This is a genomic window from Erwinia piriflorinigrans CFBP 5888, assembly GCF_001050515.1.
GTDB classification, from domain to species: domain Bacteria; phylum Pseudomonadota; class Gammaproteobacteria; order Enterobacterales; family Enterobacteriaceae; genus Erwinia; species Erwinia piriflorinigrans.
In genome coordinates, this window is record NZ_CAHS01000011.1 from 1 (window position 1) to 57,671 (window position 57,671).

Here is a 57,671-nt window from a genome sequence, read left to right on the forward strand (position 1 = left end):
ATAAAGTTGGCGGGGTTCCCCGCCGATAAAGCCGCTGTTGTTCAGGGTATTCGCATCGATCTGCGTGACTTCGCGGCCAGCAATTTTACCGCTGTTGGTCAGATCACGACCGGTATTGAGTGCCACGTTATTGCCGGCCAACAGGGCACCGCTGCCGTCGAGGTCACCTTTTTTCACCCGCGCATAAACCTGCGGCACCAGCACGCTTTGCCGTGAACCGTCCGGCAGGGTAATGTCCTGTTTGACCAGCCACACCATATCGCTGGTCAGCAGCGCCATCTGGGCGGGCGTTAAGGCTACGCCCAGCGTCAGAGGGTAATTTTTAGCGAAAGCGATGCCCGCATCCATCAGCGCCTTGTACTGATCGCTATCATTGCTGTAGCCCGCCAGATAGCGCTGTCCGGTAAGATCGACGATCTGTTCGCGGATCAGACGCTGCTCGTAGTAGCCATCGCCCAGACGTTTCAGGACCCGGTTCGGATCTTGGGTAAGCGCATTCTGCATGTAGTCGCTGCCCAGCCACTGCTTCTGTTGAGTAAAGCGCGGGTCGGTCTCAATCAGATAGTGGCTGTTGACCTCGCCATGCAGCTGGAACAGGCTATTGTCCGGCAAAGTGGTATTCGGGCGGGTAACGCGGATGACGCTGTCCGCTGCCTCATCCGGTAGGGTAATTTCCACAATATGTCCGGCCGGAGGGGCAACCGCTGCGGCATTGCCGGCCTGTTGATTCAGCGCCGAGGTATCGCGTCCGGCAACCGTGGTGCCGCTGCCGTTAACTTGGGTATTACCCTGGTATACCAGGGTGGCTAGGGCAAAGGTTTGCATCATGGGGTCTGGCTGGTAACGGTTGGTATCCTTGCCCTGTGAGGTGTGGGTGCCGCCCAATCCTCCGCCGGATTTTTTGGCGTACCAGTGGGTTTGCCTACCATTATCGACCGTGACTTTTTTGCCTTCGCTGGCGACGTTATTCAGCACCGCACCGGGGTTCACGCCCAGCGTACCGCCCGCCATAATCCGGCTGTCGTAGTTATTCACCCGATCGCTGTTGATCGTCAGGTCCCCCCCGGCGATGATCTGCCCGGGATCGCTCTCTTTGATCTGCGTTTCAGTGACGGTGCGCTGGTATTGGTACTCATAAAAATCGTCGTTGGCATGGCCATCAGGTGTTCTGGCCTCGTGTACGCCGTACTTATTCGAGTGCGAGGTATCAATATCAGCCCAGTCATAACGGGTTGTCATGCCCTTGAGTACCGCTTCATGATGCTGCGAACGTTCGGTAACCACATCTTCGGTGACCAAGTGGTCGTTGAAGTTATTGATCTGCGCGATATCGATCGTCATATGACCGATGGATTCCAACGTGGCGCTGTGGTTATCAAACACGAAAGCCTGGCCGGATGCCTGCAAGCTGTCGTTGAGCTGGCCACCTATTGCCGCGTCTCCGGCGCTGAAAATCAGCGCATGATCGCGGTTATTGAGGGTTTGTGCGCCGATGTCCAGCCGCTCGCGGGCGGCAAGGGTCGCCGCCGTGCCGTTTTCGGCCTGATTGTTCAGAGTGGTGCTTTGCAGGGCGAGATGGTCGCCATAAATGCGACCGCTGCCGAGATTGGTCAGCGTGGCAGAGTGGATATGTGTCAGGTTGCCGTCGATCAGGCCACGGTTGGTCAGTTCGCCATCGGTCAAAATATGGTTTTGCCCGGCGCTGATTTCCCCCGCAGCCGCGTTGTTTAGGCTGGCTGCATGGAGATTCAGCACGCCGCCGGACTTAATCAGCGCGCCGTTCTCCAGCCTCTTACCCATGTTGACGTTCAGATCGCCGTTGGCAATCACCTCGCCCTGATTGACGAATCCCTGCAACAGCGTGAGCGTCATCGCGCCCTGCGATAACACACTGCCGTCACCGCTCAGCGAAGCGGCGCTGAGCTGTAGGTTTTTATCGGCGATCAGGGTGCCACTGCGGTTATTCAGTGCCAGGGTATTATCGCCGTTAATCACCAGCAGACCCGCTGAAGAGAGTAAACCCCGGGTATTGTTAAGCGACTGGCCGAGCGTGAGATCCAGCTTATCATTAGCGCGCAGTGCGCCCTGGCTATTGTCCAGTGAATCACTGTTCAGCCGCAGCGACTGGCCTTCCAGTCCGGTGTCCGGCGCGTTGCTGTCACGATTAACGATCTGCGCGGCGGTAATGGTTGCGCTGCCGCCGCTGCGGATCAGGCCAGCACTATTATCCACCAACCCTTTTAACGCATTGAGCAGCATATTGCCCGCTGCCTGTAGCTGACCGGCGTGGTTGCTAAGCCCGCTGACGTCCAGCTGTGCCTGACCGGATACGGCAAGGGTGCCGCCGTCATTAGCAAGATGCTGGCCGTGCGTATTGAGATGCAGATCGCCGCCGCTATGCAGCTGCCCAGCCTGATTGACCAGCGCGCCGCTCAGCAAGGTCAGCGTTTTGCCCGCAGCGATTGTTCCGGCGCGGTTATTGATGCTCTGGCTCTGGGTATTAATGCCCAGCGTGCCGTCTGCCTGGATCTCGCCTTGCTGATTGTTGAGCGAATGACTGACGTTAAGCGTCAGCGATCCGCTGTTTTGTGCGCCGATATGGCCCTGCTGGTTGTTCAGCCTGGCGGCGTGCAGATTAAGATCACCACCTGCGGCCAGAATACCGTGCTGGTTATCCATGCCATTTCGCACCGCAAGCGTCATGGCACCGCTGCCGGTTTGCAAAATTTTACCGCCACGGTTAGACAGGCTGTTCGCCGACAGAGTGATGTGCTGTGCCGAGGTCACGCCACCGTCAAGCTGGGTATCACCCGCGTTAAGGATCAGATGGCCGTTAGACAGGATTTGGCCTTTATCGCCCCGCAGGCTGCCGCTGGTCAGGGCCAGATTGCCGTCAGCGGCATGAATAATTTTGCCGTGCTGATTGTTGATGCTGGCTGCCGTTATCGTCAGATCTTTGCCGCTGCTGGCGATGCTGCCGCCGTGGTTATTGATGCTGCCCTGATGATTAAGCTGTAGCGCATCGCTACCGGACTGGGCAATAGCACCCTGTTGGTTCGACAGGTCATGTGCGCTCAGGGTCAGTTTGTTGGCAAAAAGCGTGCCGCCGTCGTTATTGAGCCGTTTGCCGCTGCGGGCGATCAGCTGCTGCTGCGCGGCAATCTCTGCACCACTGCCGGTCAGCAGGTCGCTTTGCCCGGCGTCCAGCGTGATGTTGACGGCACTGCTGGCGCTGTGGCGCACATCCACGCCTTGCCCACGCGCGCTGAAACTGCCCGCAGCCAGATTTTGCCCCTGGGCGCGCAGCTGGCCTGCGGTTGACAGGGTTAAGTTGCCGCTGCCGACCAGTTGACCGTCCTGATTAACCCCGGCGGCCAGTACGCTTCCCTGCTCGCTGTTCAGCGTGGCGCTTTGTGTTTGCAGGTGATGACGTGCGGCGATCGACCCGCTGTTATGCAGATCGCCCGCGCTGGTCAGGCTGGCATTGTCGCCCGCCAGCAGCGAGCCACTGTTGTCGATGGTGGTATTGGAGGTAATGCTCATCCCACTGCTGCTGCGGATACGGCCGCTGTTTTCGATATGGCCATCCGCCGTCACCACCAGCGATCCCGCCTGCGCGCCAATATTTCCGGCGTTATAAACGCCAACGCCTTTTTCAGTACCGATCAGCCGAATTTTATTGGCATACATACCGCCCAGCTGCGCGACATCGACGGCCAGCTGCGGCCGAACGGAATCGTCGGTCGATAATTTATCGATCTGTTGATGTGCCACATCGACCCGGTTGCGACCGGTCGTCACGGCTAAATCTTTGGCCACCAGTGCGGCGTTGATGGTTACCGAGCGGGCGATAATGTCGGTGTAATCCTGGCGGCTGCTGTCCATACCGGCACCCTGGACCACGATCTCGCCGCGTTCAACGTTATAGCCGGTTAACCGGCCATTATTCATCTGTGCCTGACCGGTGGTCAGCGTGGCGCGGTTAGCATTGATAAAGCCACAGCCGTTACAGGAAATCCCCGATGGGTTGGCAATGATCACCTGCGCCTGACGGCCGGCGACTTCAATATAGCCATTGAGTCGACTGGGATCGCGCGAGTTGATCTCGTTAAGGATGATTCTTGCTTCTCCGCCCGCCAGCCAGCCAGGGGTTACCGGCCACCATGCCGCCCTGTTGCGTGGCGACATGGTGGCGCGAGTTATTCAGGATGACACCCTGGCGATCGACGTCGAATTGGCTGTAACTGTTGCGTGAAACACCCGCCGCGCTTGGCGTCTGAATATTTACCTGCGGCGTGCCGTTGGCGCTGCTGATGATATTCGGCTGCTGATTATTCGGGGCCTGGCCGTCGGCGACAATACCTGCCTGAGCACAGCCGGTCGGAGTCACAAACGCGAAAACGGCCAGTATGGCGCAGGATAATGGACTGAGCCGACAGCAGCGCACGGGGGGATCGTCCTTGCGTGTACGTGGCGAGCCCGTGCGGCTGCGGGCGATTTCTGCCACGACCATCAGCATGCCGCGCGCCCGGTTGAAAATAAGACGATAACGAAGTTTGTTCACAGTCGAGTTTCCTTACTCTAATACTGCCAGTTGAGGTTAAAGCCCAGCGATACCGGGTCGGTGCTGAAGCCGTCTGGTTTGGAAAACGGCACGGCGGCAAACAGGTCATAGCCAAGGTTAAATGCCTGGCCACGGAGGCCGGCTGCGCCACCGCTTAAATGGTTACCGGCCATATCTAGCGTGCCGTTGCCGCCGATTTCACCGTAATCCACCCCGAGATAAAGCTCCTGTGACGGCAGCGGGTTAGCCATGCGATGTCGTTACGAACCCGCCATCCACGGTCGGCGTTCAGCGTCCGTTCACCGTCAAAGCCGCGCACCGTCCAACGGTTACCAATGGCAAACTGTTCTTGCGAGGTGAGTGGGGTATGACTCAACTGACGCTGATATTGCACGTTGTAATGGAATTTTTGCTGCACCAGGGTAAAAGGGATATCAACCTTGGCGGTCAGTTGCACAATTTTGCTCAGTGCCGTGGCATCACCCATATTTTCTTCTGGTGCAGGCAGCGCGCCAAACCAGCGGGTGCCGCGTTGGTAACTCACGCCTGCATCCAGCATGGCCTGAGAAATATAGTGGCGGTGCTGCATGCCGATACGCCACGCCACAGTGCGACGGCGCTGCACTTCAACCTCAGTATCTTCAATGTAGTTTCTGGATCCCCGCGCCAGCACGTCGTAAGTCAGCGTGGTTTTCTGGCTGCCGCTGCGGTGCAGTATGCGGCTGACCTGAAAATCCAGATTGCTGCTTTTACCGCTGTAACGGTAGTCACCGTTGAGCGCCGCCACCGTCTGACGATAATCGTAGCTGCTGGCGGTGAGGCCAATCAGCCAGTAGCCGAACGGTAGCGAGTAGTGGGCGGTGAGATTGTCGGAGCTTTTGCCTTTTTTGCCTTGCAGGCTGCCGCTGCCAGAGAGATAAAACAGATCGCTGAGCGAAAGCGGGTTATCCAGCGATAATGTCAGGCCGCCCTGATAGCGACCGGTGCTGCGCGTGCCGGAATCGTCAAGTGAGGCGGCCACGCGCCATATACGCGCCTGCTGCCAGTGAAGCGCAATATCGCTTTCGCCCGGCTGCTCGCCTGGCACTATTTCCATATTGGCCTGCACGGTCGGCAGGCGTTGCAGGTTCTCCAGCCCCTGCTCAATATCGCGTAGATCGAGCGGCTGGCCTTTATGGGCGGGAAACGCGCTGTAAAGCGTGACGTTATGTCCGCTGTCCGGCGTCAGTTTCACCTGTCGAGTTTTGCCTGCGACCACCATCAGCTTCAGCTCACCGCCGTTAAGATCCTGTGAAGGTGCCAGCACGCGGCTGGTAATATAGCCATGATCCACCAGCCGGTTTTGCAGGGTACTCATCAGCAGGTTTATACCCTTGCCACCCAGGCATTTACCCATCGCCTGTTGGCTAATATGTTGCAGGGGTAACCAGTGGGGCAGGGCGTCGGTACCGCTCAGGATAACCTGAGAAATAGGGAAACAGGGGGTTTCCTGCGGGAAAACAATGCGGCCAAAGCTAGCCGATGGCGGAGACAGACGAATATCCGGTGCCGGTGGGTTCAGACGATCCTGTAAGGCGCGTTGCTGTTCCTGCTGATGATTAAATTGCCGATCGGCCTGCGCGGGAACAGGTTCAGCCCGGGGTGCAGCCATCACCAGCCACAGAGAGATGAGTATTATTTGCCGGACGCCAGCCGTGTGCGGACGATGCAGGGAAATATCCTTCATTATTATTATCCTTAATTCTCGATTTCCTTATCTGACTGCAAACAAATATTACAAAGTATTTTCGTAATATGACATGGATAATTTCCATTAATGAAAAAATGGACTATTTACTATATTCGATCCGGGGAAGACGTTCTTAAGGGCAATATGCGAGATAAAATAGCTGGCTCAAAACGGGAGCGCGGAATTAAACAGGGAAAATAAAACTGAAAACCGACAGTTCTCATAGCTGGTTACATTTTGCCGATATATGTTGCGATTAGCAGGTAGCGGCTTGAGGCCGCAGGTTGCTACAGTTCATTTCCCAGAGGTATTGATGGGTGAACATCAAAAAGTATTTACGCTTTATTTCACCAACCTGCGCAGATGCGCAGGTTTTTTTTGTCTATTACTCTAACAACCCAATTATTTTCAATGAATTAATTCATTAACGATCGGGTGGGTATTAACCCTCGTCACACACGATCTGAAACACTGTTTACCTGTTAACCTTTTGTCATTTTTTGTATAATTAGCAGTAAGTTATTCTGTCATCTGCAATGGATCCCCCATGCCACCGTCAAGAAAATCCCTGGTCAAATCCCAGACGGCTCCTACCTTCAATCCTTTGCGGTTCCGGCTTGTCTGTCTGGGCGTGTTGACCTGCCTGGTTTTTTTACTGCTGAGGGTGGCGGATTTACAGCTGATTAATCATCCGATGCTGGAAAAAGAAGCCGACCAGCGATCTCTGCGCACCGTCTCTCTTCCCACCAATCGCGGGACTTTGCTGGATCGCAACGGCGAAGCGTTGGCACTTAGCGTACCGTCGCGCGATATTATCGCCGACCCGCAGCGTGTGCTGGAGGCGCATCCCGACTTTACCAGCGATAAATGGCAGTACCTTGCCAATGCGCTGGAACAGCGCCCTGAACAGATTGCCGCTCAGATCGGTGCTAATCCCGACCGCCGCTTTCTCTATCTCGGCCATAAAATCGAACTGGGGATCGCGAAAGATATCGCAAAACTGCACCTGACCGGTATCAGCACCCTGTATAACGACAGCCGTTTCTACCCGATGAGCGAAGCCACCGCGCCGCTGATCGGTATTGTTGGTGCGGAGAACGGCGGCCTTAGCGGGTTAGAAAAGGGCTTTGATAAACTGTTGCGCGGTACGCCAGGCGTGGAGAAATACCGCCAGGATGCCAGCGGCAATATTGTCGCAATGATTAATTATGAGCCACCGCAGCAGCCGCCCACCGTGCAGCTCAGCATTGATAAATTTGACCAGTACACCATGTACAGCAAACTGCGTGAAGGGGTGCTGCTCAACAAAGCCGACTCCGGCGCGGCGGTACTGATAAAAATCGATACCGGGGAGATCCTCGGCATGGCTTCTTATCCGTCATTTAATCCCAATCATTTCGTTGATGTGTCACCGGCGCAGATGCGTAATACGGCGATCAACGACAGCTTTGAGCCGGGTTCAACGGTCAAGCCGCTGGTGGTGATGGAAGGCCTGGCGCGCAAGCTGGTGCGTCCGGATTCCGTACTGGATACCACACCTTACCGGGTTAACGGTCATCTGATCCGCGATGTGGGCCACTGGTCGCGTTTAACCATGACCGGCATCCTGCAAAAATCCAGTGATATAGGCGTATCGCATATTGCGCTGGCGATGCCTGCCGAAGTGCTGGTGAACACCTATCATGCCTTCGGCTTGGGCAAGCCGACCGGGCTGGGTCTGACCGGGGAGAGCGTGGGCTACTTCCCGCTGCACCGCCAGCGCTGGGCCGATATTGAACGCGCCACCTTCGCTTTTGGCTATGGATTGCGCGTGACCCCTCTACAGATTGCCCGCGAATATGCCACCCTCGGGGCTTTTGGCGTTTATCGCCCGCTGTCGATTACCAAAGTGACACCGCCGGTGCTGGGCGAACGCGTGGCCGATGAGCAGACGGTACGGGCAGTGGTGCATATGATGGAGAGTGATGCGCTGCCGGGCGGCAGTGGCTTACGCGCCGCCGTACCCGGCTACCGCCTGGCCATTAAAACCGGTACGGCCGAAAAAATGGGCGACAGCGGTAAATATGACGGCGGCTATATCAACTATACTGCCGGGGTCGCCCCGGCCAGTAATCCTCAGGTGGCGCTGGTGATTATGATTAACCATCCGACGGCGGGCAATCACTTCGGCGGATCGGTAGCGGCACCGGTATTTGGCAATATTATTGGCCCGGTGCTGAAGCATATGAATATTCCCCCGGACGCGATCTATAGTCACGGTTGAAATACAGCATCGTCAGCGGTAAATAACCACGCGTATGCGTGGTTTTTTTACGTTTTTCACGGTGATAGCCTCCATGAAATCTCGCATTTCTTACGGAAATCTTACGCTGCAAGCATAGAACGCCAGCAGATAAGCTAAGATAATACCCATCTCTACCAACAGACTTTCAATAGGTAAGGGGAGCAGCCCATGCCCTTTGTGCTGAGTTCTTGTGCGCCGGGGATTACCCTGTCTGGTGCTGTTTATCACTGTATTTAATTAGCCGAGCCTCATGAGCCAAATCTCCCCAAAGAAGCCGTACTCACGGCGTATGATCATTCTCTGCATTATTGTGCTGCTGCTTGTTGCAGGCCTGGTATGGCGCTTCTGGCCGCATGGCCAAACTGCCGCCGGGGGAGCCAGCGCGATGGGCGGCCCGGGTGGGCATGGCGGGCCAGGACAGATGGCGGGGATGACCACGCCGGTACACGCCGGGGAAGTGCGGCTGGCCGATGTCCCGGTTTATCTGACCGCGCTGGGCACGGTGATCCCCAATGCCACCGTCACCGTCACCAGTCAGGTGAGCGGCACGCTGACCCACGTTTATTTCAAGGAAGGGGAAAAAGTGGCCGCCGGGCAGCTGCTGGCGCAGGTCGACCCACGCAGCTACCTGGCCACGCTGGCGCAGTATCAGGGCGATCTGAGCCAGAACCAGGCGCTGCTGAAAAGCGCCCGGTTGACGCTGGCGCGTTATCAAAAACTCTATGCCCAAGACTCGCTGGCACGACAGGATCTTGAAACCCAGACAGCCACCGTGGGGCAGTATCTCGGTACGGTAAAAGCCGATGAAGCGCAGATTGCAGCCGCGAAGCTGAATATTGAATTTGCCCGTATCACTGCGCCCATCTCCGGACGTGTCGGGCTGCGGCTGGTGGATGCCGGTAATAGGGTGCAAAGCTCGGACACCACCGGCATTGTGGTGATTACCCAGACGCAGCCAGCGGCGGTTACCTTTAGCGTGCCGCAGAGCAATATCCCGGCGCTGCTCAAGGCGCTGCATAACGGCCAGTCACTGCCCGCCACCGCCTTCGATCAGGCAGGCAGTAGCCCACTGGCCCAGGGCGAAGTGCAGTTTATCAGTAATCAGATCGATACCAGCACCGGCAGCGTTGAGCTGAAAGCGCTGTTCGCTAATCAGGACGAAGCTCTGTATGCCAACCAGTTTGTGAATCTGCGGCTGCAAACCGCTACTCTGAAACAGGCCACGGTGATCCCGGCCCAGGCGCTACAGCTCAGCAGTGACGGCAGTTTTGTCTACGTGATAAATAAAGATAGCACCGTGACGCGTAAAGCCGTCACCACTGGCCCGGCATTCGGCAGCAATCAGCAGGCTATTCTGTCCGGCGTCAGCGCGGGTGAGCAGGTGGTGACCGAAGGCATCGACCGCCTGAACGATGGCAGCAAAGTGTCGCTGGTCAGTCATGAAGAAACCCGCGCCGCCGCCGGGGGCAAGAAAGCGCCATGAATCCGTCACGCCTTTTTATCCAGCGTCCGGTTGCCACGATCCTGCTGATGGTCGGCGTACTGATCTCCGGGATTATCGCTTACGGCATGCTCTCCACCTCGGCGCTGCCGCAGGTGGATTATCCGACCATACAGGTCTCCACGCTCTATCCTGGTGCCAGCCCGGATGTGATGGCTTCCTCGGTGACCGCGCCGCTTGAGCGCCAGCTGGGACAGATGTCTGGCCTCAGCCAGATGACCTCCAGCAGCTCCAGCGGATCTTCGACGATCACGCTTCAGTTCTCGCTGGAGCTGTCGCTGGACGTCGCCGAACAGGAGGTGCAGGCGGCGATAAACGCGGCTAACAGCCTGCTGCCGACCGATCTGCCCAACCCGCCAACCTATAAGAAAGTGAACCCGGCGGACAGTGCGGTGCTCACCCTTGCTGCCAGTTCGGACACGCAGCCGCTGACGAAAGTGCAGGACCTGGTTAATACCCGTATCGCGCTCAAGCTGTCACAGATTTCAGGCGTGGGTATGGTGACACTGGCGGGAGGGCATCAGCCGGCGATCCGCGTACGCATCGATCCTAAAGCGCTGGCCGCACACGGCCTGACGCTGGAAGATATCAATACGCTGGTCAGTAACAGCAACGTCAATGGCTCAAAGGGCGGGTTTGACGGGCAGTACCACTCGGTGACCATTGATGCCAACGACCAGCTTCGTACCGCCGCACAGTATGGCAACCTGATCCTCACTTACCAGAACGGTGCCGCACTGCGACTGCATGATATTGCACACATTGATGAGGCGGCAGAAAACAGTTATCAGTCGGCGTGGGCCAATACCAGCCCGGCGATTGTGATCAGCGTGCAGCGCCAGCCTGGGGCTAACGTTATTGCGGTGGTTGATGCCATTAAAGCCCAGTTGCCGACATTGCAGGCTGCTTTACCGGACGGGGTGAAATTAACCGTGCTCTCCGACCGCACCCAGACCATTCGTTCCTCCATCAGCGACGTGCAGTTTGAGCTGATGCTGTCGATTGCGCTGGTGGTGATGGTCACCTTCCTGTTTCTGCGTAACGTGGCGGCCACGCTGATCCCCAGCGTAGCCGTGCCGCTGTCGCTGGTCGGCACCTTTGGCGTGATGTATCTGGCCGGATTCAGCCTGAATAACCTGTCGCTGATGGCGCTGACCATCGCCACCGGCTTTGTTATCGACGATGCTATCGTGGTGGTGGAAAATATCTCGCGCCGCCTGGAGCAGGGTGAAACGCCGATGGAAGCGGCGCTAAAAGGGTCGGCACAAATTGGTTTTACCATTATCTCACTCACCTTTTCCCTGATTGCGGTGCTGATCCCGCTGCTGTTTATGGGCGATGTGGTTGGAAGGCTGTTCCGCGAATTTGCTATTACCCTGGCGGTTTCAATTCTGGTCTCGATGCTGATCTCTCTGACCCTGACGCCGATGCTGTGCGCCTGGTTATTGCGCCATACTCCGCCGGAACGCCAGTCGCGCTTCTACCGCAAGGGCGGCGAGTTCTTCGACCGACTGATTGCCGGTTACGACCGCCTGCTGACCCTCGTTCTGAATCATCAGCGCATGACCCTGCTGGTGGCTTTGGCCACGCTGGCGCTGACCGCGCTGCTGTATCTGATGGTGCCGAAGGGCTTCTTCCCGGCGCAGGATACCGGCCTGATCCAGGGCGTAACCGTCGCCTCACAGGATGTCTCCTTTAGTGAGATGTCGCGGCGTCAGCAGCAGCTGGCGGCCATTATTCTGCAAAACCCGGCGGTGGAGAACCTCTCTTCTACCGTGGGTATTGACGGCACCAATACCAGCCTGAACAGCGGCCGATTACAGATCAACCTGAAGTCCTTTGCCGAGCGTGATAAACGCGCCGATACGGTGATTAGCGAACTGCAACAGGCCACCGCTGCAGTGCCGGGCATTCAGATCTTTTTGCAATCGTCGCAGGATCTGACGGTCAACGATCAGGTCAGTCCGGATCGTTACCAGTTTACGCTGGACGATGTGGACAGCGAAAACCTGGTCGCCTGGTCGCCTAAGCTGGTGGCGGCGTTGCAGGCACGGCCCGAATTCAGCTCGGTAGTCAGCAATTTGCAGGATCAGGGGCAGGTGGCGTACGTTGAGCTCAACCGCGATGCGGCGGCGCGCTATGGCATCACCGCCTCTGACGTTGATACCGCGCTGTATAACGCCTTTGGTCAGCGGCTGATCTCAACCATCTTCACCCAGTCGAACCAGTACCGTGTAGTGCTGGAAGTGGCACCGCGCTTCCAGCAGTCACCGGCCGCCTTTGATGATATCTGGCTGGCCAGCTCATCCAGTTCCAGCACTACCAACAGTTCAACCAGCAGTTCGGTCAGTACCGCTACCAGCGGCATGGTGAAACTGACCTCGGTTGCCAGCATCCATATGCGGACCGGTTCGCTGGTGCATATGCGCCTGAATCAGTTCCCGGCGGTCACCGTCTCCTTCAACCTGAATGACGGCTACTCGTTGGAGCAGGCGCAGCAGGCGATCGGTGAAGCCAGCCACGCGCTGGCCCAACCGTCGGGTATTACGCTGCGCTGGCAGGGAGAAACGGCGGCGTTCCAGAATGCCACCGGCAACACCCTGTGGCTAATCCTGGCGGCGTTACTCACCATGTATGTGGTGCTGGGCATTCTTTATGAAAGTTTTATTCACCCGGTGACCATCCTTTCCACGCTGCCGTCGGCGGCGGTCGGGGCGCTGTTAACCCTGCTGCTGTGCAATACCGAATTCAGCCTGATTGCGCTGATTGGTGTGATCCTGCTGATCGGCATTGTCAAAAAGAATGCGATCATGATGATTGATTTTGCCCTGGAGGCAGAGAACAAACAGCATCTCAGCCCGCGTGATGCCATTCACCAGGCCTGCCTGCTGCGCTTTCGCCCGATCCTGATGACCACGATGGCGGCGCTGCTCGGCGCGTTGCCGCTGATGCTGGCCTCCGGCTCCGGGGCTGAACTGCGTCAGCCGCTGGGGCTGGTGATCGTCGGCGGGCTGATCTTCAGCCAGGTGCTGACGCTGTTCTCTACGCCGGTCATCTACCTGTGGTTCGATCGCCTGGCGACGCGTTTTAATCGCCACCGACGTCAGTCCGTCGCGCGGGAAGCCGAATGAATATCACCCGGCTATTTATCTTTCGTCCGGTGGCCACACTGCTGCTGATGCTGGCCCTGCTGCTGCTGGGAGCGCTGGGTTATCGGCTGCTGCCCGTTGCCCCGCTGCCACAGGTGGACTTTCCCACCATCCTGGTGACCGCCAGCCTGCCCGGAGCCAGCCCGGAAACGATGGCGGCGACGGTAGCGACCCCGCTGGAGCGCTCGCTGGGGCAGATTGCCGGTATCAGCGAAATGACCTCGCAGAGTTCGCAAAGCTCCAGCACCATCATTCTGCAATTCTCGCTGGACCGTGATATCAACGGCGCGGCGCGTGACGTCCAGGCGGGGATCAACGCCGCCCGCAGCCTGCTGCCGAGCAGCATGCCATCGCTGCCGACTTACCGTAAGGCTAACCCTTCGGATGCTCCCATCGTGATGCTGGCACTTTCCAGCACCACCCGCACCAGTGCCGAACTCTACGATCTGGCGGAGAGCAAAATCCAGCAGCGGATCTCTCAGGTGAACGGCGTGGGGCAGGTGTCGCTGCGCGGCAGCGCGCTGCCGGGGGTGCGCATCGATCTGCAACCGCAACAGTTATCCCAGTACGGCGTGTCGCTGGATACGGTGCGTGAGGCGATTGCCAACAGCACCACCAACAGGCCAAAAGGGATGCTGGAGGGGGAACGTCAGTCGTGGATGGTGGATGGCAATGGGCAGCTGGATCAGGCAAAACAGTATCGTCATCTGGTGGTCAGCTACCAGAATGGTCGGGCGATCCGGCTCAGCGATGTGGCGACGGTCTATGATGCCGTCGAGGATAAGTACAACGTCGGCTATTACAACGGCGTGCCGTCGGTGATGATTGGCGTTACCCGCTCTGCCGGGGCGAATATGCTGCAAACCATCGACGGTATCAAAGCGCAAATGCCGTCGATCGAAAAAGAGCTGCCCGCCGATATGAAGCTGGCTATCGTGGTTGACCGCGCGCCGAACGTGCGGGCTTCCCTGTACGATACCGAAGAGACATTACTGATCGCCACGCTGCTGGTGATCGGTGTGGTATTTATCTTCCTGCGCGATATTAGGGCGGTGGTGATCCCGGCTCTGGCGCTGCCGCTGTCGTTAATCGGCACCTGCGCGGTGATGTATCTGCTGGACTACAGCCTCGATAATCTGTCGCTGATGGCGCTGATCATCGCTACCGGCTTTGTGGTGGATGATGCCATCGTGGTGCTGGAAAATATTACCCGTCACATTGAAGCGGGGTTAAGTCCGGTACGCGCTTCGATCAAAGGGGCAAAGGAAGTCAGCTTTACCGTGCTGTCGATGACCCTGTCGCTGGTGGCGGTCTTTATCCCGATCCTGCTGATGGGCAGCATCGTAGGCCGCCTGTTCCGTGAATTTGCCGTGACCCTTACCGTATCGCTTTTCATTTCGATGCTGGTTTCGCTCAGCCTGACGCCGATGCTCTGTTCACGGTTGTTAAAACGCCGATCGCCACTTGAGCGCCGCCCGCATCCGCTTAGCCGCTGGATCGAGCAGGGATTAAATCGTCTACTGACAGGATACGCGGCGGCGCTGGGCTGGGTGATGCGCCATCAGCGCCTGACGCTGTTCAGCCTGATCCTCACCGTGCTGCTGAATATCTTCCTCTATTCGGTAGTGCAGAGGGGGTTCTTCCCCAATCAGGATACCGGGCTGCTGATGGGAATGATACGCGCCGATCAGAATGTTTCATTCCAGGCGATGGAGCCGAAAATGCAGCAGTTTGCCAGCCTGATCGCGGCCGATCCGGCGGTGGACGGCGTATTATCCTCAATGGGCAGCGGGGCGTTCGGATCGCGCAACACCGCGATGTTCTTTGTTCATCTGAAAGACTATAAGCAGCGCACGGCGAATGCCAGCGAGGTGGCGAACCGCCTGAGTGGCAAAACCCAGAATATTCCCGGCGTGCAGCTGTTCCTGATGGCGGCACAGGATATCCACATCGGCGGCCGTAGCGCCAATGCCAGCTATCAATACAGCCTACAGGCCGACGATCTGGATACGCTGCGTATCTGGACGCCGAAAGTGAAGGCCGCGCTGGAGCAGATCCCGCTGCTGACCAGCGTTGACTCTGACGCGGAAAGCGGCGGTCAGGAGGTGATGATTACTATCGATCGCGATCGGGCAACCCGGCTCGGTGTCAATGTGAAAATGCTGGATGAAATGCTGAATAACGCCTTCAGCCAGCGGCAGATTGCCACCCTGTATCAAACGCTGAATCAGTATCATGTGGTGATGTCGGTTAATGATAGCTGGACGCGCGACCCCGCCGTGTTGTCACAGATGTTTGTGATTAACGACAGCGGCGATCGCATTCCGATCTCTGCCTTTGCCAGCTTCAGCGGCGCGAATGCCCCGCTGGCGGTCAACCATCAGGGGCAGTCAGCCACCAGCACGGTGGCCTTTAACCTACAGGATGGCGTCTCGCTGGAGCAGGCGCAGGCGGCGGTTAAAACCGCAATGGCAAAAATTGGCCTGCCTGATAGCGTGCAGGCCGGGTTCCAGGGGACGGCAAAAGCATTCAGCGAATTGAGCGCCTCAATGCCGTGGCTGATCCTCGCGGCGCTGCTGGCGGTCTATATCGTGCTGGGGATGCTGTACGAAAGCTATATTCATCCACTCACTATCCTGTCCACGCTGCCATCCGCTGGCGTGGGTGCGCTGCTACTGATGCTGTTAACCAACACCCAGCTGACGGTGATTGCGCTGATCGGCATCCTGCTGCTGATCGGTATCGTCAAAAAGAACGCCATTATGATGATCGACTTTGCCCTGGCCGCCGAACGTACTCAGGGCATGACGCCGCAGCAGGCGATCACTCAGGCCTGCCTGATGCGTTTTCGCCCGATCATGATGACCACTCTGGCGGCCTTCTTCGGTGCATTGCCGCTGGCGTTGGGCAGCGGCGGCGATGCCGATTTGCGCAGTCCGCTGGGGCTGGCCATTGCCGGTGGCCTGATGCTCAGCCAGCTGTTAACCCTGTTCACTACTCCGGTGGTGTATCTTTATCTTGACCGCGTCAGTCGTGCCACTCAACGTCAGTGGCGGCGTCTGCGCTATGCTGAATAACATGATGAAACTGACAAAGCTTACCCACCTTGCTGCTGTACTGCTGCTTAGCGGCTGCACGGTTGGCCCTGATTATCAACGCCCGTTCGCGCCGGTCACTGCGCACTATAAAGAGGCCAAAGGCTGGCGTGAAGCGCGGCCGCAGGACGATATCCGCAAAGGCGAATGGTGGGCGGTTTATCAGGATGCCACGCTGAATGGCCTGCTGCGCCAGGTACAAATCTCTAATCAAAATGTGGCGCAGTATCAGGCGCTGTATCGCCAGGCGCTGGCGCTGGCCGCCGCATCGCGCAGCGATCTATTCCCATCGGTCACCGGCAGCGGCAGCTCAACGCGCAGCGCCAGCGGCAGTAGCGGCCAGCGCAGCATCAGCAACAGCCACGAATTGCAGGCCAGCGCCAGCTGGGAGCTGGATATTTGGGGCAAGCTGCGCCGTACCCTTGAGGAAAACCGTGCCAGCGCCGATGCCAGCGCCGCCGAACTGGCAAATATCACTCTTAGCGCCCAGTCAACGCTGGCGCAGGACTATTTTCAGCTACGTATCCTTGACGGGCGTATCGCGCTCTATCAGCGTAGTATTGATGCTTATCAGCGCTACGTGACGGTCATCAATAACCAGTACCTTGCGGGCAGCGAATCCCGCGCTGCGCTGGCACAGGCGCAAAACCTGCTGGAGAGCGCCCGCGCCTCGGCGCTGGATCTCAACTGGCAGCGGGCGCAGCTGGAGCATGCAATCGCGGTGCTTATCGGTAAAACACCGGCGGAATTCAGCCTGGCGGCAGCGCCGCTCAACGCCAGGTTACCGGCGATCCCGGCGGTGCTTCCGGCCGATCTGCTGCAACGCCGCCCGGATATTGCCCAGGCCGAGCGCACCGTGGCGGCAGCCAATGCCGCTGTGGGCGTGGCGATTGCTGGTTATTATCCCGATCTGACCCTCAGTGCCAGCGGCGGCTTCTCCAGTTCGGTACTTCATAATGTGATTTCACTGCCCAACCGCGTCTGGTCGCTGGGGCCGGAGCTGAGCGGCACGCTGCTGGACTTTGGTGCCACTTCGGCAAAAGTTGAACAGGCGCGTGCCGCCTATGATGCCGATGTCGCCAGCTACCGCCAGACGGTACTGACCGGCTTCCAGGAGGTGGAAAACTACCTGGTGGAGCTGAATACCTTACAGGATGAAATGCTCGCGCAGCAGCGTGCTACCGCAGCGGCGCAGGAGTCGGCGCGTGTTACCCGTAATCAGTACCAGGCCGGAATGATCGATTATCTTGATGTCGCCACCACCGAAAATACCAACCTCAGCCAGCAGCAAAGCCTGCTACAGCTGCAAAGCACGCAATGGGTCACCAGCGTCCAGCTGATCGTGGCGCTCGGCGGCGGCTGGGGTTCTTAATGAAATAGAATCACTCACGTCACGATCCCCCGGAAGAAGTCAAAACCGGGGGAGTGAAATGCTGTTAACTATCAGGAAATAGTGTGGAATGAAAAGGATGATTAACTAATATTTATCGGCGACTATTTTAAGAAAAAACATTAAGTCCTGCCGTAAATAGTGCTTTAACTCCTGCTTTACCCTACCGACGGTTTTTAACGTTATGTTTTGAGCATCATCCGTTCCTTGCTGATATGGGGCGGCATTCCACATAAGTAATTTTTCACTCCTTTTTTTATATTCTTCAATCAGATCAATTTTTATTTTATCCCACACTTTCATATTATTGAGTGGATACCCATTTTTTTTATTTTCTTTGAATTCACGGTATATTGTTTCGAACAGTTCCCACTCATACTTAATGAGTTCCTGCGAGTAAGTAACATTTCCATCATTAAGAATATAAGCAAGGTGAGTCACTTCGTAGACAAAGCTATCTATTATATTTATTGGTATGCCTGATGTTTCTTCTTGTGTTGAAATAAACGTGATGCCAGATGTAGGTGTAAACGTTGTATTATAACTTTCAACGATAACTGCAGCATCTGCCAGTAGCAGTAAATTATTTCCCAATTCTAATGTTGATATTGCTATTTTACTGTTTTCATGAGTTGGAGAGTGTGGGCGTTTACTTACTTGCCTTGTCATTGTGTGTTGAGAATTTCTGACATCTTTAGCCTGCCTGGTAACACTTTCTGGGGAAGGATGGGAGGAGACGTTAACGGGTGTTTCATCGATGGATTGGTTAGCAGTGTAGATGTCGGGGTGGTGGTCTGAACTAATGCTGTTTGGCACTTTTTTTTCCTTGTGAAATACTGTCCAATATCAGCCTATAGTGTGATATTAAATGGCAGGATTATCTACCGATGACCAACCGTCATTCCACTCAATACTAACCGTAAATCCAACAGTAAATAGTGCTCCAGTCGCTCTCGTACTAACTCCTCGGAGCTTCGGATCCAACCCTGAGTATAAGCATTTTTTTACTCCATCGCTGATGAAAATTCTCGATACATTTTAAATGTGTTGATGTCATCAATATGAAGGAGAGCATAACGTTATGTCACTTTTCGTAGAAAAATATTTATCATCACTTTTATCATTTTTTCCTGCGGATGACTGATTTTTTTAGCCAGCCAGATAACGCTTGTTCGGGAGGGGAGAGTGGATATGTTATTGCTGAAATTGTAATGGATGTAGAATAGAGGAGAGGTCTCAAGAGGGGATGTTATTTGGCATTTTATTCCTCCATATGGGGGGATGTTTTCTGATTTCTGCGAGAGGTGTATTTTCCATTATTGAACGGGAGTGTTCTTCCGCGATAAAAAGCACTTGGCATAGTGCATATTCATATTAAAATTCGAACTAACACATATCGATAAAGTGGAATCGATCTAATTTAACTTAATGATCCTCCTATAAATATTGAATTATTTTGCTATATCATGCATCTTTAATAGCAATTATTAGCTAATGGAGCAGGCAGGCTATGCTGTTTACTTTTCTACGTGTGCTGTTGCGTCTGGCGTTTCGCACCCGCTTAACCGGCGACATTGCCAGTTTAAGCAAACAGCGGGTGTTGATTACCCCGAATCATATGTCATTCCTTGACGGGATACTGCTGGCCGTCTTTTTGCCGGTAAAACCGGTGTTTGCCGTCTACTCTTCAATTAGCGACCAATGGTATATGCGCGCGTTGCGATCGCTGATCGATTTCGTCCCGCTCGACCCCACCAAACCGATGTCGGTTAAGCATTTAGTGAAGCTGATCGGCCAGGGGCGTCCGGTGGTGATTTTCCCTGAAGGGCGTATCACCGTCACCGGTTCGCTGATGAAAATCTACGATGGTGCGGGGTTTGTCGCGGCAAAATCACAGGCAACCGTGGTGCCACTGCGTATCGAAGGGGCGGAGTACACACCTTTCGGTCGTCTCGGGGGCGTGGCCAAGCGCCGCCTGTTCCCACGCATTACGCTGACCGTCTTACCTGCCACCACCATCCCCATGCCGCAGGTGCCGCGTGCGCGTGACCGCCGCCGCCTGGCCGGAGAGCATCTCCACCATATTATGATGGAGGCGCGTATGGCGGTGCGCCCGCGTGAAACCCTGTTCCAGGCATTTCTCGCCGCCCGTACCCGTTACGGTCGGTTTAAACGCTGTATCGAAGACGTTAATTTCAAGCCCGATAGCTACACCGGGCTGCTGAAAAAAACGCTTGGCGTTGGGCGCATTCTGGAACGTTACAGCCAGCCCGGTGAATATATCGGCCTGCTGCTACCCAACGCGACCGTGACGGCTGCGGCTATCCTGGGGGCTTCTATGCGCGGGCGCGTTCCGGCAATGCTAAACTATACTGCCGGGGTTAAAGGTCTCACCAGCGCGTTGACCGCCGGTGAAATCAAGACCGTATTTACCTCACGCCAGTTTCTCGATAAAGGCAAGCTGTGGCATCTACCGCAGGGCATCACTCAGGTTAATTGGATCTATCTGGAAGATCTCAAAGATACCATGACCACTCAGGATAAACTGTGGATACTGAGCCATTTGCTGCTGCCACAGCGGGCAATGGTTGCTCAGCAGCCGGAAGACGCGGCGATGGTGCTGTTTACCTCTGGTTCTGAAGGGCATCCCAAAGGGGTGGTGCATTCGCATAAGAGCCTGCTGGCGAACGTCGAACAGATCCGTACCGTGGCAGACTTTACCCCACGCGATCGCTTTATGTCGGCGCTGCCGCTGTTCCACGCCTTTGGCCTGACCGTGGGACTGTTTACTCCCCTGATGACCGGCGCGCAGGTGTTTCTTTATCCCAGCCCGCTGCATTACCGTATCGTTCCTGAGCTGGTATACGACCGTAACTGTACCGTGCTGTTTGGCACATCCACTTTCCTGAATAACTATGCCCGCTTCGCTAATCCGTATGATTTTGCCCGTCTGCGCTACGTGGTTGCCGGGGCGGAGAAACTCCAGGAGCACACGCGTGAGCTGTGGATGGAGAAATATGGCATCCGTATTCTGGAAGGCTACGGCGTGACCGAATGTGCGCCGGTCGTGGCGATCAATGTGCCGATGGCCGCTAAATCTCATACCGTGGGGCGCATTCTGCCGGGCATGGATTCACGCCTGGTGTCGGTGCCGGGCATTGAGCAGGGCGGCCGATTGCAGTTGCGCGGCCCTAACATCATGAAAGGCTATCTGCGCGTGGAACACCCGGGCAGGCTTGAGGCACCCCAGGCCGATAACGGTGAAGGACAGATGGAAGCGGGCTGGTATGACACCGGCGATATCGTTAGCTTCGACGAAAGCGGCTTCTGCCAGATCCAGGGGCGCGTGAAGCGCTTTGCTAAAATTGCTGGCGAGATGGTGTCGCTGGAGATCGTGGAGCAGATCGCCCTGAAAGCCTCTGGAGACAAACAGCACGCCGCCACCCTTAAACCGGACGGCAACCGTGGTGAGGCATTGGTGCTGTTTACCACCGATGCACAGCTGACGCGGGAAACATTGATGCAGAGCGCCCGTGAGTTGGGTAGCCCGGAACTGGCCGTGCCGCGAGATATTCGCCTGTTGTCACAACTACCGCTGTTGGGCAGCGGTAAACCTGATTTTGTTACCCTGCGCGAGATGGCGGAGCAGCAGGAGGATCGTCGTGACTCATCCGCAGATTGAGGCAAAACCCCTGCTGTCAAAAGGGATGATGGCGGTGATCACCGCACAGTTCCTTTCGGCATTCGGCGACAACGCGCTGCTGTTTGCGACGCTGGCGGTGCTGAAGCAGCTGGCCTGGCCCGACTGGAGCCAGCCCGTGTTACAGATGGTGTTTGTCGCCACTTATATCATCCTGGCCCCGTTTGTGGGTCAGCTGGCAGACAGCTTTGCCAAAGGGCGGGTGATGATGTTTGCCAACTCGCTCAAACTGCTGGGAGCGCTGACCATCTGTGTAGGCTTCGATCCTTTCCTCGGTTATAGCCTGGTGGGGATTGGCGCAGCGGCTTATTCCCCGGCGAAGTACGGTATTCTCGGTGAGCTCACCGCTGGCGATACGCTGGTGAAAGCCAACGGCCTAATGGAGTCATCGACGATTGCGGCTATTCTGCTAGGTTCCGTCGCCGGGGGATTTCTCGCCGACTGGAATCTGACCGGCGCGCTGGTGACCTGCGTCACGGTGTACGGGCTGGCGGTGGCGGCTAACCTGCTGATCCCAATGCTTGCCGTGGCACGCGGTGGCCGCTCCTGGCACCCTAAACAGGTCTCTGCCAGCTTCTTCCTGGCCTGTGCCGTGTTGTGGCGTGACGGGCAAACGCGTTTTTCGCTGGTAGGAACCAGCATGTTTTGGGGAGCCGGTGTCACGCTGCGTTTTCTGCTGGTGCTGTGGGTTCCGGTGGCGTTAGGGATCGCTGATAACAAAACGCCAACGTTGCTCAATGCCATGGTGGCGATTGGCATCGTGTTCGGCGCAGTGGCCGCCGCGAAGCTGGTGACGTTGAAAACCGTGGCGCGCTGTATGCCCGCCGGGGTGCTGATTGGCGTGGCAGTGCTGGTTTTCTCCCTGCAACACAATGCGATAAATGCTTATTTGCTGCTGATTTTAATCGGCATGCTCGGCGGTTTTTTTGTGGTGCCGCTAAATGCATTATTGCAAATGCGCGGCAAAGAGAGCGTCGGGGCTGGCAACGCGATTGCGGTACAGAATCTCGGTGAAAATACCGCGATGCTGCTGATGCTGGGGCTTTACTCGCTGGCAATCAAATTTGGCGCATCGCCTGTGGCCACCGGCGCAGGTTTCGGTGCGCTGTTTGCGCTGGCGATTGCTTTACTATGGGGCTGGCAATGGCTTCAACATCGTCAGAAATGAACCCGTGTGACCAACCGGGCCGTTGATGGCCCGGTTGCTGCTGCGTTATCACCTGTTACGGCGGTCAAATCATCAAGGAGCCGGATAGGTATATCGGCGGTGGATCGCTTCCAGCCCGGCAACAACCTCTTCATTGAGCGTGACATCGTAGCTGTCGATATTGATTTTTAGCTGTTCCAGCGAGGTCGCGCCCAGCAGGGTGCTGGCGACAAACGGCTGTTGGCGCACAAAAGCCAGCGCCATTTGCGATGGGTCCAGCCCGTGCTGACGAGCAAGGTCCACATACTCAGCTATCGCCCGCCCGGACTGCTCACCGCTGTAGCGGGTAAAGCGGCTGAACAGGGTATTACGTGCTCCGGCCGGTTGAGCGCCGTTGAGGTATTTACCGCTTAGCGTGCCGAATGCCAGGCTGGAATAGGCCAGCAGCTCGACGCCTTCATGATGGCTAATCTCTGCCAGGCCCACTTCAAAGCTGCGGTTCAGCAGGCTGTAGGGGTTCTGAATGCTGACGATACGCGGCAGCTCATGTTTCTCCGCCAGTTGCAGATAGCGCATTACCCCCCATGGCGTTTCGTTCGACACGCCGATATAACGTATTTTGCCAGCACGTACCTGTTCGCTCAGCGCTTCCAGAGTCTCCAGTAGCGTCACCGTGGCGGCCTCTTCGCTGTACTGATAGTTCAGTTTGCCGAAGAAGTTAGTCTGACGCTGTGGCCAGTGCAGCTGGTAGAGATCAAGATAGTCGGTGTTCAGACGTTTCAGGCTGGCTTCCAGTGCAGCGCGAATATTTTTGCGATCGAGAGCCTGGTTAGGACGAATCGAGGCGTCTGTACCGCGTACCGGCCCGGCAACTTTTGAGGCCAGCACGACCTTATCGCGGTTACCCCGGCTTGTAAGCCAGCTGCCAATGTACTGCTCGGTCAGACCCTGTGTTTCCGGGCGTGGTGGCACCGGGTACATTTCAGCAGTATCAATCAGGTTGATACCGCGACTCACAGCCAGGTCAAGCTGTGCATGGGCATCAGCTTCACTGTTTTGTTCACCAAACGTCATGGTACCCAGCCCCAAAGAACTGACTTCCAGGGTACTGTGGGGAATACGGTGATAATGCATCGCGGGCTTCCTTTTTTCATTAGGCAAGGTCAGGGACATAAGCTACGTCCGCAACAAGAGGAGACTACCAGAAATTGACGGGTCACGCTGCCAACACCCCGGAGGCGGATTTAACCACGCTAAGTGGGGAAAGAAGCGATTGAGCGGGAAGGTCGGTAACAGCCACCTGCCATCTTGCGGCACCAGGTGGCAAGAAGCAGATTAACGTTCAACCATGGAAGAAACTTCATCACCGTTAATTTGTCGTTCATGACCAGATTCATCAGTATATTTCACCAGCCCGGTCTCTTTGTCAATCTGAGGCTTTCCCGTGGCCATGATCATTTTACCGTCTTTGGTTGCCATCACATAATCACTACTACAACCGCTAATCATCATTGCCAGGCCCAGCATCGCTGCGCTAAAAATCCACTTCATACTTATCTCCTGCATTTTTAATCACTCGATATAAGTGTACTAATAAACGCTTTTTCATGTTGAGTTAACAGCATGATTCCGAAAAATAAGCTACGCAGAACCCGTTATTGATAAAACTTTCGAAACTATCTGCGTTACCCTGGCGGTAAGCCAGAGTAACGCAATGACATCATTTCAGTTTGTTTTTATTCCGTAACAGGTTCAGGCTTTCCACCGCCATGGAAAAGAACATAGCAAAATAGATGTAACCTTTCGGGATATGGATGCGGAAACTCTCGAGGATTAAAGTGAAGCCAACGAGGATAAGAAACGCCAGGGCCAGCATTTTGACCGACGGATGGCGATCGACAAAATCACCAATAGCCCGTGCAGCAAACATCATCACCATTACCGCAATGACCACGGCTGCCATCATAATAATCAGGTGATCGGACAGGCCTACCGCCGTAATAACAGAGTCCAGGCTGAAGATAATATCCAACAGCATGATCTGAACGATAGCGCCGACAAAGGAGTGCACGTTGGTTTTGTGCTCGCTGGCACCACCCTCTATGCTTTCATGGATCTCCATGCCTGATTTCCACAGCAGGAATAATCCACCACCCAGCAGTATCAGATCGCGCATTGAGAAGTCGTGATCCATCAAGGTAAACAGCGGATCGGTCAGGCGGATAACCCAGGCTATCGAAGCCAGCAGGCCCAGGCGCATCAGCATCGCACCGGCCAGGCCCAGACGGCGGGCGGTATTTTGCTGGTGCTTGGGTAATTTAGCCACCACCAGCGACAGGAAGATAATATTATCAATACCGAGAACGATTTCGAGGATCGTTAAGGTTCCGAGCGCCAGCCAGGCGTTGGGGTCGGCTATCCATTCAAACATTCTTTCGTTACACCCTAAACTTAAACAAAACATAAACGGCGATTATACGCAGGGATGACTAAAGCATGAAAACTTTGCCACATCTTTTTAATGCGCGGTTTGATGGCGGCGCTGTTTACAACAAAAAATGGCGGGCGAGCAGCGGAGCGGTAAAGGTTTTCTTCAGATAAAAACCACGCGGTAAGGTCATGACGGGTTGTCCGTTACGGCCAATGGCTTCGGTCAGCGCTTTACTGTTGGCGGCCTTAGGACGTATTTGCAGCACTTCCCCGTGGCGGGCGGTGATCCGATCCACCTGGCCCAATACGATCATATCCATCAACTCTTCCCAGTCGTTCTGCAATTGCCGCTCTTCTTCTGCATTCGGGCTCCACAGCAAGGCTGCGCCGACACGACGCTGTTCCAGCGCAATGCTGCGCTCACCTTCAACCGGTACCCACAGCACACGAGCCAGCTTATGTCGGACATGGCTGTTAAGCCAGGTGACTCCGCTGTTGCCGGTAAGTGGCGCAACGCAGACAAAGGTGGTTTCCAGCGGACGGCCTGCGGCATCAACCGGAATCGTTTTCAGCTCGACGCCAATTTCGGCGAAGTCCTGCTCCGGTTTGCTGCCAGCGCTGGCTCCGAGATAACGTTCCAGCAGCATGCCGACCCAGCCCTTATCTCGTTGCAGATTACGTGGGATTGGTAAGCCGATACGTAATGCCAGCTCTCCCAGCGTGTAGCCTGCCAGGGCGGTAGCGCGTGCCAGCAGTTCGTCTTCATTTTGCGGTGGGGGAACCCGATCAATGACATCGTTCATCTATCGCTTCCGTAATTGTTCAAAATATAGGCGCATCCTGTTTGTTTCACCACTTTCAGCTGTCGCCTTGGGGGTAACGCGAATAATAGCATGATATATCGTGTTTTTTTATGGTTCCCGCTGCCTGGAAACAGGGACGACGTTTCGGTTTTACCCGGCTTGTCACCGACAATGAACAGGTTCACTGGGGTAGTTATCCACAGAAATATGGGATAACTCGCAGATTAACCGAATACTGTTTCCATTTACAGCCTTGACGTGGGCATATTTATCAAGTTTTACCCTGATTAAGCCTAACTAATCGACATATTCTGTGGATAACGTGATAAGCGTTCGATCTTTCACCAGTTGTGCTTTCGGCTTTTATGACAGGCGTATGTCAACGGGTGTAAAACCTGTGTTTTGCGAGGAAGCCTTATGATTTATATAGGCTTAATTTTTTTTTGTAAAATCACTCGCTGTGCGGCAGGTAAAGTTTTCCCCACCTGTTAACAGAGTTCTGCACAAAGCTATCCACAGAAAACGTGAATAAGATCGCCATTTTATCCGCTTTTCTGTTTATAACTTTACTATTTACCCCCAGTTATCCCAGCCCCATCCATAGAGTTTGCGTAAAAGCAGTGGTTTACCGTCTGTGAGGAGTATGAAACAATCAGAACATCCAGTTTTAGTTTGAGGTAGTCCGGTGATCGATGATGATGGCTACCGCCCGAATGTTGGTATCGTAATCTGTAACAGGCAGGGGCAGGTCTTGTGGGCCAGACGTTTTGGCCAACACTCTTGGCAGTTTCCCCAGGGAGGGATTAATCCCGGCGAAACCACCGAGCAGGCGATGTACCGCGAACTTTTCGAGGAAGTCGGCCTGAATCGCAAGGATGTCCGTATCCTTGCCGCTACCCGTAACTGGTTACGATATAAGTTGCCGAAACGTTTGGTGCGTTGGGACACAAAGCCGGTTTGTATCGGCCAAAAACAGAAATGGTATCTTTTGCAGCTGATGTGCAATGACGCGGATATCAATATGCAAACCAGCAGTACGCCAGAATTCGACGGCTGGCGCTGGGTAAGCTACTGGTATCCGGTGCGTCAGGTGGTATCTTTTAAACGTGATGTCTATCGTCGCGTCATGAAAGAGTTTGCCAGCGTGGTCATGCCCCTGCAGGAGAATACCTTACAGAGAAATACGCCGGGTTATCGACGAAAGAGAGGTTAAGCCACGTAGATTATGCTCACACAGCTGCGCGAAATAGTTGAAAAAGTGGCAGCAGCGCCCCGGCTTACCGAGGCGCTGGATATCCTGGTTAATGAAATTTGTCTGGCAATGCATACCGAAGTCTGCTCGGTTTATCTTGCTGACCACGATCGCCGCTGCTACTACCTGATGGCAACGCGCGGGCTGAAAAAGCCGCGTGGGCGCACGGTAGCTCTGGCTTTTGATGAAGGTATCGTCGGGTTGGTGGGGCGTCTGGCAGAGCCGATTAACCTTGCTGATGCCCAGAAACACCCCAGTTTTAAATACGTACCCTCCGTAAAAGAAGAGCGTTTTCGTGCTTTCCTCGGTGTGCCAATTATCAGCCGACGGCAGCTGTTGGGCGTGCTGGTGGTTCAGCAACGTGAGCACCGGCAGTTTGATGAAAGTGAAGAGTCTTTTCTGGTTACGTTGGCGACCCAGTTGGCGGGCATCCTTTCACAGTCTCAGCTTAATGCGCTATTTGGTCAGTACCGGCAAACCCGCATCCGTGCGCTGGCAGCCGCTCCCGGCGTGGCTGTCGCCCAGGGATGGGTTGATTCCAGCCAGCCATCCCTGGAGAACGTTGTTTCTGCTTCGACGCTGGACACGGTGCGTGAACGTGAGCGCCTGGCCCTGGCACTCACTGAAGCCTCTAACGAATTCCGCCGCTACAGTAAGCGTTTTACCGCCAGCATGCATAAAGAGAGTGCGGCAATCTTCGATCTCTACTCTCACCTTTTAAGCGATGCGCGGCTAAAGCAGGATCTACAGGCCGAGATCGACGCCGGATCGGTTGCCGAATGGGCGGTAAAAAAAGTCGTAGAGAAGTTTGCCGCCCAGTTTGCCAGCCTACAGGACAGCTATCTGCGTGAGAGAGCCGGGGATCTGCGTGTACTGGGCCAGCGTCTGCTATTCCACCTTGATGACACCGTGCAGGGCACCAACACCTGGCCTGAACGTTTTGTGCTGGTGGCCGATGAGCTGACCGCCACCACGTTGGCAGAATTGCCACACGACCGCCTCGTGGGCGTTGTGGTGCGCGACGGAGCCGCTAACTCGCACGCGGCTATTATGGTGCGCGCGATGGGCATTCCGACAGTGATGGGTGCCGATATTCAGCCAGAGTTGATCAATGGGCGCATGCTGATCGTTGATGGCTATCGCGGGGAGCTGCTGGTCGATCCGGAACCGATGCTGGTACAGGAGTACCAGCAGCTGATCAGCGAAGAAAACGAACTGAGCCAGCTGGCAGAAGATAATGTCTTTTTGTCAGGCGCGCTGAAAAGCGGTGAGCTGGTAAAAGTGATGCTCAATGCAGGGTTGAGCGCAGAGCACGAGCAGATTCTGGGCAATCGGGTGGACGGCGTCGGCCTGTACCGCACGGAAATTCCTTTTATGCTGCAAAGTGGTTTTCCGTCGGAAGAAGAGCAGGTGGCGCAGTATCAGGGCATGCTACAGCTCTTTCTTGATAAGCCGGTTACGCTGCGTACGCTGGATGTGGGCGCGGACAAGCAGCTGCCCTATATGCCGATCAGTGAGGAAAACCCGTGCCTCGGCTGGCGCGGCATCCGCCTGACGCTCGATCAGCCAGAGATCTTCCTGGTTCAGTTACGTGCGATGCTGCGAGCCAATGTTGCCAGCGACAACCTCAACATTTTGCTGCCGATGGTCAGTAGCCTTGAAGAGATCGACGAAGCCCGCAGGCTGCTTGACCGCGCCGCGCGCGAAGTGGAGGAGATGCTAGGGTACACCATTCCACTCCCCCGCCTCGGCATCATGATTGAGGTGCCGTCAATGATCTTCATGATCGACCAGCTTCGGCAGCGGATTGATTTTGTCTCTGTCGGCACCAACGACCTGACCCAGTATCTGCTGGCGGTGGATCGCAACAATACGCACGTTGCCAACCTGTACGACAGTCTGCATCCGGCAATGCTGCGCGCGCTGAAAGCGATTGCAGACGCCACCCGCCATGCAGGCCTTGAGCTCTGTCTGTGCGGCGAAATGGCGGGCGATCCGATGTGTGTGGCGCTGCTGGTCGGCTTAGGTTATCACCATCTCAGCATGAACGGCCGCAACGTGGCGCGCGTGAAGTATCTGCTGCGTCATATTGACCTGCAAGACGCGCAAAATTTGGCCCAAAGCGGGCTGCAAGCGCAGCTAACCAGTGAAGTGCGTCATCAGGTGGTCAGCTTTATGGAGCAGCGAGGATTGGGTGGTTTGATCAGAGGAGGGCGCTAAAATGCTGCCGGCTGGTGGTGATGCCTTACAAAGTTTACAGTTCCCCGGGCCTGAATAATTCCCTTTATGCTATGATCCGCGCCTTCTCAATATAGCCTTTGGCGCATGACCGATCGTCAAGACTGACTTTAATAATGGTGAAAGATGAATAACGGCTATCTGGCTTTTCCTCAATTTGATCCGGTGATCTTCTCCCTCGGACCGGTTTCACTGCACTGGTACGGGCTGATGTACCTGGTAGGCTTTGTCTTCGCCATGTGGCTGGCCGTACGCCGTGCCAATAAGCCAGGCAGCGGATGGAAAAAAGAAGAAGTGGAAAACCTGCTGTATGCGGGTTTCCTGGGGGTTTTCCTCGGCGGTCGTATTGGCTACGTGCTGTTTTACAACATGCCCCTGTTCCTCGATAACCCGCTATATCTGTTCAAGGTTTGGGATGGCGGCATGTCATTCCACGGCGGTTTGATTGGCGTGATTGTCGTGATGCTGGTGTTTGCTCACCGTACCAAACGACATTTCTTCCAGGTGGCTGATTTTATCGCGCCGCTGATCCCATTTGGCCTCGGCGCGGGTCGCCTCGGCAACTTTATCAACGGTGAACTCTGGGGGCGGGTCGATCCTAACCTGCCGTGGGCGATGCTCTTCCCCGGCTCACGCAGCGAAGATATCGCGCTGGTGGCAACGCATCCGCAGTGGCAGCCGCTTTTGTCAACCTGGGGCGTCTTGCCGCGCCATCCTTCGCAACTGTACGAACTGCTCCTCGAAGGTGTGGTGCTGTTTATCATTCTTAACCTGTTTATCCGTAAATCACGTCCGATGGGTGCGGTCTCCGGGTTATTCCTGATTGGTTACGGCGCGTTCCGCATTATCGTCGAGTTTTTCCGTCAGCCTGACCAGCAGCTTGGCCTGTTCGGCGGAATCAGTATGGGGCAGATCCTGTCATTACCGATGATTCTGGCAGGAGTAATAATGATGATTTGGGCTTATCGTCGTCGCCCGCAGCGACAAGTTCGTGAGGAAAAATGAAACAATATCTGGCGTTAATGCAGCATGTGCTTGAACAGGGCACGCCGAAAGACGATCGCACCGGCACCGGCACGCTGTCCGTTTTTGGTCATCAGATGCGTTTCAATCTGCAACAGGGTTTTCCGCTGGTCACCACCAAAAAGTGCCACCTGCGCTCAATTATTCATGAGCTGCTGTGGTTCCTGAACGGGGACACCAATACCGCTTACCTGAAAGAAAATAAGGTGTCGATTTGGGACGAGTGGGCAGACGAAAATGGCGATCTCGGCCCGGTCTACGGTAAGCAGTGGCGCAGCTGGGGAGCCGCAGACGGGCAGCAGATTGACCAGCTGAGCAAGGTTATCGAACAGCTAAAAAGCGATCCTGACTCGCGGCGCATTATTGTCTCGGCCTGGAACGTCGGTGAGCTGGACCAGATGGCACTGGCTCCGTGCCACGCTTTTTTCCAGTTCTACGTGGCGCAGGGGAAGCTATCCTGCCAGCTTTATCAGCGCTCATGCGATATTTTCCTCGGTTTGCCGTTCAACATCGCCAGCTATGCCCTGCTGGTGCATATGATCGCGCAGCAGTGCGATCTGGAAGTGGGCGATTTTGTCTGGACCGGCGGTGACACTCACCTGTACAGCAACCACCTGGACCAGGCGCGGTTACAGCTACAGCGTGAACCGCGTGCGTTGCCAAAATTGGTGATTAAGCGCAAGCCAGACTCGCTGTTCGACTATCGTTTCGATGATTTCGAGATTGACGGTTACGACCCGCATCCGGCGATTAAAGCCCCGGTAGCTATCTGACGTTAACCCCCCGATGCCGGGGGGTAGCAGTCAAATTGTTCAGGCAGCAGTGCATAGCTCGCCGCCTGAGGCAGTTCAAAATGCCACCACTCGGTGGCAATGCCACAGAATCCCCCACCAAACATGATGCCGTTCAGCAACAGGCGATGACGTTGAGCCTGTGCTGACACGGCAGGATGATACGCATGAGAATGCGGATGCATCTCATCAAACCCGCTTCCCATATCAACAATCTTATTTTCAGGGTCTACCAGCGTCACATCCACCGCTGTACCGCGACAATGGTTAGAACCCTGGCCAGGCGGGATGACATAGTCCGGGTCCGAACAGGACAGCCATAAATTTTGCTGTGCCTGCTGTGGACGATACGCGTCGTAAACCAACAGGGTAAAGCCCGCCAGCTGCGCAATATGCACGCTGCGCGCCAGCGCTGTGGCGGCATCGGGATGCAGCAGACAGCGGTTTTCACGATAGATAGCCTGCCCGGTGATATTGTCTGCCGTGGCATATTTTAGATCGATCCTCACCTGCGGCAACACGACGCGGATATCCACCAGCTGTGTAAAAGGCATCATTATTTCTCCCTTATGGAAAGGGCATCTTAACGTTAATGAACGCTTATGCAACATCACAATAACCCTGGAAGATGGCCCGCATTCTAATATGTTCACGCTGGCAACAGCAGAAGAAAAGCGCAGACTGCCCGCTATGAAAACGAGGGATGCATACGGTTTTACGCTGCTGGAAATGATGTTGGTCGTCACTATTGTCAGCCTGCTTAGCCTGGGGGGGTGGCGTAGCTGGCATAACTGGCAGCAGCGTCAGCAGCTGAATGACAGCGCTCAGCAGATCCAGCGGCTGCTGCAACGACTGCGTAGTGATGCGAACTGGCACAACGCGGTGCGGCTACTGTGGCTTAAACCCGGTGCGATCTGGTGTCTGGGGAGCGGAAGCGTTCCCACACGCTGTCGCCCCGGAATGCGATACGTTTTACCCGCCCCGTATCCGGAAATTCGCGTAGCGGAAATCACCGGCGGAATGGGGTTTTATGGCAAAAAGAGCATGGCGCATGCAGGCAGAATCGTTATTAGCAGCCCTGCGGGTGAACGCCGCGTGATCCTCTCTGCCCGTGGACGGGTGCGCATCTGCGCACAGTCGGAGGAGCAATGTCGCTGAAAGCGCAGGGGTTCACGCTGTTTGAAATTCTGATCGCTATGGCCATTGGCAGCCTGTTATTGATCGGCGCAGCACGAACGCTGCCGCTGCTACAAGCACAGAATTTGCGCTTACTGATGCAGACACAGCTGCATGAGGAGCTGCAACAGATGATGCAGACTTTGGAAAAAGCCGTGCGGCGTGCGGGTTACTGTAACGGCACATGTCAGGGGAAAGGGCTGCGCATTGGCCGTGCTGATGGCAGCTGTCTGCTGGTGCGCTGGGATGAAAACAGCAACGGTCACTGGGAAAGCACGGGGCGCGATGACAGTGATTTTTACGGCTACCGACTGCGGGCCAAAAGCCTTGAGATGCAGCGTGGCGTGGACAACTGTGAAGGGAGCGGCTGGGAGCGGCTAAACGATCCTCGCCTGATGGGTATCAGCGCTTTTCGGCTGGAGATCCGTCAGCGGCAGGTGTTGGTCACGCTCAGCGGATTTGCTAAAGCCCGGCCTGACATCTCACTTACCGTTGAGCACTGGCTAGAGGCAGGGAACCTGTGATGCGCGTCCTGTCGCAACGGGGTAGCAGCACGCTCATCATGGTGATCATCCTTCTGCTGATGGGAACGCTGATGCTTAACGCCACGCGGCGGCAACTTGGGGATGCAGTCAGTCTGGTCGGTGATGAACGGATTTACCTGCAACAATTTACCGCAGCAACGTCAGCGCTCGCCTGGGGGCAGCGTCTGCCCTGGAAAGCAGCCGAAGGCTGGCAATGCCAGCAGTTGGGTGAGTACCGTTGGCGTGCCTGTCTGCACGTTGCGCGCATGTTGCTGCGCGCCGATAGCGGGCCAGACACCCTGACGTTGTATCACTGGATGAATAAATCCCGTTCGGGTAGATGGAAGTTCCGGCCACACGGCTGGCTGGACTTCTGCCCACTGACGGAAAAAGGAGGGTGCGATGTGGAGTAACGCAGATAACCAGCGCGGGTTCAGTCTGGTGGAGACCTTATTTTCCCTGTTGCTATTTAGTATGAGTGTCACCGTGCTGATGAAATATCAGCAGGTGCTGGGGCTGGGGTTTCAGCAGCAATGGCAGCAGCGTGAAGCCTGGCGCCAGGCTTTTCAGCGTTTGCAGGGTAATGAGAGTATGGAATGGCACAGCCAGCTTAGTTCGCACAGTGGGCCGGCGGGTTGCCAGTTGCTCCGTGCAAGGGTTACCAGCCCGGTAGGGCGGCAGGCCACGTTGACCCAGCTGAACTGTCATCGGGATGTCAGATAGCATGGTGGCGTTTGCAAGCCGCGCCGAACGGGTTACAGTACCCTCCGCGAGATTATTAAGGGACAGGCCGTATGTTTACCGTTTACCACTCAAATCAGCTGGATATACTGAAAACGCTGGCCTGCTGGCAGATAGAGAACCAGCCGCTACGCGATCCGCTGCGTTCTGAAGTGGTACTGGTGCAAAGCCCCGGTATGGCGCAGTGGCTGCAAATGTCGCTGGCCGAACAGTTTGGCATTGCTGCCAATATCGACTTTCCGCTGCCCGCCAGCTTTATCTGGGACATGTTTGTACGCGTGTTGCCTGAAATCCCTAAGGAGAGCGCGTTTAACAAATCCAGCATGAGCTGGAAACTGATGGCGATCCTGCCCGATATGCTGCCGGGTGAAGCCTTTACCCCGCTGCGGCAATACCTGAGCGATGACGACGACAAGCGTAAGCTGTTCCAGCTGGCATCACGCGTCGCGGATCTGTTTGATCAGTACCTTGTTTACCGCCCGCAGTGGCTAAACGGCTGGGAAAAGGGCCAGCTGACAGAAGGACTGGGGGATGCTCAGATATGGCAGGCTCCGCTATGGGCGGCGTTGGTGGAGTACACCCGGCGGCTGGGACAGCCGGAATGGCATCGTGCGAATCTTTATCAGCGATTTATTTCGCTACTGGAAAACAGCAGCACGCGTCCGGCAAACCTGCCCGATCGGGTGTTTATCTGCGGTATTTCGGCACTGCCGCCAGTTTATTTGCAGGCGCTAAGGGCATTGGGAAAACATATTGATATTCATTTGCTGTTTACCAATCCCTGCCGTCACTACTGGGGGGATATCCAGGACTACGGTTTCCTCGCCAGGTTGCAAAGCCGGCATCGTCGCCATTACCAGGATAACCGGCAGATCCCGCAGTTTCGCGATGCCGATAACGCTTCCTCGTTGTTTAATGACGCGGGTGAGCAGCAGCTAAGCAATCCACTGCTCGCTTCCTGGGGAAAGCTGGGGCGCGATAATCTTTACCTGCTGGCGCAGATGGAGCCAAACGAAGTCTTCGCCTTTGTTGATATTGAACCCACCGACCTGCTGCAAACGCTCAAGCGCGACCTGCTGGAGCTGGAAGATCATGCGGTTATTGGCCTGAAGAAGAGCGAGTGGGAGAAAAGCCGCAGCAAGCGCATTCTGGCCGCAGAGGACCGTTCGATAGCAATCCACCAGTGCCACAGCCCACAGCGCGAAGTCGAGGTGTTGCAGGACAGGCTGCTGGCGATGATGGCCGATGACCCAACGTTGACCGCACGCGATATCATCGTCATGGTGGCTGATATTGATGCCTACACGCCGTTTATTCAGGCGGTGTTTGGCAATGCGCCTGCCGAACGCGCCGTGCCGTTTGCCATTTCTGACCGACGTGCCAGCCAGGCGCACCCGGTACTTCAGGCCTTTATTTCCCTGCTCAGCCTGCCAGACAGCCGCTTTACCGCAGAGGAAGTCCTTGCCCTGCTGGAAGTGCCTGCTGTCGCCAGCCGTTTCGCCATAGATGAAGAGGGACTGCGCCTGCTGCGCTTCTGGGTCGCGGAATCGGGGGTACGCTGGGGGCTGGATGATGATGGCGTGCGCGATCTCGATCTGCCCGCCACCGGCCAGCACACCTGGCACTTTGGACTGACGCGCATGCTGCTGGGCTACGCGATGAACAGTGAAGCGGGCGACTGGCAGGGGATCCTGCCCTTCGACGAGTCCAGCGGACTGATTGCCGAACTGGCAGGCAACCTGGCCGAGCTGCTGATGCAGCTCAACCGCTGGCAGCAGTGGCTGAGTGAGCCGCGTGAGCTAGAGAACTGGCTACCGCTGTGTCGCCAGATGCTGGATGACTTTTTTATCAGCGATGCCGACACCGAAGCGGCTCTGACGCTGATTGAAGAGCAATGGCAGCAGGCGATTGGCTATGGCGTGCAGGCCTCATACCAGCAGGCGGTGCCGCTAACCCTGCTGCGCGATGAACTGTCATCACGTCTTGATCAGCAGCGTATCAGCCAGCGCTTCCTCGCTGGCCCGATTAACTTCTGTACCCTGATGCCAATGCGCTCTATCCCGTTCAAAGTGGTGTGCCTGCTGGGCATGAATGACGGCGTTTATCCACGAACCTTGCCGCCGCTGGGTTTTGACTTAATGAGTCAGCAGATGCAGAAGGGGGACCGCAGCCGCCGCGACGATGACCGATACCTGTTCCTGGAAGCGCTGAACTCGGCGCAGCAGCAGCTGTACATTAGCTACATTGCCCGCTCGATTCAGGATAATACGGAACGTTACCCGTCGGTGTTGGTCAGTGAATTAGTGGAGTATATCAGCCAGAGCTTCTGCCTGGCCGAAGACAGTGCTAACGACGTGGACAGTAGCGCCGAGGCGGTGATGAAACACCTGCACCATCTGCACAGCCGTATGCCGTTTGCGGCGGAGAATTTCCGCTCTGATGCAGAGTTTCGCAGCTTTGCCGTCGAATGGCTACCCGCTGCCAGCGGACTGGGAACCGCTCATCCACCGTTTATGCAGGCGCTGCCGGAAGAGAGCGAAACGGTCATCGCTTTTGACAAACTGATCCGTTTCTGGCGTCACCCGGTTCGTGCTTTTTTCAGTTTGCGGCTCGGCGTCAGCTTTCAGCTGGAAGAGACCGGATTACCGGATGCGGAACCGTTTTCCCTTGATGGACTGAGCCGTTACCAGGTCAACAGCCTGCTGCTTAACAGCCTGATCGACGGCAAGGATGGTAACAAGCTGTATGCCCGACAGCGTGCTGCCGGGGTACTGCCTTACGGCGCATTCGGTGAACTTTTCTGGCTGGAGCAGGAGTCAGAAATGAGAGAGCTGGCCGAACGGGTGCGTGAGCAGCGCGCCGCAGCGGAAAGTTGGGAGATTTCTCTCACGCTCGGCGGAACCACACTCAGTGGCTGGCTGCCACAGGTGCAGGACAGCGGCCTGTTGCGCTGGCGTCCGGGGATACTGAACTTTCATGATGGCTTAACGCTATGGCTGGAACATTTGGTGTACTGCACAATGGGCGGCAGCGGTAGCAGCCTGATGCTGGGGCGCAAAGAAAGCATGTGGCGTTTCCCGGCTTTGGATGCCGACGTCGCGCAGCAGCATCTGATTCACTATATTGAGGGCTACCGCTTGGGCATGCGCTCTCCTCTGTTGTTAACCGCTTCAGGCGGCGCGTGGTTGAAAGCGTGCTTTGATGAAAAGGCGGGCGTATTACGGCTTGATGATGCCACGCAGAAACAGGCACGCGGCAAGTTGCTGCTGTGCTGGCAGGGAAATTACCAGGTTGATGGCGAGGGAAGCGACCCTTATCTGCAACGATTACTGCGTCGGCTGGATGATGACAGCGTGCAGGAGATGAGCGATCAGGCAGAACGCTGGCTGTTTCCGCTGCTGTTGCACCATCAGCCCGGGTAAGTTTATGCCTTGAGGTAAATGTCAGGGGTTGCGAACATCGCACGCGACATTCAAGCGTTTTTTTACCTGATAATTGATCACGTTAGCATGCGTCATTGGGCCATGCCGAAATATGTAAGCCGATATTCATCTGGCAGGAAGTCAGGTGGTAACCCGTTCGATTGAGGAGTGTCAATGCGTCGTTATGCAGTCTGGTTAGCTTGTTTTGTTTCCGTCACATTGTTCAGCCCGCTGACTCAGGCCCTGGCAGGCTGGCAGCCCCTGACTGAAACCATTCGCAAAAGTGAGAAAGATCCGCGCCAGTATCAGGCGATTAAGCTGGATAATGGCATGACGGTACTGTTGGTATCCGATGCGCAGGCAACGAAATCGCTGGCGGCGCTGACGCTCCCGGTTGGCTCGCTGGAAAATCCCAACGATCAGCTTGGCCTTGCACACTATTTAGAACATATGGTGCTGATGGGGTCGAAGCGCTACCCGCAGCCGGACAATCTGGCGGAGTTCCTGAAAAAAAATGGCGGTAGTCATAACGCCAGTACCGCGTCTTACCGTACCGCTTTCTATCTTGAGGTGGAAAACAACGCCTTACAGCCAGCTGCCGACCGGCTTGCTGATGCGATTGCTGAACCCCTGCTCGATCCGGTCAATGCGGATCGTGAACGCCATGCGGTGAACGCTGAACTGACGATGGCGCGTTCGCGGGATGGCTTGCGTATGGCGCAGGTAGATGCGGAAACGCTTAATCCTCAGCATCCCAGCTCCCGGTTCTCCGGTGGGAACCTGGAAACCCTGCGCGATAAGCCGGGTAGCAAACTGCATGATGCGCTGAAGGCGTTCTATCATCGCTATTACTCGGCGAATCTGATGAAGGCAGTGATCTACGGTAATCAGCCGTTAACTGAACTGGAGAAGATTGCGGCTGCCACTTTCGGTCGTGTCGAAAATCGCCACGCGACCGTGCCGGATATCACCGTTCCGGTGGTGACCGACCCGCAGAAAGGCATCATAATTCACTACATTCCGGCCCAGCCGCGCAAACAGCTGAAAATAGAATTTCGTATTGATAACAATAGTGACAGGTTCCGCAGCAAAACCGACATGCTGATTGGTTATCTGATCGGCAACCGCAGCAAAAACACCCTTTCTGACTGGTTGCAGAATCAGGGGCTGGCGGATTCGGTCAATGCCGGGGCAGACCCAATGGTCGACCGTAACGGTGGCATATTCACTATCGCGGTTTCACTGACCGATAAAGGTCAGGCAAAGCGCGATGAGGTGATTGCCGCCGTGTTCAGCTATATCAATACGCTGCGCGCTCAAGGCATCGATAAACGTTACTTTGATGAAATGTCGCATGTGTTGGATCTAGATTTCCGCTACCCGTCGATCACCCGCAATATGGACTACATCGAATGGCTGGTTGATACCATGCTGCGCGTGCCGGTAGCCGATACGCTGGTGGCACCCTATATCGCTGACCGCTACGATCCGCAGGCGATAAAAGCACGTCTGGATGACATGACGCCGCAAAATGCACGCATCTGGTTTATCAGCCCGCAGGAGCCCCATAACAAAACGGCTTACTTTGTTGATGCGCCTTACCAGGTCGATCGTATCAGCGCGCAGCGCTTTAAGGAGTGGCAGATAGCCAGTGATAAACTCACGTTTTCACTGCCGCTGCTCAACCCCTGGATCCCGGATGATTTCAGCCTGATCAAGGCGGATAAAGCCTACTCACGCCCTGAAGAGCTGATGAATCAGAACGGGCTGCGCGTTTTCTATATGCCCAGCCAGTATTACGCCGATGAACCCAAGGCGAATATCACGCTGGCACTGCGTAACAAGGCTGCCATGAGCACCGCAGAGAATCAGGTGATGTTTGCACTTAACGATTATCTGGCCGGGGTGGCGCTGGACGAACTCAGTTCGCAGGCGTCCGTGGGAGGTATCAGCTTCACGACCAGCGAAGATGATGGCGTGACCTTCAGCGCCAGCGGTTTTACCCAGCGCCTGCCGAAGTTGATGAACCAGTTACTGGCAGGTTACGCCAGTTTTACACCGAGCGAACAGCAGCTGGCGCAGGCAAAGTCCTGGTATCTGGAGCAGCTGGATGCGGCAGAAAAAGGCAAAGCGTTTGAGCTGGCTATCCAGCCTGCACAGCTGCTCTCTAAGCTGCCGTACACCGAGCGCAGCGAGCGGCGTAAGCGGGTATCGGGCATTACGCTGCAACAGCTGCTCGACTACCGCAGAATGCTGCTGGGGCAGTCCACGCCGGAACTGATGGTGGTGGGTAATATAACCCCTGACGCAGTGCGTACTCTGGCTACCGAGGTAAAAACACAGCTGGACTGTGCAGGCCATGAATGGTGGCACAGCGAACAGGTCAGCCTGGACAAACAGGTGCTGGCTAATCTGCAAAAATCAGGCAGCAGCACCGATTCGGCGCTGGCGGCTTTATATGTTCCGATCGGATTTTCCGAGCACCAGAGCATGGCCAGCAGTTCGCTGCTGAGCCAGATTATACAGCCGTGGTTTTACAATCAGCTGCGTACCGAAGAGCAGCTGGGCTATGCGGTATTTGCCTTCCAGATGCCAGTTGGACGTCAGTGGGGCGTCGGCTTCCTGCTGCAAAGTAATGTGCAACAGCCAGCCTTTCTGCTAAGTCGTTTCAAGGCGTTCTATCCCACGGCTGAAAAGCGCCTGCGCACCATGAGCAAAGAGGATTTCTTACAGTATCAGACGGCCATGATTAATGAGCTGAAGCAGCGTCCGCAAACGCTGGATGAAGAAGCAGGGCGCTACAGCAATGATTTTGAACGCGAGAACTACCGCTTTGATACCCGCGAAAAAGTGATTGCGCAGATCAAGATGTTGACACCTCAATCCCTGGCCGATTTCTTCCATCAGGCGGTGATAGCGCCGACCGGGCTGGCGTTACTGTCGCAGATCTCCGGCAGTCATCACGGCAAGGCTGATTTTGCACAGGAGAAAGACTGGACCACCTGGAAAGACGTTTCCACGCTGCAACAGTCTCTGCCGGTGAGACAGGATAAACCATGAGTCAGCGAGCGGCTGAAAGGCTTGAGCCATTAACTATGCCCCTGCACGGCGAGCGGCTGATTGAAGCTTCGGCCGGAACGGGAAAAACGTTCACCATCGGGCTGCTCTATCTGCGTCTGCTGCTTGGTCTGGGAGGGGAAACGGCCTTCAGTCGTCCGCTGTCGGTAGAGGAAATCCTGGTGGTGACCTTCACCGAGGCCGCCACCGCCGAGCTGCGCGGGCGTATACGTGCCAATATCCATGAACTGCGCATTGCCTGCATACGTGGTGAAAGCCAGGACCCGATGCTGGCAGCGTTGATGGCTGAAATTGCTGATTTACCCCAGGCGGCATCGGATCTGCTGGCTGCTGAGCGCCAAATGGACGAAGCTGGCATATTTACCATTCACGGCTTCTGCCAGCGCATGCTGAACCTCAATGCCTTTGAATCCGGCATGCTGTTCGAACAGGAGTTGCTGGAGGACGAAACCCCGCTGCGTCGTCGGGCTACCGCTGATTTCTGGCGTCGTTACTGCTATCCGCTGCCGCTACCGGTAGCACGCGTAGTGCGCCAACTATGGGCGGGGCCGGAGCAGCTGCTGAAAACTCTGTCGCCGTGGCTGGGTGGGGAAGCGCCGATGCTAAAATCGGCACCGGACAGCGATGAAACGATTGAGCAGCGTCATGAAAAAATCATTGCGCGTATCGACGAGCTGAAGCAGGCATGGCTGGCAGCGGGTAATTTACAGCCGTTGATTGACGCTTCCGGCGTGGACCGACGTAGTTACAGTAGTAAGCACTTACCAAACTGGTTGGAGAAAATTACCCTGTGGGCGCAATCGGAGACGCTTGACTACGAAGTGGCAAAAGATCTTGAGCGCTTCGGCCAGCGTACGCTGCTGGACAAAACCAAAAAAGGCGAGCCGCCGCGCCATCCGCTGTTCGATCGGATCGATGCCTTTATGGCAGAACCGCTGTCGCTTCGTGACCTGGTGATCGCGCGTGCGTTGCAGCAGGTTCGTTTTGTCACCCAGCAGGAGAAACGCCTGCATGCCCAGTTGGGATTTGACGATCTGCTGGGGCGTTTCGATGCTGCGTTGCAGCAGCCTGGCGGTGAGGTGTTGGCTTCGGCTATCCGTCAACGTTACCCGGTGGCGCTGATCGACGAGTTTCAGGATACCGACCCACAGCAGTATCGTATTTTTCGCACCCTGTACCGTCGACAGCCCGAAAGTGCGCTATTGCTGATAGGCGATCCGAAACAGGCGATCTACGCGTTTCGCGGCGCGGATATCTTTACCTATATGAAGGCGCGATCGGAAGTTAGCGCTCACTACACACTGGAAACAAACTGGCGCTCGTCACCCGCTATGGTTGATGCAGTTAATCAGCTGTTTTTGAACCAGAAAAACCCTTTTCTTTTCAGTGAAATACCCTTTATTCACGTCAGGCCGGCCCAGCCCAATGACAGCCTGAACTTTAGCGTCCAGGGCAAAGTACAACCTGCCCTGACGTTCTGGCTACAGCCCGGCGATGGTGTGGGAGTAAGTGATTACCAACAGTTTGTGGCGCGTCAATGTGCGGCGGAAATCTGCCGCTGGCTCAGCGCGGGGCAGCAGGGCGAGGCGCTGATAGGAAAAACCGGGAAACAACGCCCGGTGCAGGCCTCGGACATTACCGTGCTGGTGCGTAGCCGCAGTGAAGCTGCGGTGATGCGTGAGGCATTAAATGCCCTGGCGATCCCTTCGGTTTACCTCTCCAACCGCGACAGCGTCTTTACCACCCCGGAAGCACGCGAAATGCTGTGGCTGTTACAGGCGGTGCTGGTCCCGGAGCAGGAGCGTATTTTGCGCAGCGCGCTGGCCACCAGCCTGTTTGGTGTTGATGCATTGGCGCTGGATGCGCTTAGCCAGGATGAACGTGCATGGGATGCGCTGGTGGATGAGTTCGTTGATTACCGCCAACGCTGGCTGAAACGCGGCGTGCTGCCGATGTTGCGTGAGCTGATGATGAGACGACAGATCGCCGAAAACCTGTTGGCATCTGACGGCGGCGAACGTCGACTGACCGATCTGCTGCATCTGGGCGAACTGCTACAGGAAGCTTCGGCCACCCTAGACAGCGAACATGCGCTGGTGCGCTGGCTGGCCCAGCAGGTGGAGCAGCCGGACGGACAGGTGGCGAATCAGCAGCTGCGGCTGGAGAGTGACCGTCATCTGGTGCAAATAGTCACTATTCATAAATCCAAGGGGTTACAGTATCCGTTGGTCTGGCTGCCGTTTGTCGCCAACTTCCGCGAGGCGGATAACGCTGTCTACCACGATCGTCAAACGTTTACCGCGCTGCTGGATTTACAGCAGAGTGAGGAAAGTATTGAACTGGCAGAACAGGAGCGGCTGGCGGAAGATCTGCGTCTGCTCTACGTGGCGCTGACACGTTCTGTCTTTCACTGTAGCGTTGGCATTGCGCCGCTGATTAAGGGCACGCGCAAGAAAGAGGGCAATAGCGACCTGCACCGCAGCGCGCTGGGCTATCTGGTGCAACAGGGTAAACCTGCCGATGCCAATGGCCTGCTTGCAGCATTGCAGGCATTAAGCGGTGATGCTACGGCGTTAGTGACGGCAGCTGAAGCTGACGCCACCCCGTGGCAGGGGCAGCAAGAAGAGGTACAAATGCTTAGCAGCCGGACGTTGCCACGTTCGCTACGTGATAACTGGCGCGTGACCAGCTATTCCGGTCTACAGCAGCACGGCAATGCAAGCGCGCTGGAACTGCTGCCGCGCCTCGACGTTGACGCCGCCGGGGAAGCCAGCAGTGAGCAGGTTCCGCTGCTGACCCCGCATACTTTCCCACGCGGTGCCGGGCCTGGTACTTTTCTGCACGGGCTGTTTGAAACGCTGGAATTCAGCGCGCCTCTGGATAAAGAGTGGCTGTCGCAGCAGCTCAGCGGTCAGGGTCTGGGCGAGGAGTGGAGGCCGGTGATGTGCGACTGGATTGAGCGCATACTGCAAACCCCGCTCAACGAAACGGGCGTCAGTCTCCACCAGCTGCCAGCCCAGGCGAGGCGGGTGGAGCTGCAATTTTATCTGCCGATCTCTCGATTACTGACGGCAGAAGCGCTGGATCGTGTGGTACGCCAGGACCCGCTGTCCGCGACCTGCCCACCGCTCGACTTCCACCAGGTACAGGGCATGCTGAAAGGTTTTATCGATTTGGTGTTCTGCTGGCAGGGTAAATATTACCTGCTGGACTATAAATCTAACTGGCTGGGTGAGGAGAGTAGCGCCTACACCCAGCAGGCAATGGCTCAGGCGATGCAGGCGCATCGCTATGATTTGCAGTACCAGCTCTACACGCTGGCGCTGCACCGTTATTTGCGTCACCGCCTGGCAGACTATGACTACCAGCAGCATTTTGGTGGCGTCATTTATCTTTTCCTGCGCGGCATGGACGGTACGACGGGGGGTAACGGTATCTATTTTACCCGGCCGCAGCCGGAGTTTATCACCGCGCTTGACCAACTGTTTGCCAACCAGCCGGAGGGTAACGTATGACGCTGGCAGAAGCCTTACAGCTGGCACAGCACCAGCGTTTACTGCGCCCTCTGGATGTGCAGTTTGCCCGCATGGTGGCAACTGAAGAGCAGCCTGCGCTGATGCTGGCTGCGGCGTTGGTCAGTCGCGATGCCGGGGAAGGTCACGTTTGCCTGCCGCTGGCACAGCTGCGCCCTGAAAATTTTTTTGCCGGACGTCATCCGGAGCTGGCGCAGGCGCTGTGGGATGCGGCCGGAGCGCCACAGGACTGGCAGTCTTTGCTGCTGGCGCAGACGGCGGTCAGTGACGGCCAGCAGGCCACGCCGCTGGTGGTGGACAAACAGCGTCTTTATCTGCATCGAATGTGGCAGAGCGAAGGAGAGGTTGCGCGGTTTATACAGTGCCATCATGTTCCCCAGAACCTGGAGGAAAGCCGGGTGCGTAGTACGCTGGACCGTTATTTTGGCCAGCAGCCCGATGACTGGCAAAAGATTGCTGCGGCAGTCGCGCTGACGCGCCAGGTTGCGGTGATCTCCGGCGGGCCGGGCACCGGTAAAACCACCACGGTGGCCAAGCTACTTGCCAGCCTGATTGAGCTGTCGCCCGCACCACCACGTATCGAACTGGCGGCACCCACCGGCAAGGCGGCGGCGCGACTGACGGAGTCGCTGGGTAAGACGCTACAGCAGCTACGGTTGGCGGACGATATTCTGAAAAGTTTTCCGCTGGAAGCCACCACCCTGCATCGTCTGCTGGGGGCGCTGCCGGGCAGTCAGCGCATGCGCTATCACGCCGGAAATCCGTTGCACCTCGACGTGCTGGTGGTGGATGAAGCCTCGATGGTAGACCTTCCGATGCTGGCTAACCTGATCGCCGCATTGCCCGCTCAGGCGAGAGTGATCTTCCTCGGTGACCGCGATCAGCTGGCTTCAGTCGAGGCCGGAGCCGTGCTGGGTGATATATGCCGTTGTACGGAAGATGGCTACAGCCCGCAGCGCGCCGCAGAGCTGACGCGTTTGACCGGCTGTGATGTGGATGGGCGCGAAGATGCCAGCGCCTCTGCGGTGCGCGATACGATTTGCCTGCTGCGTAAGAGCTACCGCTTTACCTCGACATCCGGCATCGGGCAGCTGGCGCAGGCGGTTAATACGGGTGAGGTCAAAAGGGCAGAGCAGGTATTCAGCAGCGGTTTCAGCGATATCCAACGCCATGCGTTAAGCAGCAGTGATGATTATCAGCAGCTGCTTAACGACTGTGCTGCGGGTTACCGTGACTACCTGAAGTTGCTGAAGGGGGGAGCTTCGCCGGGTGACGTGCTGGCCGCGTTTGGCCGCTTTCAGCTACTGTGTGCCTTGCGCGAGGGGCCGTTTGGCGTTGCGGGGCTTAACGATCGTATCGAGCAGACGCTGCGCCAGGCGGGACTCATCCGGAAAAATATTGTCCTTAACGGCAAATGGTACGCCGGGCGTCCGGTAATGATTGCGCGTAACGACCGGGCGCTTGGGCTGTTTAACGGCGATATTGGCATAGCGATGCCGGATGAACAACAGCAGCTGAAGGTTTGGTTCCCGTTACCGGATGGCAGCATCAAGCCGGTGCAGCCCAGCCGCCTGCCGCCACATGATACGGCTTATGCTATGACGGTACACAAGTCGCAGGGATCGGAGTTTGACCATACGCTGCTGGTGTTACCGAATAAGATGATGCCGGTATTAACCCGAGAACTGGTGTATACCGCGATTACCCGTGCCAAACGGCAACTAACGCTTTATGCCGAGAACGCGGTATTTATCAGCGCGGTAAGAATGCGTACACAGCGGCGCAGTGGGCTGGTGGAGCGGCTGCATAAAGGAAGTGCTGCTTAGCGGGATCGGGGAGAACAGGGAGGAATACGGTGCCCCGCAGCAGAGCCGGGCACCGTATTAGATTACTCAGGCTGGCTAAACCACTTACCCATTATTGGTTTTGCAAACGCAGCCAGTACTGCAATCAGACTCACTTCAATCGATACCGACCAAGCGATATGACCGAGAATTTCGCTCCATAGCTCATAGCCATTGAGGTTCCAGAGCCAGCCGATTTTGCCGTTCAGATAGGCCGGGTGACGGAAGCCCAGAGCCGGAATGAGAAAACCGTGCATGGCTATCGTGATGATTAATCCATAGGCAGCGCCGTACCACAGTCTGACTTTAGGCCAGAATGCGGATAACAGGACGTATAAAAAAGCGAAAGCAAAGCTAAACAGCCAGTGATAGAGCATCACTGCGCCGGGGATGGTGATGCCCTGATAAATGTAATCCATTGAATGGGCATTGATCCCCAGCGGGCCAAGCCACGCATCAATATGTGCTGCAGGCGGCGATATTTCACCGGCGATGCGCGGAGGCATATTCGCTTCCGTACCGGATTTCACCAAGGAACTGATGAACCCTCCAATGAGGGTGCTCCATACAATAATTTTCAGGTTTATTTTATTTAATGTCATAACAAAGTTTCCTTGCCATATCTGAAAAGCAGACAGATGGTACGGTTAAATACCGGTTAGCATAAACAGGCAAAAACATCGTCTGGACTTTATGCTCCCTGATGGATAGCGATCAGCTCTGTCGGGTGTGAACACTGGCTTCGCGCAGGTCAACCATCAACACTTTGGAACGCCGCTGATAATTATACATCTGCTTTTTGCTTTCCGGCAGTCTGTCAATATCTACTGGCACAAATCCGCGTTCCTGGAACCAGTGAATGCTGCGCGTCGTCAGCACGAACAGCTTTTTCAGCCCCATCTGGCGTGCCTGTAGTGCCACGCGCTCCAACAGGGCTTCTCCGCGCGACGAGCTGCGATAATCGGGATGTACCGCCACGCAGGCCATTTCACCTATCTGCTCTTCAGGGAAGGGATAAAGAGCGGCACAGCCGATCGTCAGGTTATCGCGTTCAATGATGGTAAACTTGTCGATCTCCATCTCCAGCTGCTCACGTGAACGGCGCACCAGAATGCCCTGCTGCTCCATCGGGCGGATCAGTTCCAGAATGCCGCCGATATCATTGATGGTGGCGCGCCGGATCTGCTCGGCGCTCTCCATAACAATCTGGGTGCCAATACCATCGCGTGAAAACAGCTCCTGTAGTAGCGCACCATCCTCCTGATAGCTGATCAGGTGACTACGCCGCACGCCGCTACGGCAGGCTTTTACCGCACCGCGCAGGAAGCGAACCGTGCCGGAGTGGTAATCATCGCGTGTTTCGAGCTCTTCGATGCGCTGCTGTGCCTCATTGGGGAACAGCTCGGAGATAATACGGCCTTCACCGTCCGTCACACCCTGTTCGGAGCAGAAGCCAATCATTTTTTCGGCCTTCAGCTTAATGGCCAGCTGGGTGGCAACCTCTTCTGAGGTGAGATTAAAACTCTCTCCGGTGACCGATACCGCAACCGGTCCCATCAGCACGATGGCTCCGCTGTCCAGCTGGCGATGGATTGCCTCTTCATCAATCCGGCGAATACGGCCGCTGTGGCAATAGTCTACGCCTTCATCGACGCCCAGCGGCTGAGCGATGATAAAGTTGCCGCTGACAACATTGATATGCGCACCCTGTAGCGGGGTGTTATTCAGGCTCATTGAAAGGCGGGCGGTGATATCCAGCTGTAGGCGTCCGGCGGCCTGCTTCACCAGCTCCAGTGATAGGGTGTCCGTTACCCGGGTATGCTTATGGTAGAGCGGTTCCAGATTTTGTCCGGCAAGGCTGGCATCGATCTGTGGGCGCGCCCCGTACACCACCACCAGGCGGATGCCCAGGCTATGCAGCAGACCAATATCATTGATGATGCTCGAGAAGTTTTCATGCCCGATGGCTTCGCCGCCCAGCATAATGACAAACGTTTTACCACGGTGGGCATTGATATAGGGAACGGTATGGCGAAATCCCTGAACCAGCTCGGTACTACGTTCCTTCACGATAAACCCTCTTTGCATTATTATTCGTTAAAAGTGTATTTTTATTCTTTTATTGCTACGGGTGCAAGTGTCATTTAGCGTTATTTATCACTTTCAAAGGTATTTTTTCCTTTCTGACGTCATGCATTTATTCATTTTTCTGAGTGACACTGCCGGGGGGATTGGTTAGAGTTTTGCCAATTTTTTTTATTTGGCTTTTTATTAAACAAATCACAGCATTTGGAGTGGCATGACCGATTCAACTTCGCTTAACCGCCGACGGTTGTTACAAGGGGCGGGAGCTCTGTGGCTGTTGAGCGTCAGCCGGACAGGGATGGCCGCCGGTCGGCATGTCGTGGCAGTCCGCATCTGGCCTTCATCCACCTACTCACGTCTGACCATCGAGTCCAATACGCCGCTCAAGTATAAGCAGTTTGCGCTCAGCAACCCCGACCGCGTCGTGGTGGATATCGAAAATATTCAGCTTAATCGCGTATTGAATGATGTGGGCAAACTGGTACGCGAGGACGATCCCTGGATTAAACATGTTCGCGTGGGGCAGTTTGATGCAAACACCGTGCGCCTGGTGCTGGAAATCAAACAGAACGTCACGCCGCGCATTTTTACGCTTGACCCGGTCGCCGGGATCAAAAATCGTCTGGTGCTGGATCTTTACCCGGTGCAGAAGCAGCAGCACACCGACGATCCGCTACTGGCATTACTGGAAGATTACAATCAGGGAGAGTTGGGGCGTAGTCAGCCTAAGGACGCTCCGTTGCCCGGTAAGGCGGGAAAGGATCGGCCGATAGTGATTATGCTTGACCCCGGCCACGGTGGTGAAGATTCCGGAGCCGTTGGCAAGCATAAAACCCGTGAAAAAGACGTGGTGCTGAAAATTGCCCGCCGCCTGAAATCCCTGATCGACAAGCAGCCGAATATGCGCGCCTATATGACACGTAATGAAGATGTGTTTATTCCATTGAAAGTGCGGGTGGCGAAAGCGCGCAAACAGCGGGCCGATCTGTTTATTTCCATTCACGCGGATGCGTTTACCAGCCGTGCAGCGCGCGGATCGTCGGTGTTTGCGTTATCGACAAAAGGTGCCACCAGTACCGCAGCACGATTTTTAGCACAGACCCAGAATGAGTCGGATCTGATTGGCGGCGTCAGTATGAGGGGCGATCGTTATCTCGACCATACCATGTTCGATATGTTACAGAGCCGCACGATCAATGACAGCCTGAGATTTGGCAAGGAAGTGCTGGCGCGTATGGGCAAAATTAATCATCTGCATAAGCGCTCCGTCGATCAGGCGGGATTTGCGGTATTGAAAGCGCCTGATATTCCATCAATTCTGGTGGAAACGGCGTTTATCAGTAATCTGGAAGAAGAGCGTAAACTGCGCACAACGCGTTTTCAGCATCAGGTGGCGGATTCGATTCTGGCAGGGATTAAAGCATACTTTGCTAACGGCGCAGCGCTGGCCCCACATAAATGATCGATGGGCGGAAAGGATTCTGCCTGCTGAAATGCTTTTGGTGAGTTCCAGATACAAAAAAACACCCTGAAGGGTGTTTTATTGGTTGCGGGAGCCGGATTTGAACCGACGACCTTCGGGTTATGAGCCCGACGAGCTACCAGGCTGCTCCATCCCGCGTCCGCGTGGTTTGTCGCTTCCATCACGACACTCTCTTTTTTACTGCTTCACTAAACCTGAACTGGCTTCAGTGAATTGGTTGCGGGAGCCGGATTTGAACCGACGACCTTCGGGTTATGAGCCCGACGAGCTACCAGGCTGCTCCATCCCGCGTCCGTGGAAGCGCACTATACGCCTGATGCGTTTTGTTGCAACCCATTTTTGTCGTTAAGTGGCTAAAAGCGCGCTTAAATAGCTGATCCTTGACCATGTGCTGAAAAGTTGTGCAAATAGTTGAGGTCTTTTAGCGCAGGCACATTTTCTTATGGCGGAGCCTTTGCTATCTTCGCGCAGGGTTCCCGTATAAAGGTAAGCAAGGCATGAAAGCAGGTTGGGTGAAGTATCTGGTGACCGGCACGCTGCTGGTACTGCTGGCAGGGTGTAGTTCGAAACCCACCGATCGTGGGCAACAGTATAAAGACGGAAAGTTGATTCAGCCTTTGGCGCTGGTCAATCAGCCCAACGCGAAAGGCCGCCCGGTTAACGGCAAAGATTTTGCCGACCAGGTTGCACAAATACGCTTTGCCTCGGCAGGCATGTATTCACGTCAGTCTGCCACCTACAGCGCAATTCAGAGCTGGCTAATGGCCGGGGGGGATACCCGCCAGCTGCGCCAGTTTGGGCTGGATGCTTTCCAGATGGAAGGCACCGATAACTACGGCAACGTGCAGTTTACAGGTTACTACACGCCGGTTGTCAAAGCGCGCTACAGCCGTCAGGGAGAGTTCCAGTATCCTCTGTATCGCAAGCCGTACAGTAAACGCAGCAAGCTGCCCAGCCGCGCAGAAATCTACGGGGGAGCACTGGGCGAAAGTTACATCGCCGGTTACAGTAATTCGCTGATGGATAACTTTATTATGGACGTACAGGGCAGCGGCTACGTTGATTTTGCCGACGGCCGCCCGTTGACGTTCTTTGGCTACGCCGGTAAAAACGGTCATCCTTATCGCAGCATCGGTAAAGTGCTGATCGACCGTGGCGAAGTGAAGCGGGAAGATATGTCGATGCAGGCAATACGTCAGTGGGGAGAGCAGCACAGTGCGGCCGAAGTGCGCGAGCTGCTGGAACAGAATCCCTCCTTCGTGTTCTTTAAGCCGGAGGAGTTTGCCCCGGTGCGTGGTGCCAGCGCGGTGCCGCTGATTGCCAAAGCGTCAGTCGCCGCAGATCGTGCATTGATCCCACCAGGAACCGCGCTACTGGCAGAAATTCCGCTATTGGACAATAACGGTAAATTCACCGGAAAATATGAGATGCGCATGATGGTATCTCTGGATGTCGGCGGGGCGATTAAAGGCCAGCATTTTGATATTTATCAGGGCATCGGCCCAGAGGCCGGTCACATGGCCGGCTGGTTCAACCACTATGGTCGGGTCTGGGTGCTAAAAACGGCTCCGGGGGCCGGAATGCCTGTGTTCTCATCTGCACAAAATCGCTCATCATCGAGTTCTTTACTGCTTAACCAGTAAACCTGTCGCGGGCCGGCATCCCCGGTCCGTTGTTTTTCGAGGAAAAGTTAATGACGGTTCTTTCTGACGCCTGGCGGCAACGCTTCGGCGGCATCGCGCGTTTATATGGTCAGCCTGCGCTGCAACTGTTTGCTGATGCACATATTTGCGTCGTGGGCATTGGTGGCGTGGGGTCATGGGCGGCGGAAGCCCTGGCGCGTAGCGGGATCGGCGCAATGACGCTGATAGATATGGATGATATCTGTGTCACCAACACCAACCGGCAGATCCATGCGCTGAAAAACAGTGTGGGTCAGGCAAAAACTGAGGTGATGGCAGCACGTATCCGTGAAATTAACCCGGAGTGCCGGGTGACCTGCATTGATGACTTTATGACCACCGATAATACCGCTGAACTGCTCGACCAGGGATTCAGCTATGTGATCGATGCCATCGATAGCATCCGGCCCAAAGCGGCGCTGCTGGCATGGTGTCGGCGTAATAAAGTCCCGCTGATCACCACCGGCGGTGCGGGCGGTCAGATTGACCCGACGCAAATTCAGGTTGCTGACCTGGCAAAAACCATTCAGGACCCGCTGGCGGCTAAACTGCGTGAGCGGCTGAAAAGCGATTTTAACATCGTGAAGAACAGCAAAGGTAAGCTGGGGATTGACTGTGTGTTCTCAACGGAAGCGCTGATGTACCCACAGCCTGATGGATCGGTGTGTGCTTCACGCAGTACGGCCGAAGGCCCGAAGCGAATGGACTGCGCTTCAGGATTTGGCGCAGTCACGATGGTGACAGCCACCTTTGGCTTTGTGGCTGTTGCGCATGTTTTGAAAAAGATGATGGCGAAAGCCGCCAGATCTTAAGCCAGGTGCTGGTTAGCCGCTTGTAAAACCGCATCGCGCAGCGCCTGTAAACCCGCACTGCGCGATGCGCTAAGCTGGTCTTTCAGGCCCAGTTGATCAAACAGGTTTAGCGGATCCACCTGGCTTAATTCCTGCGGGGTTTTACCCTCTACGGCGGTCAACAGCACCGCCAATAGTCCGCGCACAATACGCCCTTCGCTGTCGCCGTAAAAATGTAGCCTGCCATTTTCCAGCAGCTGGTGACCCAGCCAAACCTGATTTTCACAGCCTTGCAGCGCAGTCGTCTCATTCTTCAGCTCGTCGGGGAGCGCAGGTAGCTGTTTTCCCAGCAGGATCAGCTGGCGATAGCGCTCTTCCCACTGCCTGAAAGCGGAGAATTGTGCTAACAGCGCGTCGGGAGTGATTTGCGCACCAAACGGGTGGGCGGCGAGGAGTGATAAGCGCATATTAATCTGCCAGTATTGTTATTGCTGTGGTCATGGCCGCAACCAGCGCGTCCACATCATCCAGAGAATTATAAGGGGCAAACGAGGCTCTCAGGCAACCACTGACGCCCAGCGCGGTCAGCAGCGGCTGCGCGCAATGCTGACCCGCACGAATGGCAACGTTACTTTCAGCCAGCAGGGTAACAACATCACTATGGTGAACACCCGCAACATTGAATGCTAACAGGCTGGAGCCGCTGGCGCGATAGCTGACAAATCCGGGCAGGACAGCAGCAAGACGGGTCTCTGCAAGGGCGGCGAGGTCGCTGCTCCATCGTTCTGCGGCAACCCCGTCGATGCTGTTCAGCCATCCCAGGGCTGCGCTCAGACCAATGACTCCGGCAACGTTCGGTGTACCCGCTTCAAAACACCAGGGAACCGCCTGTGGCGTGAATCCTTCGAAGTTAACCTGGGTTAACATTTTCCCGCCACCTTGCCACGGCGACATTTCAGCCAGTCTCTCCGCTTTGCCATATAGCGCACCCGTGCCCGTCGGGCCGTAAAGTTTGTGCGCGGAAAACGCATAAAAATCAATATCCAGCGCCTGCACGTCAACAGGGCAATGAACAACGCCCTGTGCGCCGTCGATCATCACTTTGGCACCGCAGGCGTGCGCCAGGGCAACGGCTGCCGACAGGTCAGGGCAGCCGCCGGTGACGTTCGACATGTGTCCCAGCGCCAGCAGGCGCGTTCGGGCGTTCAGCAGTGAAGGCAGTTGGCTGATGTCTGGCAGGCAATCGCGGCCAATCGGCCACTTCACGACGGTTGCTCCGGTCTGTGCAGCCACCATCAGCCACGGCACGAGATTCGCATGATGTTCCGCCTCGCTCACCACAATCTCATCGCCTGGCGCCAGGCGTGGGCGCAGCCAGCTTTGCGCCACAAGATTAATCGCTTCGGTGGTGCCTTTGGTCCAGACGATGGTGCGCGCATCCGGGGCATTCAGCAACTGTGCAACCTGGCCGCGCGCACTTTCATAGCGTGCGGTCAACTGCTGCGCGGCAGCAAACTGGCTGCGGTGCACGGTGCCGGAGCTCATGCGATAAAACTGTTCCGTTGCTTCAATCACCGCGAGGGGTTTCAGCGCCGTTGCCGCGCTGTCGAGGTAACATCCAGCATCATTCAGCGCGGGAAAATGCTGGCGAAACAGATTTGGGTTAAATGACTTCATGCTCTCGTTGTGTTCCTGTCGGGTGATGCTGTTTCGTTTCCGGAGTGGATGAGGATCAGGCTGAAATCACTCTGCTTTCCTGGCAAAGCGCGAAAAGCGCGTTATGCTGGATTATGTCTGTTTTTAGCTATTATGCGCAAATAACAGCGCCCTACAGGTTATTTTAGCGCATGACTTATGCCGCCTGGATAGCCCGGTGCAGAAATTTACCTTTAAGTCAGGAGAGTTAAAAATGAAAAAATTAGCTGCATTAATCGCTGTCGGCGCCATGACATTTATCCTGGCCGCCTGTTCAAGCAACTATGTTATGCACACAACTGACGGTCGCACGATTGTCGCCAGCGGCAAGCCGATGGTTGATGACGAGACGGGTATGATTAGCTATCAAGATGCCAACGGCACCAAACAGCAGATCAACCACGGTGATGTCAAAGAAATGGTCGAAATGGATCGCTAGTCACATTCAGGCAAAAAAAAGCACCGCAGTTTGCGGTGCTGTAACAATCAATATGGACAGACAGGATAAATCTACAGGAAAAAAGGCAGCCAAAGCTACCAGACCTGAAAATCGTCAGGTCAATTGCAAACACAACATCACGACCACAAGCCAAAAGCACCCCAAAATTCCGTGAGTTAACACCCAATTTCGCTGCGCTTTTCGTTCCGGCTCTGGAAGTGGCGCAACTATAGGTATTTGCTGGCGGTTCCTCAACGGACAATTTATAATGTCTCGGATAAAAAAAACTAATGTCTGGCGCTGCATTGCAGGGTCATTTATGGACGCGACGAAAAGTACTCCTCTGCCATGTCTAAACGTTTGCCACCTCTGAATGCGCTGCGGGTATTTGATGCCGCCGCACGTCATCTTAGTTTTACCAAAGCTGCCGAAGAACTGTTCGTGACTCAGGCCGCCGTCAGTCATCAAATTAAGTCGCTGGAGGACTTCCTCGGCCTGAAACTGTTTCGCCGCCGCAATCGTTCGCTGCTGCTGACAGAAGAGGGGCAAAGCTATTATCTCGATATTAAAGAGATTTTCAGCGCATTAAACGACGCGACGCGCAAGCTACAGGCGCGCAGTGCAAAAGGGGCATTGACCGTCAGTTTGCTGCCGAGTTTCGCCATTCAATGGCTGGTGCCGAGGCTCACCAGCTTTAATTCAGCTTATCCGGGGATTGATGTACGCATCCAGGCTGTTGACCGCGATGAGGAGAAGCTGGCGGACGATGTCGACGTGGCTATTTTTTATGGTCGCGGTAACTGGCCCGGTTTGAGAGTAGAAAAATTGTATGCGGAATATCTGCTGCCGGTGTGTTCACCCCTGCTGCTAACTGGCGCACATCCTCTGCTCGCGCCATCCGCGCTGACTCATCACACCTTATTGCATGATGCTTCACGCCGTGACTGGCAGTCATATACTCGCCAGCTTGGTCTCAACAGTATTAATGTGCAGCACGGGCCGATTTTCAGCCACAGTGCGATGGTGCTTCAGGCCGCGATCCACGGCCAGGGCGTGGCGCTGGCAAACAATGTGATGGCGCAAAGTGAGATCGAAGCCGGTCGGCTGGTATGCCCGTTTAACGATGTGCTTGTCAGTAAAAATGCTTTTTATCTGGTTTGTCATGACAGTCAGGCAGAACTGGGTAAAATAGCCGCCTTTCGTCAGTGGATCCTGGCGAAAGCGGCCAGCGAACAAGAAAAATTTCGCTTTCGCTACCAAAGTTAAGTGAATTCCGGCGTGATGAATCCGTCGGTAACAGATACGAATGGCAGGGGGAAATGGCCTCATGCCTTGACAGAGGATGGCGAGATGTCCAGTCGTGCAATGTTGATTTTTTGTTCCCTGAGTGGCTTTTTCTACGTCGTGCTGGGGGCTTTTGGTGCTCACGTCTTGAGTCAGTCATTGGGTAGCGCAGAAATAGCCTGGATTAAAACCGGGCTGGAGTATCAGGCCTTTCATACCTTGGCCATATTGGGTATGGCAGCAGCGATGCTGTGCCGGGCGAATATCTGGTTTTACTGGAGCAGCGCGTTACTGGCGCTCGGAACGGTGCTGTTCAGCGGTAGCCTTTACTGTCTGGCGCTGTCACACCTGAAAATGTGGGTTTATATCACTCCGATCGGCGGCACCTGCTTCCTTATCGGCTGGGTTTTAATGTTGGTTGGCGCACTGCGTCTGAAAAAAAGGGCAGAACGCCATGAATAAAATTTTGTTGTATTGCCGTCAGGGTTTTGAAAAAGAGTGTGCGGCGGAAATTACCGCAAAGGCCGCCGAACGTGAGATTTTCGGCTTTGCGCGTGTCAAAGAAGATTCCGCCTATGTGCTGTTTGAGTGTTATCAACAGGGAGAGGCAGAAAAACTGCTGTCTGAACTCCCCTTCAGTGAGCTGATCTTCTCGCGTCAGATGATTGTCGTGGGCGAACTGCTGCGCGATTTGCCGCCCACCGATCGCATCACTCCGCTGGTGGGAATGTTGACCGGCGTGGTTGAAAAGGGCGGCGACCTCCGCGTGGAAGTACCCGATACCAACGCCAGCAAGGAACTGCTGAAGTTTTGTCGCAAATTCACCGTACCGCTACGCGCCAGCCTGCGAAAAGACGGTATTCTGCTGAACTATGAAAGCGCTAAGCGCCCGGTGGTACACGTCTTCTTTATCGCTTCTGGCTGCTGCTACGTGGGATATTCTCTGCCTTCAAACAATTCGGCACTGTTTATGGGCATCCCACGGCTTAAATTCCCCTCGGATGCCCCAAGCCGTTCGACCCTCAAGCTGGAAGAAGCATTCCACGTCTTTATTCCTGCCGATGAGTGGGATGAGCGCCTTGCCAGCGGTATGTGGGCAGTTGATTTGGGAGCCTGTCCCGGCGGCTGGACTTATCAGCTGGTGCAGCGCAGCATGATGGTTAACGCAGTGGATAATGGCCCGATGGCACCGAGCCTGATGGATACCGGGCAGGTATTCCACCAGCGCGAAGACGGATTCAAATACCGCCCGACGCGCAACAATAACTACTGGGTGGTCTGCGATATGGTGGAAAAACCGGTACGCGTGGCGAATCTGATGGCTGACTGGCTGGTCAATGGCTGGTGTCGGGAGGCGATTTTTAACCTCAAGCTGCCGATGAAGAAACGCTATGAGGAAGTGGCGCAGAATCTGGCGATGATCCACGAAAAGCTGGCAGGAAATGGCATTAACGTTCAGATTCAGGCGCGCCAGCTGTATCACGATCGTGAAGAGGTGACGGTACATATTCGCCGCATCTGGAGCGCCACGCCGGGCCGTCGCGACGAAAGATAAACCTCACTTCAAAGGGCAAACTTCCGTTCGGGTTTGCCCTTTGAATTGTCAGTGCTGACTAAGACGTCAGCACGGCTCAAGTCGTAATTCTTTTAAATTCCCTTTCAACACCAGATCCGTTTTTAATGTCGCAACCTGTTTGCAGATCGTGGCCATTTGCTGATGTTCAATCAGCTTTTTTCGCCATTTTTCAGGTACCTGCTCCAGATCCTGGTAAATTGCCGCCAGGCCACCAAACTGTTGCAATAGCTGTGCGGCACTTTTGCCGCCGATGCCCGCCACGCCAGGGATCTTGCTGCTGCTGATACCCGCCAATCCCCAGTAATCGGTGAGCTGCGCTGGCGCTACACCAAATGTATTGCTGATAAAGAGCATGTCCAGCCAGCGTTTTTGGAAGTAGTCACGGATTTGAACCCTGGGGGCCAATAGCTGGCAGTAGCCTTTATCCGTAGAGACGATCGTCGCCTGATGGCCCGCAGCCGCGACTTTGCTGGCCAGGGTGGCGGCCAAATCGTCGGCTTCATCGCCGCTGGCGTGCCAGCTTTTTACGCCAATGCTGGCAAAGGCGTTACGTAACTGCGGCATCTCTTCGCACAGCGTGTCCGGCATCGGCGAGCGCCCGGCCTTATAGTCCGGCAGCAGACGATGTCGCCAGCTGTCGCTGCGCTGCTCATCGTCAAATACCGCGACCGCGTGAGTCGGACGGGTGTGCAGCAGCAGTTGCTGCACCGCATGTATGCAGGCTTCCTGACACGGGGAGCCCTGTACGGCATGAATGCGCCGAATCAGATTTAGCGCATCAACGATCAGCAGATGTATCATCAGATAATCCCGGGCGGCCTACAGGCCGCCTTCTATTTAATGATCTCATAGCAGGGAATATAAGCGCTGCCCGGCAGCTTCATACGATGCTGTGCGACAAATCCTTGCAGTAGATCGTCCATACGGCGCATGATTTCCGGGTTACCATGCAGCTTATAAGGCCCTTTCTCTTTGATGGCTTTAATGCCCACATCTTTTACGTTACCGGCGACAATACCTGAAAACGCACGACGCAGCGCGGCCGCAAGCTGTTCGGCCGGCTGATCCGGCGACAGGTTGAGGTTTGCCATATTTTCGTGGCTGGGCATAAACGGCATCTGTAGGTCGGGCGCAATACGCAGCGCCCAGTTGAAGCTGTAAGCATCGCCCGTTTCACGGCGATACTCTTTTACCGCTGGCATCGCTTTTTTCATCAGGCGCG

Annotated in this window: 38 protein-coding genes, 2 tRNA genes and 2 pseudogenes (1 of these 42 running past the window's edge); 26 read left to right on the forward strand and 16 right to left on the reverse strand. The window is 55.6% G+C overall.

The features are described 5' to 3' along the window. Both EPIR_RS19175 and EPIR_RS03645 read right to left on the reverse strand, forming a co-directional pair. Positions 1–4,564: pseudogene (locus EPIR_RS19175) on the reverse strand (two-partner secretion domain-containing protein); the annotation flags it as partial. A 17-nt stretch (positions 4,565–4,581) separates the two neighbouring features. After that, positions 4,582–6,290: pseudogene (locus EPIR_RS03645) on the reverse strand (ShlB/FhaC/HecB family hemolysin secretion/activation protein). 550 nt (positions 6,291–6,840) lie between these two features. Between EPIR_RS03645 and EPIR_RS03650 the strand changes: the two are divergent. The 5 genes from EPIR_RS03650 (at position 6,841) to EPIR_RS03670 (ending at position 17,694) form a co-directional block, all read left to right on the forward strand. After that, positions 6,841–8,556: a penicillin-binding transpeptidase domain-containing protein gene (locus EPIR_RS03650; RefSeq protein ID WP_023653951.1), complete on the forward strand. Its 1,716-nt coding sequence runs from the start codon at positions 6,841–6,843 to the stop codon at positions 8,554–8,556. A 271-nt stretch (positions 8,557–8,827) separates the two neighbouring features. Then, on the forward strand, positions 8,828–10,060 hold the full coding sequence (locus EPIR_RS03655) for an MdtA/MuxA family multidrug efflux RND transporter periplasmic adaptor subunit (RefSeq protein ID WP_023653952.1): 1,233 nt from the start codon (positions 8,828–8,830) through the stop codon (positions 10,058–10,060). Beyond that, complete coding sequence (locus EPIR_RS03660) at positions 10,057–13,209, forward strand: multidrug efflux RND transporter permease subunit (protein ID WP_023653953.1); 3,153 nt, start codon at positions 10,057–10,059, stop codon at positions 13,207–13,209. The genes EPIR_RS03655 and EPIR_RS03660 overlap by 4 nt, the downstream gene beginning before the upstream one ends. Beyond that, a complete protein-coding gene (locus EPIR_RS03665) occupies positions 13,206–16,304 on the forward strand; it encodes a multidrug efflux RND transporter permease subunit (protein WP_023653954.1) in 3,099 nt (1,032 codons plus the stop codon). The genes EPIR_RS03660 and EPIR_RS03665 overlap by 4 nt, the downstream gene beginning before the upstream one ends. 4 nt (positions 16,305–16,308) lie before the next feature. Next, on the forward strand, positions 16,309–17,694 hold the full coding sequence (locus tag EPIR_RS03670; RefSeq protein WP_048696918.1) for an efflux transporter outer membrane subunit: 1,386 nt from the start codon (positions 16,309–16,311) through the stop codon (positions 17,692–17,694). Between the two features lie 105 nt (positions 17,695–17,799). Here EPIR_RS03670 and EPIR_RS03675 read toward each other — a convergent pair whose 3' ends face one another. Continuing rightward, complete coding sequence (locus EPIR_RS03675; RefSeq protein WP_023653956.1) at positions 17,800–18,528, reverse strand: hypothetical protein; 729 nt, start codon at positions 18,526–18,528, stop codon at positions 17,800–17,802. A 694-nt stretch (positions 18,529–19,222) separates the two neighbouring features. On the opposite strand from EPIR_RS03675, the gene aas reads away from it, so the two are divergent. Continuing rightward, on the forward strand, positions 19,223–21,394 hold the full coding sequence (gene aas / locus EPIR_RS03680; protein WP_023653957.1) for a bifunctional acyl-ACP--phospholipid O-acyltransferase/long-chain-fatty-acid--ACP ligase: 2,172 nt from the start codon (positions 19,223–19,225) through the stop codon (positions 21,392–21,394). Further along, positions 21,375–22,580, forward strand: a complete 1,206-nt coding sequence (gene lplT, locus EPIR_RS03685; protein WP_023653958.1) for a lysophospholipid transporter LplT — start codon at positions 21,375–21,377, stop codon at positions 22,578–22,580. Before aas ends, lplT begins: the two co-directional genes overlap by 20 nt. Positions 22,581–22,652: 72 nt before the next feature. Here lplT and EPIR_RS03690 read toward each other — a convergent pair whose 3' ends face one another. The 4 genes from EPIR_RS03690 to mutH form a co-directional block, all read right to left on the reverse strand. Beyond that, positions 22,653–23,693 carry an NADP(H)-dependent aldo-keto reductase gene (locus EPIR_RS03690; protein ID WP_023653959.1) on the reverse strand — a complete coding sequence of 347 codons (1,041 nt, stop codon included), beginning with the start codon at positions 23,691–23,693 and terminating at the stop codon, positions 22,653–22,655. A gap of 201 nt (positions 23,694–23,894) precedes the next feature. After that, positions 23,895–24,110 carry a YgdI/YgdR family lipoprotein gene (locus tag EPIR_RS03695; protein ID WP_023653960.1) on the reverse strand — a complete coding sequence of 72 codons (216 nt, stop codon included), beginning with the start codon at positions 24,108–24,110 and terminating at the stop codon, positions 23,895–23,897. A gap of 169 nt (positions 24,111–24,279) precedes the next feature. Continuing rightward, entirely contained in the window at positions 24,280–24,990 is a 711-nt protein-coding gene (locus EPIR_RS03700; protein ID WP_023653961.1) for a TerC family protein, read from the reverse strand. A 115-nt stretch (positions 24,991–25,105) separates the two neighbouring features. Further along, positions 25,106–25,792: a DNA mismatch repair endonuclease MutH gene (gene mutH, locus EPIR_RS03705; RefSeq protein WP_023653962.1), complete on the reverse strand. Its 687-nt coding sequence runs from the start codon at positions 25,790–25,792 to the stop codon at positions 25,106–25,108. Between the two features lie 685 nt (positions 25,793–26,477). On the opposite strand from mutH, the gene rppH reads away from it, so the two are divergent. From rppH to thyA, 4 genes are all read left to right on the forward strand, one after another. Further along, positions 26,478–27,005, forward strand: a complete 528-nt coding sequence (gene rppH, locus EPIR_RS03710) for an RNA pyrophosphohydrolase (protein ID WP_023653963.1) — start codon at positions 26,478–26,480, stop codon at positions 27,003–27,005. Positions 27,006–27,017: 12 nt separating this feature from the next. Continuing rightward, positions 27,018–29,264: a phosphoenolpyruvate--protein phosphotransferase gene (gene ptsP, locus EPIR_RS03715; protein ID WP_023653964.1), complete on the forward strand. Its 2,247-nt coding sequence runs from the start codon at positions 27,018–27,020 to the stop codon at positions 29,262–29,264. A gap of 144 nt (positions 29,265–29,408) precedes the next feature. Then, on the forward strand, positions 29,409–30,287 hold the full coding sequence (gene lgt / locus EPIR_RS03720; protein WP_023653965.1) for a prolipoprotein diacylglyceryl transferase: 879 nt from the start codon (positions 29,409–29,411) through the stop codon (positions 30,285–30,287). Then, positions 30,284–31,078 (forward strand): thymidylate synthase, encoded by a 795-nt coding sequence (thyA, locus tag EPIR_RS03725; RefSeq protein ID WP_023653966.1) that lies wholly within the window; start codon positions 30,284–30,286, stop codon positions 31,076–31,078. Before lgt ends, thyA begins: the two co-directional genes overlap by 4 nt. Before the next feature lie 2 nt (positions 31,079–31,080). Here the strand turns inward: thyA and ddpX are convergent, their stop codons facing one another. Next, positions 31,081–31,653 carry a D-alanyl-D-alanine dipeptidase gene (gene ddpX, locus EPIR_RS03730; protein ID WP_023653967.1) on the reverse strand — a complete coding sequence of 191 codons (573 nt, stop codon included), beginning with the start codon at positions 31,651–31,653 and terminating at the stop codon, positions 31,081–31,083. A gap of 133 nt (positions 31,654–31,786) precedes the next feature. On the opposite strand from ddpX, the gene EPIR_RS03735 reads away from it, so the two are divergent. From EPIR_RS03735 to recD, 8 genes are all read left to right on the forward strand, one after another. Next, a complete protein-coding gene (locus EPIR_RS03735; RefSeq protein ID WP_048696921.1) occupies positions 31,787–32,254 on the forward strand; it encodes a prepilin peptidase-dependent protein in 468 nt (155 codons plus the stop codon). Beyond that, positions 32,245–32,796 carry a prepilin peptidase-dependent protein gene (locus EPIR_RS03740; protein ID WP_023653969.1) on the forward strand — a complete coding sequence of 184 codons (552 nt, stop codon included), beginning with the start codon at positions 32,245–32,247 and terminating at the stop codon, positions 32,794–32,796. Before EPIR_RS03735 ends, EPIR_RS03740 begins: the two co-directional genes overlap by 10 nt. Beyond that, positions 32,796–33,209 carry a DUF2509 family protein gene (locus EPIR_RS03745; RefSeq protein ID WP_023653970.1) on the forward strand — a complete coding sequence of 138 codons (414 nt, stop codon included), beginning with the start codon at positions 32,796–32,798 and terminating at the stop codon, positions 33,207–33,209. The genes EPIR_RS03740 and EPIR_RS03745 overlap by 1 nt, the downstream gene beginning before the upstream one ends. Beyond that, positions 33,199–33,519: a prepilin-type N-terminal cleavage/methylation domain-containing protein gene (locus EPIR_RS03750; RefSeq protein ID WP_023653971.1), complete on the forward strand. Its 321-nt coding sequence runs from the start codon at positions 33,199–33,201 to the stop codon at positions 33,517–33,519. The genes EPIR_RS03745 and EPIR_RS03750 overlap by 11 nt, the downstream gene beginning before the upstream one ends. A gap of 71 nt (positions 33,520–33,590) precedes the next feature. Beyond that, positions 33,591–36,959, forward strand: a complete 3,369-nt coding sequence (recC, locus tag EPIR_RS03755) for an exodeoxyribonuclease V subunit gamma (RefSeq protein WP_023653972.1) — start codon at positions 33,591–33,593, stop codon at positions 36,957–36,959. A gap of 174 nt (positions 36,960–37,133) precedes the next feature. Then, entirely contained in the window at positions 37,134–40,019 is a 2,886-nt protein-coding gene (gene ptrA / locus EPIR_RS03760) for a pitrilysin (RefSeq protein ID WP_023653973.1), read from the forward strand. Continuing rightward, positions 40,016–43,552, forward strand: coding sequence for an exodeoxyribonuclease V subunit beta (recB, locus tag EPIR_RS03765; RefSeq protein ID WP_048696879.1), 3,537 nt, complete (start codon positions 40,016–40,018; stop codon positions 43,550–43,552). The genes ptrA and recB overlap by 4 nt, the downstream gene beginning before the upstream one ends. Continuing rightward, positions 43,549–45,396 carry an exodeoxyribonuclease V subunit alpha gene (gene recD / locus EPIR_RS03770; RefSeq protein WP_023653975.1) on the forward strand — a complete coding sequence of 616 codons (1,848 nt, stop codon included), beginning with the start codon at positions 43,549–43,551 and terminating at the stop codon, positions 45,394–45,396. Before recB ends, recD begins: the two co-directional genes overlap by 4 nt. Positions 45,397–45,458: 62 nt before the next feature. Here the strand turns inward: recD and EPIR_RS03775 are convergent, their stop codons facing one another. Both EPIR_RS03775 and argA read right to left on the reverse strand, forming a co-directional pair. After that, positions 45,459–46,016, reverse strand: a complete 558-nt coding sequence (locus EPIR_RS03775; protein ID WP_023653976.1) for a YagU family protein — start codon at positions 46,014–46,016, stop codon at positions 45,459–45,461. Between the two features lie 112 nt (positions 46,017–46,128). After that, entirely contained in the window at positions 46,129–47,487 is a 1,359-nt protein-coding gene (gene argA / locus EPIR_RS03780) for an amino-acid N-acetyltransferase (RefSeq protein ID WP_193387533.1), read from the reverse strand. Between the two features lie 226 nt (positions 47,488–47,713). Here argA and amiC point away from each other — a divergent pair, with 226 nt between their 5' ends. Further along, on the forward strand, positions 47,714–48,961 hold the full coding sequence (gene amiC / locus EPIR_RS03785) for an N-acetylmuramoyl-L-alanine amidase AmiC (RefSeq protein WP_023653978.1): 1,248 nt from the start codon (positions 47,714–47,716) through the stop codon (positions 48,959–48,961). 82 nt (positions 48,962–49,043) lie between these two features. On the opposite strand, the gene EPIR_RS03790 is transcribed toward amiC, so the two are convergent. Both EPIR_RS03790 and EPIR_RS03795 read right to left on the reverse strand, forming a co-directional pair. Further along, positions 49,044–49,120, reverse strand: a tRNA-Met gene (locus EPIR_RS03790). Between the two features lie 76 nt (positions 49,121–49,196). Further along, a tRNA-Met gene (locus tag EPIR_RS03795) sits at positions 49,197–49,273 on the reverse strand. A 206-nt stretch (positions 49,274–49,479) separates the two neighbouring features. On the opposite strand from EPIR_RS03795, the gene mltA reads away from it, so the two are divergent. After that, the gene (gene mltA, locus EPIR_RS03800) at positions 49,480–50,625 is read left to right on the forward strand and encodes a murein transglycosylase A (protein ID WP_023653979.1); all 1,146 of its coding nucleotides are present in this window, start codon (positions 49,480–49,482) and stop codon (positions 50,623–50,625) included. A 50-nt stretch (positions 50,626–50,675) separates the two neighbouring features. Next, on the forward strand, positions 50,676–51,476 hold the full coding sequence (gene tcdA, locus EPIR_RS03805) for a tRNA cyclic N6-threonylcarbamoyladenosine(37) synthase TcdA (protein ID WP_023653980.1): 801 nt from the start codon (positions 50,676–50,678) through the stop codon (positions 51,474–51,476). Here the strand turns inward: tcdA and csdE are convergent. Beyond that, positions 51,473–51,922 (reverse strand): cysteine desulfurase sulfur acceptor subunit CsdE, encoded by a 450-nt coding sequence (gene csdE / locus EPIR_RS03810; RefSeq protein ID WP_023653981.1) that lies wholly within the window; start codon positions 51,920–51,922, stop codon positions 51,473–51,475. The genes tcdA and csdE overlap by 4 nt on opposite strands. A 1-nt stretch (position 51,923) precedes the next feature. After that, positions 51,924–53,132 carry a cysteine desulfurase CsdA gene (gene csdA, locus EPIR_RS03815; protein ID WP_023653982.1) on the reverse strand — a complete coding sequence of 403 codons (1,209 nt, stop codon included), beginning with the start codon at positions 53,130–53,132 and terminating at the stop codon, positions 51,924–51,926. 232 nt (positions 53,133–53,364) lie between these two features. On the opposite strand from csdA, the gene EPIR_RS03820 reads away from it, so the two are divergent. The 4 genes from EPIR_RS03820 (at position 53,365) to rlmM (ending at position 56,428) form a co-directional block, all read left to right on the forward strand. Next, complete coding sequence (locus EPIR_RS03820; RefSeq protein ID WP_023653984.1) at positions 53,365–53,589, forward strand: YgdI/YgdR family lipoprotein; 225 nt, start codon at positions 53,365–53,367, stop codon at positions 53,587–53,589. Positions 53,590–53,937: 348 nt separating this feature from the next. Further along, positions 53,938–54,855 (forward strand): transcriptional regulator GcvA, encoded by a 918-nt coding sequence (locus EPIR_RS03825; protein ID WP_023653985.1) that lies wholly within the window; start codon positions 53,938–53,940, stop codon positions 54,853–54,855. 84 nt (positions 54,856–54,939) lie between these two features. After that, on the forward strand, positions 54,940–55,335 hold the full coding sequence (locus EPIR_RS03830) for a DUF423 domain-containing protein (protein WP_048696881.1): 396 nt from the start codon (positions 54,940–54,942) through the stop codon (positions 55,333–55,335). Continuing rightward, the gene (gene rlmM, locus EPIR_RS03835) at positions 55,328–56,428 is read left to right on the forward strand and encodes a 23S rRNA (cytidine(2498)-2'-O)-methyltransferase RlmM (RefSeq protein WP_023653987.1); all 1,101 of its coding nucleotides are present in this window, start codon (positions 55,328–55,330) and stop codon (positions 56,426–56,428) included. The genes EPIR_RS03830 and rlmM overlap by 8 nt, the downstream gene beginning before the upstream one ends. A gap of 66 nt (positions 56,429–56,494) precedes the next feature. Here the strand turns inward: rlmM and xni are convergent, their stop codons facing one another. Continuing rightward, positions 56,495–57,250: a flap endonuclease Xni gene (gene xni / locus EPIR_RS03840; protein ID WP_023653988.1), complete on the reverse strand. Its 756-nt coding sequence runs from the start codon at positions 57,248–57,250 to the stop codon at positions 56,495–56,497. Between the two features lie 32 nt (positions 57,251–57,282). Beyond that, a protein-coding gene (ppnN, locus tag EPIR_RS03845; protein WP_048696884.1) for a nucleotide 5'-monophosphate nucleosidase PpnN crosses the window boundary here: on the reverse strand, positions 57,283–57,671 show its 3' portion. It continues 976 nt past the right edge of the window; 389 of the gene's 1,365 nt are visible here — the last part of the coding sequence; the start codon falls outside the window, past its right edge — the gene reads right to left on this strand; the stop codon is at positions 57,283–57,285.

Coding starts and splice junctions, on each gene's coding strand:
- EPIR_RS03660 (WP_023653953.1), top strand. CDS start 10,057: ATGAATCCGTCACGCCTTTTTATCCAGCGTCCGGTTGCCACGATCCTG.
- rlmM (WP_023653987.1), top strand. CDS start 55,328: ATGAATAAAATTTTGTTGTATTGCCGTCAGGGTTTTGAAAAAGAGTGT.
- lgt (WP_023653965.1), top strand. CDS start 29,409: ATGAATAACGGCTATCTGGCTTTTCCTCAATTTGATCCGGTGATCTTC.
- EPIR_RS03740 (WP_023653969.1), top strand. CDS start 32,245: ATGTCGCTGAAAGCGCAGGGGTTCACGCTGTTTGAAATTCTGATCGCT.
- EPIR_RS03670 (WP_048696918.1), top strand. CDS start 16,309: ATGAAACTGACAAAGCTTACCCACCTTGCTGCTGTACTGCTGCTTAGC.
- mltA (WP_023653979.1), top strand. CDS start 49,480: ATGAAAGCAGGTTGGGTGAAGTATCTGGTGACCGGCACGCTGCTGGTA.
- EPIR_RS03775 (WP_023653976.1), bottom strand. CDS start 46,016: ATGACATTAAATAAAATAAACCTGAAAATTATTGTATGGAGCACCCTC.
- csdE (WP_023653981.1), bottom strand. CDS start 51,922: ATGCGCTTATCACTCCTCGCCGCCCACCCGTTTGGTGCGCAAATCACT.
- EPIR_RS03700 (WP_023653961.1), bottom strand. CDS start 24,990: ATGTTTGAATGGATAGCCGACCCCAACGCCTGGCTGGCGCTCGGAACC.
- csdA (WP_023653982.1), bottom strand. CDS start 53,132: ATGAAGTCATTTAACCCAAATCTGTTTCGCCAGCATTTTCCCGCGCTG.
- EPIR_RS03735 (WP_048696921.1), top strand. CDS start 31,787: ATGAAAACGAGGGATGCATACGGTTTTACGCTGCTGGAAATGATGTTG.
- recB (WP_048696879.1), top strand. CDS start 40,016: ATGAGTCAGCGAGCGGCTGAAAGGCTTGAGCCATTAACTATGCCCCTG.
- EPIR_RS03825 (WP_023653985.1), top strand. CDS start 53,938: ATGTCTAAACGTTTGCCACCTCTGAATGCGCTGCGGGTATTTGATGCC.
- EPIR_RS03820 (WP_023653984.1), top strand. CDS start 53,365: ATGAAAAAATTAGCTGCATTAATCGCTGTCGGCGCCATGACATTTATC.
- ptrA (WP_023653973.1), top strand. CDS start 37,134: ATGCGTCGTTATGCAGTCTGGTTAGCTTGTTTTGTTTCCGTCACATTG.
- EPIR_RS03750 (WP_023653971.1), top strand. CDS start 33,199: ATGTGGAGTAACGCAGATAACCAGCGCGGGTTCAGTCTGGTGGAGACC.
- recD (WP_023653975.1), top strand. CDS start 43,549: ATGACGCTGGCAGAAGCCTTACAGCTGGCACAGCACCAGCGTTTACTG.
- recC (WP_023653972.1), top strand. CDS start 33,591: ATGTTTACCGTTTACCACTCAAATCAGCTGGATATACTGAAAACGCTG.
- tcdA (WP_023653980.1), top strand. CDS start 50,676: ATGACGGTTCTTTCTGACGCCTGGCGGCAACGCTTCGGCGGCATCGCG.
- EPIR_RS03695 (WP_023653960.1), bottom strand. CDS start 24,110: ATGAAGTGGATTTTTAGCGCAGCGATGCTGGGCCTGGCAATGATGATT.
- xni (WP_023653988.1), bottom strand. CDS start 57,250: ATGATACATCTGCTGATCGTTGATGCGCTAAATCTGATTCGGCGCATT.
- aas (WP_023653957.1), top strand. CDS start 19,223: ATGCTGTTTACTTTTCTACGTGTGCTGTTGCGTCTGGCGTTTCGCACC.
- ddpX (WP_023653967.1), bottom strand. CDS start 31,653: ATGATGCCTTTTACACAGCTGGTGGATATCCGCGTCGTGTTGCCGCAG.
- ptsP (WP_023653964.1), top strand. CDS start 27,018: ATGCTCACACAGCTGCGCGAAATAGTTGAAAAAGTGGCAGCAGCGCCC.
- EPIR_RS03665 (WP_023653954.1), top strand. CDS start 13,206: ATGAATATCACCCGGCTATTTATCTTTCGTCCGGTGGCCACACTGCTG.
- amiC (WP_023653978.1), top strand. CDS start 47,714: ATGACCGATTCAACTTCGCTTAACCGCCGACGGTTGTTACAAGGGGCG.
- EPIR_RS03655 (WP_023653952.1), top strand. CDS start 8,828: ATGAGCCAAATCTCCCCAAAGAAGCCGTACTCACGGCGTATGATCATT.
- EPIR_RS03745 (WP_023653970.1), top strand. CDS start 32,796: ATGCGCGTCCTGTCGCAACGGGGTAGCAGCACGCTCATCATGGTGATC.
- EPIR_RS03650 (WP_023653951.1), top strand. CDS start 6,841: ATGCCACCGTCAAGAAAATCCCTGGTCAAATCCCAGACGGCTCCTACC.
- EPIR_RS03830 (WP_048696881.1), top strand. CDS start 54,940: ATGTCCAGTCGTGCAATGTTGATTTTTTGTTCCCTGAGTGGCTTTTTC.
- EPIR_RS03690 (WP_023653959.1), bottom strand. CDS start 23,693: ATGCATTATCACCGTATTCCCCACAGTACCCTGGAAGTCAGTTCTTTG.
- thyA (WP_023653966.1), top strand. CDS start 30,284: ATGAAACAATATCTGGCGTTAATGCAGCATGTGCTTGAACAGGGCACG.
- mutH (WP_023653962.1), bottom strand. CDS start 25,792: ATGAACGATGTCATTGATCGGGTTCCCCCACCGCAAAATGAAGACGAA.